This window comes from Variovorax sp. LjRoot290 (assembly GCF_964253985.1).
GTDB lineage: Bacteria > Pseudomonadota > Gammaproteobacteria > Burkholderiales > Burkholderiaceae_C > Variovorax.
The window spans coordinates 1907644-1962858 of record NZ_CAXURW020000001.1 but is presented as its reverse complement, the minus strand read 5'-3'; the positions used below and the strand labels follow the sequence as shown (position 1 = coordinate 1962858).

The window sequence follows — 55215 nt, the reverse complement described above, 5'->3', positions numbered from 1 at the left end:
GCGCGATGCGCACCGGCACCCGCTGCACCACCTTGATCCAGTTGCCGGTGGCGTTCTGCGCCGGCAGCAGCGCGAAGGCGGCACCGGTGCCGACGCCGAGGCCGGCGACGCGGCCGGTGTATTCGACCTTCTTGCCGTACACGTCGGCCGTGAGCTTCACCGGCTGGTCGAGGCGGATGCTGCGCAGCTGCACTTCCTTGAAGTTGGCGTCGACCCACACCTGGTTCAGCGGCACGATCGACATCATCGGCGTGCCGGCCGCGACGCGCTGGCCGAGCTGCACGGTGCGCTTGGCCACGTAGCCTTCGACCGGCGCCGGCATCGCGACGCGCTGCGTCGCGAGATAGGCCTCGCGCACCTTGGCGGCGGCGGCCAGCACGCTCGGGTGCTGCTCGACGCTGGTGCCTTCGGTCAGCGACTGGTTGCTCGCGAGCTGTTCGCGCGCCGAGACCACGCCGGCCTGCGCCGCCGCGAGCGCGCTCTTCGCGTTGGCGAGCGTCGTCTCGGCGTGGTTGAGTTCTTCCTTCGACACCGCGCCGTTGCCCGTGAGCGCCTGACGGCGCTTCAGGTCGTCCTGGGCGCGCGCGATGTCGCTCTGCGCCTTGACGATGTCGGACTGGCGCAGCGTGACCTGCGCGGCCAGCGAGCCGTTGTTGGCGTACAGCGTGCGCACCTGGCGCACCGTCTGCGCGAGCGCGGCCTCGGCCTGGTCGAGCGCGACCTTCGCATCGGCCGGATCGAGCTGCACCAGCGGCTGGCCGGCTTTCACGAGGTCGGTGTCGTCGGCCATGATGGCCATCACGGTGCCGCCGATCTGCGGCGTGATCTGGATCACGTTGCCCTGCACGTAGGCGTTGTCGGTCGACTCGTAGTGGCTCGCGACCAGCCATTCGTAGAGGCCCCAGCCGGCGCCGGCCAGCACCACCACCGAGGCGAGTGCGGTCAGCGCGCGGCGGCGCTTGTTGCTGGAAGGCGCCGCCTCGGCGACGGATTGGGCCGGGACGGTCGTGTCGGTGTTGTCCTTGCTGTCCATGGAGATGTCTTTCGGTTTCGCGCGGTGTTCAGGGATGCGGGGTCGGTGTCGTGCCGGCCGCAGCGGTGGTCGAAGTGGCGGGCTGCCAGCCGCCGCCCAGCGCGCGGGCCAGGCCGACCTGCGTGTCGAGGGCGCGCGCGGCGAGGTCGACCGCTTCGCGGCGCTGCGCGAGCACGGAGGTCTCTGCCGTCAGCACGTTGAGGTAGTTGCCGAGGCCGGCGCCGTAGCGCTGCACGGCGATGTCGTAGGCGGCTTCGGCCGCGCTCTGCGCGTCGCGTTGCTCGGCCTGTTGGCGCGTCACCGATTGCGCGCTGGCGACCTGGTCGGCGACGTCGCGCACCGCATCGAGCACGGAGGCGTTGTAGCTCTCGATCGCGGCGTCGAGATCGGCGGCCTTGCCGCGCAGGTTGGCGCGCAGCCGGCCGCCTTCGAAGATCGGCAGCCGGATGGCCGGGCCCACGCCCCACTGCTGGCTGCCGGACTTGACCAAGCTGTCGAAGCCGATGCTCGAGAAGCCGGCGAAGGCCACGAGGTTGATGTTCGGATAGAACTGCGTCTTCGCGTTCGCGACATCGCTGGTGGCGGCTTCGACGCGCCAGCGCGCGGCCGCGATGTCGGCGCGCCGTCCCAGCAGGTCGGCCGGGATCGTGGGCTGCAGCGCGATCGGCCGGATGCCGCCGAGCGCTGGCGGGGCCAAGCCCTGCGTCGCATTCGGCTTGGCGACGAGCGCGTCCAGCGCGTGCTGCGCAAGCGCGATCTGTTCGCTCAAGAACTCGATCTGCTGGCGCGCCTGCGGCAGGCCGCCTTCGCTCTGGCGCAGTTCGAGGCGCGTGTCGAGCCCGGCGGAGACGCGGTCGCGCACCAGCTTCAGCGTTTCTTCGCGCTGCGCCAGCGTGCGCCTGGCCACGGCCAGCTGGTCGTTCAGCCGGGCCCACTGGAAATAGCCGCGTGCGATGTTGCTGGCCAAAAGAACGCGGGCGGCGTCGGCATCGGCGGCCGCGGCATTCGCGCTGCCGATGGCCGCCTCGATCGCGGTGCGGTTCTTGCCGAAGAAGTCGAGCTCCCAGCTGGCATTGAGCTGCAGCGTGCCGGTCTCCTGGATCGAGCCGCCGAGCGGCGACGGGTAGATGTAATTGCCGCTGAACTTCTGCCGCGTGAGATCGAGCTCGCCGTCGATCTGCGGTTTGCCGGCCGCCTCGGCGATGGCGGTCGAGGCCTGTGCGCGGGCAAGGCGCGCACGCGCGACCTGCAGATTGGGATTGCCTTCCAGCGCCTGGCCGACCAGGGCGTTGAGCTGGGCATCGCCGAAGCCGAGCCACCATTGGCTGTCGACGGCAGGTGCGGCCTGCGCGCTCCCCAGCCCCAGTGAATCGGCATCGCGCAGCTTCGCGTGCGAATCGATGTGCGCCATGTCGGCGCAACCGGCCAGAACAAGGACCGCCAAGGCAGCGGCCATGGCGATCGCGCGGCGGCGCGCGAACTCAGGAAGAAGCGGATTCATCTTTTTCTCCACGGGCCGCGACGGCCTGTGCGTTGTCGAGGATGCGGCGCAGATAGCCCTTGAGCTGCACCCACTCCTCACGGGTGAAGCCGGCAAGCGCCTCGTTCTGCACGCGGCATAGGACATGGGGTACCTGTCGGGCGGCGGCGCGGCCCTCGTCGGTCAGTTCGATGTTGACCACGCGCCGGTCGGAAACGGAGCGCACGCGCCGGCACAGGCCCTTGGCCTCGAGACGGTCGAGCAGGCGCGTCATGGCACCGGTGTCGAGCTGGCACTCGCGCGCGAGTTCCGCGACGGTGGTGGCGTGGCCCAGGTGGAGCTTGTAGAGCGGCGCCCATTGCGGAAAGGTGGGCGCGCCCGGTTCCCACATGTCGCTGGCGACCGCCTGGCTCACGAGGGTCGTGATGCGGCGCATCATGTGGCCGACGCTTTCCTCGGCTTGGTAATTCTCCGGCTTGTAGAAGCCGGCGGCCGGCGGTACGGCTCCTGGGCTTGGGGAATCGGACATGGCGCGATATTAGTTGTCGCGACAACTATTGTCAAGGCTGCCTTTGAGGCGGCAAGCGTTGGCTAGAATCGAAGTCATGGTTTCCCCCGCTTCGCCCTCGCTCGCCAAGGGCTCTCCCAAATCACTGACCGGGCTGACCCCTTTTCTGCGCCCCTACCGCACCCAGATCCTGCTGGCTGCCGTGTTTCTGGTCTTGGCGGCGGCGACCACGCTGGTGTTCCCGCTGGCCCTGCGCGGCCTGATCGATGGCGGCCTGATCGCCGCCGACCGCGGTGCCCAGGCCATGGCGCTGCGCGAGCATTTCCTGGCCCTGTTCGCCGTGGCCGTGGCGCTCGGCATCTTCTCGGCGGCGCGCTTCTACACCGTGAGCTGGCTCGGCGAGCGGGTCACGGCTGACCTGCGCAACGCGGTCTACGCCCATGTGCTGCGCCAGAGCCCGGCTTTTTTCGAGACCACGCAGACCGGCGAAGTGCTGTCGCGCCTGACGGCCGACACGACGCTGGTGCAGACCGTCGTGGGCTCCTCGCTCAGCATGGGATTGCGCAACGCGGTGATGGGCAGCGGCGCGCTGGCCATGCTGATCTGGACCAACCCCTATGTGATGGTGCAGGTGCTCGGCATCCTGGTGCTGGTGGTGCTGCCGAGCATGTGGTTCGGCCGCCGCGTGCGCCGGCTTTCGCGGGCCAGCCAGGACCGCGTCGCCGATTCGAGCGCCATCGCGGCCGAGGTGCTGAATGCGATTCCCGTGGTGCAGAGCTACACGGCCGAAGCGCGCGAAGCGGCCCGCTTCGACGCCTCCACCGACAACGCCTTCCGCACCGCGGTGCGCCGCACGAAGGCGCGCTCGGTGCTGGTGGCCTTCATCATCATCGCGACCTCGGCGGCGCTGCTGTGGGGCTTGTACCAGGGCACGCAGGCGGTGCTGCGCGGCGACATCACGGCCGGCCACCTCGGACAGACGGTGGTCTACGTGATCATCCTGGCCAGTGCCGCCGCGGTGCTCGGCGAGGTCTACGGCGACCTGCTGCGCGCGGCCGGCGCCACCGAGCGCCTGATGGAGCTGCTGCACGCCAGGCCGGTCATCGTCTCGCCGGCCCAGCCGGCCAAGGCGGTGGTTCCCGCCGCCGGCAGCGCGGTCAGCTTCGAGGGCGTCACCTTCCACTACCCCTCGCGGCCCGGCACCCCGGCGCTGCGCGACTTCAGCCTCGCGGTGGCGCCGGGCGAAACCGTGGCGCTGGTGGGCTCGAGCGGCGCGGGCAAGAGCACGGTGTTCCAGCTGCTCTTGCGCTACTACGACCCGCAATCGGGCCGCATCGCGCTCGACGGCACTTCGCTCGCAGAGCTGTCACTCGACGAACTGCGCACGCGCATCGGGCTGGTGCCGCAGGACGCAGTGATCTTCTCGGCCAGCGCGCTGGAAAACATTCGCTACGGCCGGCCCGATGCGAGCGTCGAAGAAGTCCACGCCGCCGCGCGCGCCGCCTTTGCCGACGGATTTCTGAAGGCGCTGCCCGAGGGCTACGACACCTTCCTCGGCGAGCGCGGCGTGCGCCTGTCGGGCGGGCAGCGCCAGCGCATCGCGATCGCGCGCGCGATGCTCAAGAACCCACCGTTGCTCCTGCTCGACGAAGCCACCAGCGCGCTCGATGCCGAGAGCGAGCGCATGGTGCAGGCCGCGCTCGAATCCGCGATGGTGGGCCGCACCACGCTGGTCATCGCCCACCGGCTCGCGACGGTGCAGAAGGCCGACCGCATCGTGGTGCTCGACCACGGCGGCATCGTGGAACAGGGAACGCATGCGACGCTGGTCGCGCAGAACGGCGTCTACGCGCGCCTCGCGGCGCTGCAGTTCACCTCGTAGGCACACCGGCAGGCAGCCAACTCGCATTCGCTATACCAGGAACACCGCGGAACCGGCTTTGCCGGGCCGCTGGTGTTGCCCCCGGTGAGGGGGTTGGCGGCGACACGAAGTGGGCAAGCCTGGGGGAGAGCTTTACTGCAGAGTTTCTTTGAGGGCGGGCGGGATGGGCAGCGAAAACACCGCGATCCCTTCGTCGAGCAGGGTCTGCGCTTCCTCGCGCGTGGCCTGACCGCGGATGCCGCGCTCCTCGGCTTCGCCGTAGTGCATCTTGCGGGCCTCGTCGGCGAAGCGTTCGCCGACGTCTTCGGTCTTGGCCATCACCTCGCGCACCGCACGCATCCAGCGTGCTTCAGGCGAGCTCTCGGCGGCAGGGGCGCTCGGCGCTTCGGCAGGCGGCTTGGGGCTGCCGAGGTTCAGGCGCGGCGCGGCCAGCAGCTTGGTGATGGCCGTGTCGGCACAGATCGGGCAGGACACGAGGCCGCCGGCGAGCTGCGTCTCGAACGCCTCGTTGGACGCGAACCAGCCCTCGAAGCCGTGGCCGTGGGCGCATTGGAGGTTGAGGACCTTCATGCGCGGATTATCAGGCGCCGGCGGGTGCGGCGGGCGTTTGCCAGTCGAGCGCCCATGCGCCCGACAGGACGTTTTGCAGCCAGAGCGTGCAGGTCAGCGTCTTGGCGTCGGACACGGTGCCGTCGCGGCACCAGCCGAACAGCTCGTCCGGCGTGGCGGTAATGACGTCGAGGAACTCGCCGTGGTCGAGCTGCCGGTCGCCCAGCGACAGGCCGCGCGCGAAGTAGATGTGGATGATCTCGGTCGAGTACGCCACCGCCAGGTGCATGGCGCCGGCGTGGGCCCATTCGCGCGCGCTGTAGCCGGTTTCCTCGATCAGCTCGCGCTGGCCGCAGAAAAGCGGATCTTCGCCGGCATCGAGCTTGCCGGCCGGGAATTCGGTCATCACGCGGCCGATCGGGTAGCGGTATTGCCGCTCGAGCACGACGCGGCCGTCATCGAGCAGCGGCACCACCACCACCGCGCCCGGGTGGATCACGTATTCGCGCGTCGCGCTCTTGCCGTCGGGCAGGCGCACGGTGTCGCGCTTGGCGTGCAGGAAATTGCCCTTGAACAGCAGCTCGCTGTTCGTGCCCTCTTCCCTCAGATGTGCGTCGTCCATGTCATTTCCGATGCTTGAGCAGGTAGCGCCAGGTGAAGCCGGGAAAGGCCAGCACGACGAAAAGCGCGCCGGTGACGGCGTAGAACTCCCAACCCTGCGGCGCGATCTGGCCCGCGCGGCGTTCGAACAGGAGGCCGACGCCGCCGGCCACGAAGTAGAGAAGCAAGAGTTCGGCCAGTCGCAGGCCCAGCGACTTGGTGCGCGCCGACAGCGGCACCAGCCCGAACAACCGCTCGTTGACGAAGGGCAGATTGGCCGCCGCCAGCGCCACCAGCAGCACGACCCAGACCGATGCGCCCTGCGACACCTAGGGCAGGCCCTGCTAGTTGGCCAGCGTGGCCACGATCGCCTGCGCGCAGAGCGTCATGAGCCCCCCCGGCACGATGCCGAGGATCAGGATCAGCGCGCCGTTGATCGTCAGCACCGTGCGCACGTCGCGCGGCGCAGACACCGTGCTCGCGGTGACCGGCGCATCGAAGTACATGACCTTGACCACGCGGATGTAATAGAAGGCGCCGATCAGCGACATCACGACCGCGAACACCGCCAGCGCGATGTACAGGCCCTGCCCCGACGCGATCAGCGCCTGCAGCACGGCCAGCTTGGCGTAGAACCCGACCAGCGGGGGAATGCCGGCCAGCGAGAACATGGCCAGCGCCATCACGCCGGCATAGAGCGGGCTGCGCTGGTTGAGGCCGGCGAGATCGGTGATCTCCTCGCTCTCGAAGCCTTCGCGCGCCAAGAGCAGGATGATGCCGAAGCTCGCCAGCGTGGTCAGCACGTAGGTCACGATGTAGAACATCGAGGCGCTGTAGGCGAACTGCGCGTTGTAGGTGTTGTTGTTGACCACGCCCGCCACCAGGCCCAGCAGCATGAAGCCCATCTGCGCGATGGTCGAATAGGCCAGCATGCGCTTGAGGTTGGTCTGCGCGATGGCCGCCAGGTTGCCGACCAGAAGCGATGCGATGGCGAGCAAGGCGAGCATCTGCTGCCAGTCGATCGCAAGCGGCAGCAGGCCTTCCACCAGCAGGCGGATGATGATCGCGAAGGCCGCCAGCTCGGGCGCCGAGCCGATCATCAGCGTGACCGCGGTCGGCGCGCCCTGGTAGACGTCGGGCACCCACATGTGGAAAGGCGCTGCGCCGACCTTGAAGGCCAGGCCGGCGACGATGAACACCAGCCCGAAAACCAGCACCTGGTGGTTGACCTTGCGGCTCGCGATGGCCTTGAACACCTCGTTGGTGTCGAGCGAACCGGTCGCGCCATACATCATCGACATGCCGTAGAGCAGGAAGCCGCTGGCCATGGCGCCGAGCACGAAGTACTTCATCGCGGCTTCGCTGGCCACCGCGTTGTCGCGACGCAGCGCGACCAGCGCGTAGCTCGACAGCGTGAGCAGTTCGAGCCCGAGGTAGATCAGAAGGAAGTTGCTGCCCGAGATCATCACGAAGATGCCGAGCAAGGCGAACATGCTCAGCGTGAACATCTCGCCGCCCTTCAGCATGCCGCGGTCGGCCGCATAGGGCCGGCCGTAGACCAGCGTGACCATCAGCGCCAGCGTCGCGAAGCACTTGAGCCAGTTGCCCATCGGGTCGCTCACGACCATGCCGGCGAAGCCGTAGTGGGTCTTGCCCTCGGTGGCCTGGAGCGCAGTGAGAAAGGCCACCACGGCAAGCGTGAGCAGCGTCAGCACGTAGGTGCGCGTGCGGTGCGTGCTGGTCGTGGACAGATCGACCAGCGCGATGATGCAGGCCATGACCAGCAGCACCGCCTCGGGGTAGATCGTCATCCAGCTGAGTTTGTCAATCATCTCGTTCTCTTGTTCAGCTTGGACTCATTGGGGCAGCTTGGGCGTCGCCACGTGGCGCAGCAGCTCGGCCACCGAGGCATTCGTCACGTCGGTGAAGGGCTTGGGATAGATGCCCATCCACAGCACCGCGGCCGCGAGCAAGCCCAGCATGAGGAACTCACGCGCATTGATGTCGCTCAGTTCCTTCACATGGTCGTTGCCCACCGGCCCGAGGTAGACGCGCTTGTACATCCACAGCGTGTAGGCGGCGCCGAAGATCAGCGCCGTGGAGGCGCCCAGGCCGAGCCAGAAATTGGCCTTGACCGCGCCGAGGATCACCATCCATTCGCCGACGAAGCCGGCGGTGGCGGGCAGGCCGCAGTTGGCCATGGCGAACAGCAGCGCGAAGGCCGCGAACTTGGGCATGGTGTTGACCACGCCGCCGTAGTCGGCGATCTGGCGCGAGTGCACGCGGTCGTAGAGCACGCCGATGCAGAGGAACATCGCGCCAGAGACGAAGCCGTGCGCGATCATCTGCACGATGCCGCCCGACACGCCGAGCTCGTTGAAGATGAAGAAACCAAGCGTCACGAAGCCCATGTGCGCCACGGACGAATAGGCCACCAGCTTCTTCATGTCCTGCTGCACCAGCGCCACCAGGCCGACGTAGATCACCGCGATCAGGGACAGCCCGATCATGAGCCAGGCCCATTCGTGCGCAGCATCGGGCGCGATCGGCATCGAGAAACGCAGGAAGCCGTAGGCGCCGAGCTTCAGCATGATCGCGGCCAGCACGGCCGAACCGCCCGTGGGCGCCTCGACGTGCACGTCGGGCAGCCAGGTATGGACCGGCCACATCGGCACCTTGACCGCGAAGGCCGCGAAGAAGGCGAAGAACAGGAAGGTCTGCGCGCTCGCGCTGAGCGGCAGCTTGTGCCAGCTCAGGATGTCGAAGCTGCCGCCCGACTTGTTGTACATGTAGATCAGCGCGACCAGCATCAGGAGCGAGCCGAGCAGCGTGTAGATGAAGAACTTGAAGGCCGCGTAGATCTTGTTGGGGCCGCCCCAGATGCCGATGATCAGGTACATCGGGATCAGCGTGGCTTCGAAGAAAACGTAGAACAGGATGCCGTCGAGCGCCGAGAAGGAGCCGATCATGAGGCCCGAAAGGATCAGGAAGGCGCCCATGTACTGGTTGACGCGCTCGGTGATCACCTCCCACGCGGAGATCACCACGATCACCGTGATGAACGCGGTCAAGAGCACCAGCCACAGCGACAGGCCGTCGAGGCCGACGTGGTAGTGGATGCTGAAGCGCTCGATCCAGCTTCCCTTCTCGACGAACTGCATTGCGGCGGTTCCGGTCTGGAAGCGCGTGTACAGCGGAATGGTGACCAGGAAGCTCGCGATCGAACCGACCAGCGCGATCCAGCGCACGCCGTTCGCATGCTCGTCTTTACCGAAGGCCAGCAGCGCGGCGCCGAACGCGATCGGCACCCAGATGGCAAGGCTCAACAAACCCATTTTTGTTTTATCTCCGGCGCTTTGCGCTTACCTGTTGAACCAGACGAAGTACGTCATGAGGAGGAAGATGCCCATCAGCATCGCGAACGCGTAGTGGTAGATGTAGCCGGACTGCATCCAGCGCACGACGCCGGCGACGCGGCCGATCGCCTTCCACGAGCCGTCGACGATGGCGCCGTCGATGACCCCCTGGTCCCCGCCTTTCCAGAGACCGGTGCCCACCGCGCGCGTTCCGCGCGCGATGAGGTTCTCGTTGATCCAGTCCATGTAGTACTTGTTCTCGAGCAGCCGATGGACGGGACCGAAGGCGCGCTTGATCGCCGCCGGCAGCGCCGGATTGACGAGGTACATGTACCAGGCCATCACCACGCCGGCCAGCGCGAGCCAGAACGGCGCGGCAGTGAGGCCGTGCAGGGCCATCGCCATCGGGCCGTGGAAGGCCTCGGCCAGTTCCTTCATCGCGTGGTGCTTGCTCTCGTCGATGATGATCGCGTCCTTGAAGAAGCCGCCGAAGAGCATCGGATCGATGGTCATGTAGCCGATCACGACCGAGGGAATGGCCAGCAGCACCAGCGGCAGCCAGACCACCCAGGGCGACTCGTGCGGCACGCTGTGATCGGTGTGATGACCGTGCGGATCCGGTTCCGCATCGTCGCCGTGGTGATTGTTCTCGGGATTCTGGTCGTAGCGCTCCTTGCCATGGAACACCAGGAAGTACATGCGGAACGAATAGAAGGCCGTGACGAACACGCCAGCCAGCACCGCCCAGTACGCGAAGCCCGCGCCCCAGAGATGGCTTTCGTGCACGGCTTCGATGATGCTGTCCTTCGAGTAGAAGCCCGCGAACAAAGGCGTGCCAATCAGCGCCAGCGAGCCCACCAGCGAGGTGATCCAGGTGATCGGCATGTACTTGCGCACGCCGCCCATCCAGCGGATGTCCTGGTTGTGGTGCATGCCGATGATCACCGAGCCGGCGCCGAGGAACAGCAGCGCCTTGAAGAAGGCGTGCGTCATCAGGTGGAACACGGCGACGGAGTACGCCGAGGCGCCGAGCGCCACCGTCATGTAGCCGAGCTGCGAGAGCGTCGAGTAGGCGACCACGCGCTTGATGTCGTTCTGGATGATGCCCAGGAAGCCCATGAAGAGCGCGGTGATCGCGCCGATCACGAGCACGAAGGAAAGCGCCGCGTCGCTGAGCTCGAACAGCGGCGACATGCGCGCCACCATGAAGATGCCGGCCGTCACCATGGTCGCGGCGTGGATCAGCGCCGAGATCGGGGTCGGGCCTTCCATCGAATCGGGCAGCCACACGTGCAGCGGGAACTGCGCGCTCTTGCCCATCGCGCCGATGAACAGGCAGATGCAGATCACGGTGATCAGCATCCACTCGGTGCCGGGGAAGCTCAGCTTGGCGAGCGCGTCGGACTTGGCGAAGGCCTCGGCGTAGTTCAGCGTGCCGGCGTAGGCGGCGATCAGCCCGATGCCGAGGATGAAGCCGAAGTCGCCCACGCGGTTGACCAGGAAGGCCTTGAGGTTGGCGAAGATCGCGCTCGGCCTGTTGTACCAGAAGCCGATCAGCAGATAGGACACCAGGCCCACCGCCTCCCAGCCGAAGAACAGCTGCAGCATGTTGTTGCTCATCACGAGCATCAGCATCGAGAAGGTGAAGAGCGAGATGTAGGCGAAGAAGCGGTTGTAGCCCTCGTCTTCTTCCATGTAGCCGATGGTGTAGATGTGCACCATCAGCGACACGAAGGTCACGACGCACATCATCATCGCGGTGAGGCCGTCGACCAAGAAGCCGACTTCCATCTTGAGGCCGCCGACCACCATCCATTCGTAGATGGTGGCGTTGAAGCGGGCGCCGTCGGCGACCACGCTCTTGAGCGTCATGGCCGAGATCACGAAAGCGATGAAGACGCCGAGGATGGTCAGCGAATGCGTGATGCGGCGGCCGATGTGGTTGCCGCCGAACTTGGTGCCGAACAGGCCGGCCAGCACGGAGCCGACCAGGGGCGCCAGCGGCACGGCCAGCAGTGCGGATGCGGAGAGAGTTGCGCTCATATGTCAGTCCTAGCCCTTGAGCGCGTTGAGTTCGTCGACGTTGATGTTCGACTTGTTGCGGAACAAGAGGACCAGCAGCGCCAGCCCGATCGCGGACTCCGCCGCGGCCACGGTCAGGATGAAGAACACGAAGATCTGGCCGTGCATGTCGCCGAGGAAGTACGAGAAGGCGACGAAGTTCACGTTGACTGCAAGAAGCATCAGCTCGATGCACATCAAGAGCACGATCAGGTTCTTGCGGTTCAGGAAGATGCCGATCACCGACAGCGCGAAAAGCATCGCACCCAGCGAGAGAAAGTGTCCGAGCGTGAGCGTCATGCCTTGGTCTCCCCGGCTGCCGGTGTTTCTGCAGCAGCAGGCTGCGCCGCGCGCGTGACGGGCATCTTCACGATGCGCACGCGGTCGCGCGCCTTCACGCGCACCTGGTCGGACGGGTTCACGTACTTGCTGTCCTTGCGGGTGCGCAGCGTGAGCGCGATGGCCGCGACGATGGCGACCAGCAGGATGACGGCAGCGATCTCCAGCGGGTAGAGGTACTCCGTGTAAAGCAGCTTGCCGAGTTCGAGCGTGTTGGAAGTGCCCGGCCCAGAGGCCATGGCGGTCTTCGGCTCGGCGAGGCGGAAGCCGCCCATCAGCACCGCGGCCATTTCGAGCGCGATCAGCGCGCCGACGCCAGCCGCGAGCGGGAAGTGCTTCCAGAAGCCCTCGCGCAGCGCGTCGACGTTGATGTCGAGCATCATCACGACGAACAGGAACAGCACCATCACCGCGCCGACGTAGACGAGCACCAGCGAGATGGCCAGGAACTCGGCGCGCAGCAGCAGCCAGATGGCCGATGCCTGGAAGAACGCAAGCACCAGATAGAGCGCGGCATACACGGGGTTGCGCGCGGTGATGACGCGGAAGGCCGCGAAAAGCAGCACCGCGGCAAACAGGTAGAACAGGCCGGTCTTGACGTCCATGGATCGGGTTGGTTTTTTGAAGTTCGGGCCAGTCCCGCTTCAGCGGTACTTGGCGTCCGCCGCCTTGTTGGCGGCGATTTCTTTTTCGTAGCGGTCGCCCACGGCCAGCAGCATGTCCTTGGTGAAGTACAGGTCGCCGCGCTTTTCGCCGTGGTATTCGAAGATGTGGGTTTCGACGATGGAGTCGACCGGGCAGCTCTCTTCGCAGAAGCCGCAGAAGATGCACTTGGTCAGGTCGATGTCGTAGCGCGTGGTGCGGCGCGAGCCGTCGTCGCGCACATCCGATTCGATGGTGATCGCGAGCGCCGGGCAGACGGCCTCGCAGAGCTTGCAGGCGATGCAGCGCTCTTCGCCGTTCTCGTAGCGGCGCAGTGCATGCAGGCCGCGGAAGCGCGGCGACAGCGGCGTCTTCTCTTCGGGAAACTGCACGGTGATCTTGCGGCTGAAGGCGTACTTGCCGGTCAGCGCGAGCCCCTTGAACAGCTCGACCAGCATGAAGCTGGACAGGAAGTCCTTGAGCGAAAACGGCGCCGGCGAGGTTGCGGTGTGCGCAGACATGGCGATTCCAGTTATTTCCAGATGTTGTACGGGGTCTGCATCCAGGCGCCGACCACCACCAGCCACACCAGCGTGACCGGAATGAAGATCTTCCAGCCGAGCCGCATGATCTGGTCGTAGCGGAAGCGCGGGAAGGTCGAGCGGACCCACAGGAACATGGTGACCACGACGAAGGTCTTGATGCCCAGCCAGATCCAGCCCGGGATGAAGCCGAGGAAGTCGAAGGGAGGCAGCCAGCCGCCGAGGAACAGGACCGCGCACAGGATCGAGACCAGCCACATGTTGGCGTACTCGGCCAGGAAGAACATCGCGAAGCTCATGCCCGAGTACTCGATCATGTGGCCGGCGACGATTTCCGATTCGCCTTCCACCACGTCGAAGGGATGGCGGTTGGTTTCGGCCAGGCCCGAGATGAAGTAGACGAGGAAGATCGGCAGCAGCGACAGCCAGTTCCACGACAGGAAGCCGATGCCCATCGAGGCGAAATTCCCCTTGCCCTGCCCCATCACGATGTCGGTCATGTTGAGGCTGGCCGAGACCATGAGCACGACGACGAAGCAGAAACCCATCGCGATTTCGTAGCTGACCATCTGCGCTGAGGCGCGCAGCGCACCGAGAAACGCGTACTTCGAATTCGAGGCCCAGCCCGCGATGATCACGCCATAGACCTCGAGCGAGGTGATGGCCATGACGAACAGCAGGCCGGCATTGATGTTGGCCAGCGCGACGTCGGGACCGAACGGAATCACGACCCAGGCGGCCAGCGCCGGCATGATGGTCATGATCGGGCCGAGCAGGAACAGGCCCTTGTTCGCGACCGTGGGAAGGATGATTTCCTTGGTCAGGAGCTTGAGCGCGTCGGCAATGGGCTGCAGCAGGCCCAGCGGACCGATGCGGTTGGGGCCCAGGCGAATTTGCGTGAAGCCGATGGCCTTGCGTTCCCACAGCGTGAGGTAGGCGACCGCGCCCATCAGCGGCAGCACCACGACGACGATCTTGATCAAGGTCCAGATCACCGGCCAGGCGACGCCGGTCCACCAGTGGGCCGCGACCAGGCCCTGGCCGAAGCCGTGCAGGGTGTCGATCATGCGAACACCTCCTGCGCGGCCGCGATGTGCGTCGCGCGCGCGTCGGCCGTCAGTTGCAGCGACGGCGCGCGGCGGACGATCGAGTCGAGCTGGTAGATGCTTGCCGCCACCGGCGGCGCAGCATGGGCGGCGCGTTCACCGTCGAGACGGGCTGCGGTGGCATTGCTCAGCTTGTCGGGCGGCACGCTGGCGCCTGCGTCGATGTCGGCCAGCACATCGGCCGTCGACTCGAAGGAGAAGCCCGAAAGGCCCAGCAGGTTGGCCAGCACGCGCAGCACCTTCCAGGCCGGACGCGCTTCGCCGAGCGGTTTTACGACCGCATGGAAACTCTGCACGCGGCCTTCGGCGTTGACGAAGGTGCCCGGCGTTTCGGTGAAGGGTGCGATCGGCAGCAGCACGTCGCTGAATTCGAGATTGGCCTTAAAGGGGCTCAGCGTCACGACCATCTGGGCGTGCGTGAGTGCCTCGATCACGGATTCGGCGGCCGCCGAATCGAACACCGGCTCGGTGTTGAGCAGCAGCACCGCCTTGAGTCCACCTGCGAGCATGTCGCCCGCGTGCAGGCCGCCGTCCCTGGGCAGGGCACCGACCAGCTGCGCGCCGACCGTATTGGCGGCCTCGGTGAGATAGCCGACGGTTGCGCCGGTCTGGGCCCCGATCCAGTTCGCCAGCGCCAGCAGCGCGCCGGCGTCGGCATGGTGAGCGGCCGCATTGCCGAGCAGGATAGCCTTGCGCTCGCCGCCGAGCAGCGACGCTGCGATGGCCTTGGCTGCATCGCCAGGCGCATCGCTGCTGGCCACGGGCGCCGCGACGCCGGTGCTGGCGGCAACCGCGCCGGCAATCTCGGCCAGCGCATCCACCCAGTCCTGTGCCGCCACGCGCACGGCGTTCGCCACGGGCATGGCCCAGGCTTCGTCGTCGGCCAGCAGTTCGGGCGAGGTCAGCGCGCTCAGCACGCCACCCTTGCGCACCGACTGGCGAATGCGCTGCGCGAACAGCGGATGGTCCTTGCGCAGGTTGCTGCCGATCACGAGCGCGCGCTGCAGTTGCGACAGCGATGCAATCGAGGTGCCGAGCCAGCGCACGCCTTCGAAGGCGTTGAACTCGGCGTTGCGCAGCCGGTAGTCGATGTTGCCGCTGCCGAGACCGTGCGTCAGCAGCTTGGCCAGGTGCAGCTCTTCGAGCGTGCTGTGCGGGCTGGCGAGTGTGCCGATGCTCTGCGCGCCATGGTCGGTCTTGATCTGCTTCAGGCCATTGGCCACGTACTCGAGCGCGGTCTGCCAGTCGACCTGCTGCCACTGGCCGCCCTGCTTGAGCATCGGCTGCGTGAGGCGCTCGGGGCCGTTCAATGCTTCGTACGAAAAGCGATCGCGGTCGGCGATCCAGCATTCGTTGACTTCTTCGTTCTCGAGCGGCACCACGCGCATCACGCGGTTGTTCTTGACCTGGACGATCAGGTTGGCGCCGGTCGAATCGTGCGGGCTCACCGACTTGCGGCGCGAGAGTTCCCAGGTGCGGGCGCTGTAGCGGAAGGGCTTGCTGGTGAGCGCGCCCACGGGGCAGAGGTCGATCATGTTGCCAGAGAGCTCGGAGTCGACCGAATCGCCGAGGAAGGTTTCGATTTCGGCATGCTCGCCGCGATGCGACATGCCGAGCTCCATCACGCCGGCCACTTCCTGGCCGAAGCGCACGCAGCGCGTGCAGTGGATGCAGCGGCTCATCTCTTCCATGCTGATGAGCGGGCCCACGTCCTTGTGGAAGACCACGCGCTTTTCTTCTTCGTAGCGCGAGGACGAAGCGCCGTAGCCGACGGCCAGGTCCTGCAGCTGGCATTCGCCGCCCTGGTCGCAGATCGGGCAGTCGAGCGGATGGTTGATCAGCAGGAACTCCATCACCGACTGCTGGGCCTTGATCGCCTTGTCGCTCTTCGTGCGCACGATCATGCCCTGCGTCACCGGCGTGGCGCAGGCCGGCATCGGCTTGGGCGCCTTTTCGACGTCGACCAGGCACATGCGGCAGTTGGCCGCGATGCTGAGCTTCTTGTGATAGCAGAAGTGCGGGATGTAGGTACCCGCCTTGTCGGCCGCATGCATGATCATGCTGCCTTCGACGATTTCGACCTTCTTGCCGTCGAGTTCGATTTCAACCATATATGTATGTGTTTTCGCGCTCAGGCTTTGACGGGTGCCTTCGGGACGTAGCCCGGGATCAAGGCCTCGAACTCGTGACGGAAGTGCTTGATCATGGCGCGCACCGGCATCGCGGCGGCGTCGCCGAGCGCGCAGATGGTGCGGCCCTGGATGTTGTCGGCCACCGAATTGAGCAGCTCCATGTCGCTCGGCTTGCCGTGGCCGTTGTGGATGCGGTCCACCACGCGCCAGAGCCAGCCCGTGCCTTCGCGGCACGGCGTGCACTGGCCGCAAGACTCGTGCATGTAGAAGTACGAGAGGCGCTTGAGCGACTCGACCATCGAGCGGCTGTCGTCCATCACGATCACCGCACCCGAGCCCAGCATCGAGCCGGCCTTGGCGATGGAGTCGTAATCCATCGTGCACTCCATCATGATCGAGGCCGGCAGCACCGGCGCCGACGAGCCGCCAGGAATCACGGCCTTGAGCTGGCGGCCCTTGCGCACGCCACCGGCGAGTTCGAGCAGCTTCGAGAACGGCGTGCCCATCGGCACTTCGTAGTTGCCGGGCAGTTCGACGTCGCCGCTGACCGAGTAGATCTTGGTGCCGCCGTTGTTCGGCTTGCCGCATTCGAGGTAGGCCGGACCGCCGTTGACGATGATCCACGGCACCGCAGCGAAAGTCTCGGTGTTGTTGATGGTGGTCGGCTTGCCGTAGAGCCCGAAGCTCGCTGGGAACGGCGGCTTGAAGCGCGGCTGGCCCTTCTTGCCCTCGAGCGATTCGAGCAGCGCGGTTTCTTCGCCGCAGATGTAGGCGCCGAAGCCATGGGACGCATGCAGCTGGAAATTGAAGCTGCTGCCCAGGATGGCATCGCCCAGGAAGCCGGCGGCGCGCGCCTCTTCCAGCGCTTCTTCGAAGCGATCGTAGGTCTGGAAGATCTCGCCGTGGATGTAGTTGTAGCCCACGCTGATGCCCATCGCATAGGCGGCGATGGCCATGCCCTCGATCACGATGTGCGGGTTGAACTGCAGGATGTCGCGGTCCTTGCAGGTGCCGGGCTCGCCCTCGTCCGAGTTGCAGACCAGGTACTTCTGGCCCGGGAACTGGCGCGGCATGAAGCTCCACTTGAGGCCGGTCGGGAAGCCCGCGCCGCCGCGGCCGCGCAGGCCCGAGGCCTTGACCTCGGCAATCACCTGCTCGGGCGTGATGCCTTCGCCGAGGATCTTGCGCAGCGCCTTGTAGCCACCGCGCGCTTCGTAGTCGGCCAGGCGCCAGTTGGTGCCGTCGAGACCGGCATAGATCTGCGGCTCGATATGGCGGTCGTGAAAGCAGGTCTGGACGCCGGTGGCCTGGAACTGCGAGAGCACTTGTTCGGGCGTCATCATTGCGCACCCTCCGCCGTCGAGGTACGCAGGCCGTCGATCAGCTGATCGAGTTTTTCGTTGCTCATGAAGCTGCACATGGTGCGGTCGTTGACCAGCATCACAGGCGAATCGGCGCAGGCGCCGAGGCACTCGCTCTGCTGCAGCGTGAACATGCCGTCCGCCGTGGTCTCGCCCATCTGGATGCCCAGCTTCTTCTCGAGATGAGCCAGCGCCACCGCGCCGTCGCGCAGCTGGCACGGCAGGTTGGTGCAGACGTTGAGCTTGAACCTGCCCACCGGCTGCTGGTTGTACATGTTGTAGAAGGTCGTGACCTCGTGCACCGCGATCGGCGCCATGCCCAGGTAGGCGGCGATCTCGCGCTCGCGCTGCACGCTGACGAAGCCTTCGTCCTTCTGCACGATCGCGAGGCAGGCCATCACGGCCGACTGCTTGCCTGCCGGCGGGTACTTGGCGACCTCGCGCGCAAAAAGCTCCAGCGTGGCGGCCGAAAGCGGCGCCTGGTTGCTGCTGTGGGTGGTCATTCGTTCGCTCACCTGTCGATCTCGCCGAACACGATGTCCATGGTGCCAATCACCGCGACTGCGTCGGCAATCATGTGGCCGCGCGACATCTCGTCGAGCGCCGCCAGATGCGGGAAGCCCGGAGCGCGGATCTTCAGACGGTAGGGCTTGTTGGCGCCATCGCTCACGAGATAGATGCCGAACTCGCCCTTGGGATGCTCGACGGCGGCATAGGCCTCGCCTTCGGGCACGTGAAAGCCTTCGGTGAAGAGCTTGAAATGGTGGATCAGTTCCTCCATGTTCGCCTTCATCGACTCGCGCGCCGGCGCCGCGACCTTGTGGTTGTCGGTGATCACCGGGCCCGGGTTGACGCGCAGCCAGGCCGAGCACTGCTGGATGATGCGGTTGGCCTGACGCATTTCCTCGACGCGCACGAGATAGCGGTCGTAACAGTCGCCGGTCTTGCCCACCGGCACGTCGAAATCCATGCGGTCGTAGACCTCGTAGGGCTGCTTCTTGCGCAGATCCCATTCGACGCCCGAGCCGCGCAGCATCGGGCCGGTGAAGCCGAGATTCAGCGCGCGCTCAGGCGTTACCACGCCGATGCCAACAGTGCGCTGCTTCCAGATGCGGTTGTCGGTGAGCAGCGTCTCGTACTCGTCGACCATCTTCGGGAAGCGCTTGCAGAAGTCGTCGATGAAGTCCAGCAGCGAACCCTGGCGGTTCTGGTTGAGGCGCTCGATCGCCTTCGCATTCTTGATCTTGCTGACCTTGTACTGCGGCATCGCGTCCGGCAGGTCGCGGTAGACGCCGCCCGGCCGATAGTAGGCCGCGTGCATGCGCGCACCCGACACCGCCTCGTACATGTCGAACAGGTCTTCGCGCTCGCGGAAGCAGTAGATGAGCATGTTCATCGCACCGCAGTCCAGGCCGTGCGCACCCAGCCACAGAAGGTGGTTCAAGAGGCGCGTGATCTCGTCGAACATCACGCGGATGTACTGCGCGCGGATGGGTACGTCGAGGCCCATGAGCCGCTCGATCGCGAGGCAGTACGCGTGCTCGTTGCTCATCATCGAGACGTAGTCGAGCCGGTCCATGTAGGGCAGCGACTGGATGTAGGTGCGTGTCTCGGCGAGCTTCTCGGTCGCGCGGTGCAGGAGCCCGATGTGCGGATCGGCGCGCTGGATGACTTCACCGTCGAGCTCGAGCACCAGGCGCAGCACGCCGTGCGCCGCGGGGTGCTGGGGTCCGAAGTTCAGCGTGTAGTTCTTGATTTCGGCCATGTCGGTCTCAGTGCAATCCGCCGTAGTTGTCTTCGCGAATCACGCGCGGCGTGATCTCGCGCGGCTCTATCGAGACCGGCTGGTAGATGACGCGCTTCTGCTCCGCGTCGTAGCGCATCTCGACATGACCCGAGACCGGGAAGTCCTTGCGGAACGGGTGGCCGATGAAGCCGTAGTCGGTCAGGATGCGGCGCAGGTCGTCATGGCCTTCGAACACGATGCCGTAGAGGTCGAAGGCTTCGCGCTCGAACCAGCCGGCGGCGTTCCAGATGCCGGTCAGCGAATCGATCACCGGCAGATCTTCGTTGGGCACGAACACCTTGAGGCGCACGCGCTGGTTGAGGCTCACGGAAAGCAGGTGCGTCACCACGCAGAAGCGCTCGCCCTCCCACTCGCCTTCGCGGTAGTCGGAGTAGTCCAGGCCGCAGAGATCGATCAGCTGCTCGAAGCGGCAGCCGGGCGCGTCGCGCAGCAGGGTCGCGGCTTCCAGATAGTCGGCCGCGCCGACCACCACCGTCACTTCGCCGAGCGCGAGGGTGACGCTCTTGGCCTTGGCGCCAAGCGTTTCGGCGATCTGGGTCTGCAGTGCCTCGGGAGAAATAGCAAAGTCGGTCATCGTCTCTCGCTTCTCAGGCACGCGCGATCGTGTTGGTGCGGCGAATCTTCTGCTGGAGCTGGATGATTCCGTAGAGCAGCGCCTCGGCGGTCGGCGGGCAGCCCGGCACATAGACGTCGACCGGCACGATGCGGTCGCAGCCGCGCACGACCGAGTAGCTGTAATGGTAGTAGCCGCCGCCGTTGGCGCACGAGCCCATCGACAGCACCCAGCGGGGCTCGGGCATCTGGTCGTAGACCTTGCGCAGCGCCGGCGCCATCTTGTTGCACAGCGTGCCGGCCACGATCATCAGATCGGACTGGCGCGGGCTCGGGCGGAACAGCATGCCGAAGCGGTCGATGTCGTAGCGCGCGGCACCCGCGTGCATCATTTCCACCGCACAGCATGCGAGGCCGAAGGTCATCGGCCACAGTGATCCGGTCTTGGCCCAGTTCACCACCGAGTCGTAGGTGGTGGTGACGAAGCCTTCCTTCATGACGCCTTCAATGGCCATTGTTCATTCCCAGTCGAGCGCGCCCTTTTTCCACTCGTAGACGAAGCCCACGACGAGGATGGCGAGAAAAATCATCATGGCCCAGAAACCGACCGGACCGATTTCCTTGAGCGCGATCGCCCACGGGAAGAGAAAGGCGATTTCGAGGTCGAAAAGAATGAAGAGAATCGCCACGAGGTAGTAGCGCACGTCGAACTTCATGCGCGCGTCTTCGAAGGCCTCGAAGCCGCATTCGTAGGGCGCGTTCTTTTGAGCGTCGGGCCGATTGGGGCCGAGGATGTAACCGAGAACCTGCGGTGCGACGCCGACACCGACTCCGACCAGGATGAACAACAGGACGGGAAGGTAGGAATCGAGGTTCATCGGGGTCTTTTACCGCTTGACGCCGACAGGAAGATGAAGCTTCCTGTCGGCGAGATTTGGTGCGGTCGGCGAGACTCGAACTCGCACAGCTTTCGCCACTACCCCCTCAAGATAGCGTGTCTACCAATTTCACCACGACCGCGGTTTTGTGTGTCCGGATGGCATGAGGAACCCGATAGGGTTTTGGCTTTCCGGACAGCTTTAGAGTTTACCCTGAAATGAAGTCGTTTTCGCTCGGTGACCGCATCGAAAACGACAGGATCACTTGGTCGGGATCTGCGCAGCGCCCGAAGCCGGTGCAGCAGGCGCCGAAGCCGGTGCATTCGTGCCCGGTGCCGCAGCAGGTGCGTTGCCGGAAGGAATCTGCGATGCCGGGCCCGAAGGTGCGGGGGCAGGCGCCGGCGCCGGCGCGCCGATCGTGGCGCGCTCGAGCAGGCTGCCGCCGCCCGTCGGCCGTGCATGGCTGAAATAGGCGAGCAGCAAGGTGCATGCGAAGAACACGGCGGCGAGAACGCCGGTGGTGCGCGAAAGAAAGTTCGCGCTGCCGCTGGCGCCGAACAGGCTGCCCGCACTGCCGCTGCCGAAGGCCGCACCCATGTCGGCACCCTTGCCGTGCTGGATCAGGATCAGGCCGATCATCGCGAGTGCGGTGAGCATCTGTACACCCACCAGGATATTGAGGACCACGTTCATTCGTTCTAACTCCTAAATTCGTTCGCGGCTGCGCTGGTCTCAGCGTGCCGCAGCAATGATCTGCAAAAAGTCGGGCGCCTTCAGGGAAGCGCCGCCGATCAGGCCGCCGTCGATGTCGGCCTGGGCCAGCAGTTCGGCTGCATTGGCGGCGTTCATGCTGCCGCCGTAAAGGATGCGGATGCCTGCCGCGTGTTCGCTCGCCGCGTGATGCAGTTGCGCGCGCAGCAGCGCGTGCACGGCCTGCGCCTGCTCGGGCGTCGCGGTCTTGCCGGTGCCGATGGCCCAGACAGGCTCGTAGGCCACGACGATCTCGCTGATGCAGTGGCCATTGACATGGATCACCGCCGCGAGCTGACGCTTCACGACCTCTTCGGTGTGCCCTGCCTCGCGCTCTGCCAGCGTTTCGCCGACACAGACGATGGGCGCGATGCCGTTCGCGAGCGCAGCGGCGGTCTTGGCCGCCACCAGTTCGTCCGTCTCGCCGTGGTACTGGCGGCGCTCCGAGTGGCCCACGATCGCATAGCGCACGCCGAAGTCCTTCAGCATGGCCGCCGATTGCTCGCCGGTGAATGCGCCTTGCGGCTGCGCCGACACGTCCTGCGCGCCCAGCGCGATCGGCGATCCGGCGACGAGCGCCTGCACCTGCGCCAGGTACGGCGTCGGAACGCACACCGCGATGTCGCACGAAGGCGTGCCGACGCCCTGCAGCAGAGACTTCACCAGCGCCTCGTTGGCCGCGAGGCTGCCGTTCATCTTCCAGTTGCCGGCGATGAGCTTTTTCTTTGTCGTCATGTCTGTCTTGTTCACCAGGTCAGCACGATCTTGCCGATGTGCTGGTTCGATTCCATCAGGACGTGGGCTTGCGCCGCGCCGCTGGGCTCGCCCCGTGCGGCGAAGGTGCTGTGGATCACGGGCTTGACGGCGCCGCTTTCGAGCAGCGGCCAGACTTTTTCGCGCAAGGCCTTCGCGATCGCACCCTTGAATGCCACCGGCCGCGGGCGCAGAGTCGAACCGGTGATCGTGAGCCGCCTGCGCAACACCAGGCCCGCATTGAATTCGCTCTTTGTGCCACCCTGCACTGCGATGATCACGAGCCGGCCGTCCTCGGCCATGCATTCGATCTCGCGCGGCACGTAGGCGCCGGCCACCATGTCGAGCACCACGTCAACGCCCTTGCCGCCGGTGAGGAGCTTGACCTCTTCGACAAAATCGGACGTCTTGTAGTTGATCGCATGGTCGGCGCCGAGCTTCCTGCAGGCTTCGCACTTGTCGTCGCTGCCGGCCGTCACGATCACCGTCGCGCCGAAGGCCTTGCCGAGCTGGACGGCCGTGACGCCGATGCCGCTCGAGCCGCCCTGGATCAGCAGAGTCTCGCCCTTTTGCAATCGGGCCCGATCGAACACATTGCTCCACACGGTGAAGAGGGTCTCTGGCAGCGAAGCCGCCTCGGCATCGCTCCAGCCCTTGGGCACCGGCAGGCACTGGGCCACGGGCGCCACGCAGAGTTCTGCATAGCCGCCGCCCGCGATCAACGCGCAGACGCGATCGCCGACGGCGAAGCCAGCCTCGCGCATCGCGGCGGCATCGCCCGAAACGATCTCGCCCGCGACCTCGAGCCCCGGCAAATCCGAAGCGCCCGGCGGCACCGGGTAGTTGCCGGTGCGCTGGAGCACGTCGGGGCGGTTCACGCCGCTCGCGGCCACGCGAATCAGCAACTCGCCCGCGCCCGCGACCGGCGCGGGACGCTCGGCCACGCGCAGCACCTCGGGGGCGCCGTACGAAGTGATTTCAATGGCTTTCATGCTTTTCTCCGCTGCAGCGCCCGCCCTGGCGGGCAGACGCACGGTGAAATGACGGCAAAGGCGTCACCGCCCTCGCCTCTCAGGGCTGGCGGTCGCCGCCGTTGGGCTCTTGCGGCCGCGGGTCCTGTTCGACCGCCACCGCCTGCTCGCCAGCTTGCTCGCCGCGTTCGGCGTTGTCGAAGCGCGGTGCACGCTCGGCACGCGGCGGGCGATCGCCACGCTCGCGACGCTCGCCGCGGTCTTCGCGCGGCGGACGCTCGCTGAACTCCATGCCGGCCGGACGCTCGGTGAGCGCCTTCATGGACAGCTTGACGCGGCCCTTCTCGTCGGTCTCGAGCACCTTGACCTTCACGATCTGGCCTTCGCTCAGGTAGTCGGTCACCTTCTCGACGCGTTCGTGCGCGATCTGGCTGATGTGCAGCAGGCCGTCCTTGCCGGGCAGCAGGTTGATGAGTGCGCCGAAGTCGAGGATCTTGGTGACCGGGCCTTCGTAGGTCTTGCCGATCTCGACTTCCGCCGTGATCTGCTCGATGCGCTTCTTGGCCGCTTCGGCCTTGGCCGGGTCGGTCGAAGCGATGGTGATGGTGCCGTCTTCGTCGATGTTGATCTGCGTGCCGGTCTCTTCGGTCAGCGCGCGGATCACCGAGCCGCCCTTGCCGATCACGTCGCGGATCTTCTCGGGGTTGATTTTCATCGTGAACAGGCGCGGCGCGAAGCTCGAGACTTCGGCCTTGGCCTCGCCCATCGCTTCCTGCATCTTGCCCAGGATGTGCATGCGCGCTTCCTTGGCCTGCGCCAAGGCGACCTGCATGATTTCCTTGGTGATGCCCTGGATCTTGATGTCCATCTGCAGCGCGGTAATGCCGTTGGTCGTGCCGGCCACCTTGAAGTCCATGTCGCCCAGGTGGTCCTCGTCGCCCAGGATGTCGGTCAGCACGGCGAAGCGGTTGTCTTCCTTGATCAGGCCCATCGCGATGCCGGCCACGTGCGCCTTCATCGGTACGCCGGCGTCCATCATCGAGAGGCAGCCGCCGCAGACCGAAGCCATCGACGAGGAGCCGTTCGACTCGGTGATTTCCGACACGACGCGGATCGTGTAGGGGAACTCTTCCTTGGTCGGCAGGCAGGCCACGAGGGCGCGCTTGGCCAGACGGCCGTGGCCGACTTCGCGGCGCTTGGTCGAGCCCATGCGGCCCACTTCACCGGTGGCGAAGGGAGGCATGTTGTAGTGGAACAGGAAGCGGTCTTCGTACTCGCCGGCCAGCGCGTCGATGCGCTGCGCGTCGCGCTCGGTGCCGAGCGTGGTCACGACCAGCGCCTGGGTTTCGCCTCGCGTGAACAGGGCCGAGCCGTGGGTGCGCGGCAGCACGCCGTTGCGGATCTCGATGGGACGCACGGTGCGCGTGTCGCGGCCGTCGATGCGCGGCTCGCCCGAGAGAATCTGGCTGCGCACGATCTTCGATTCGATCGCGAACAGGAGGTCGTTGACCTTGCCGGCGTCGAAGGGCTCGCCGCTTTCCTTCAGCGCATCCATCACGCTGGCATTGGCCTCGCGCAGGGCTTGCGTACGAGCCTGCTTGCTGCGGATCTGGTAGACGGCGCGCAGCTTCTCTTCGGCCAGACCCTTGACCTTGGCGACGAAGGCTTCGTCCTCGGCCGGCGGCTGCCAGTCCCACACCGGCTTGCCGGCGTCGCGCACGAGTTCGTGGATCGCATTGATCGCGATGTTGGCCTGCTCATGGCCGAACACCACGCCGCCGAGCATGATTTCCTCGCTCAGCTGCAGGGCTTCGGACTCGACCATCAGCACGGCCGCTTCGGTGCCGGCGACGACCAGGTCCATCTGCGAATCCTTGCGCTCGGTCTGCCCCGGATTCAGCACGTACTGACCGTTGATATAGCCCACGCGCGCGGCGCCGATCGGGCCGCTGAAGGGAATGCCGGAGATCGACAGCGCGGCGCTCGTGCCGATCATGGCGGCGATGTCGGCGTCGACTTCGGGATTGAGCGACAGCGTGTGGATCACCACGTGCACTTCGTTCAAAAAGCCCTCGGGGAACAGCGGGCGGATCGGCCGGTCGATCAGGCGCGAGGTCAGCGTCTCGAGTTCGCTGGGCTTGGCTTCGCGCTTGAAGAAGCTACCGGGGATCTTGCCGGCGGCATAGGTCTTCTCGATGTAGTCGACGGTCAGCGGGAAGAAATCCTGGCCCGGCTTGGCTGCCTTGGAAGCGACGACGGTGGCCAGCACGACGGTGCCTTCGATGTCCACGATCACGGCGCCGCTGGCCTGGCGGGCGATTTCGCCGGTTTCCAGAACGACGGTCTTGCCGCCCCACTGGAAGGTCTTGGTGACTTTGTTGAAGAGACTCATGTTTAGCTCCTGTTTTGATTAGCGGGTTTGCCTGTGGTGATCACAGACCCCGCGGGGCCGGAGCGCTTTCCAGAACACGATGCCATTCCAGAGAAATTCGGCGAGAACTTCGTTGGAATGACACAGCTTCGCTCTGTTTTGGCGGCTCCGAAGTAAAAAACGCCTGAGCTAGCGGACTAACCCAGGCGTTCTTGCATGCGATTCGGCCCTACTTGCGCAGACCCAGCTTGGCGATCAGCGCGGTGTAGCGGTCGGCGTCCTTGGACTTGAGGTAGTCCAACAGCTTGCGGCGGCGGCTCACCATGCGCAGCAGGCCGCGGCGGCCATGGTGGTCCTTGGCGTGCGTCTTGAAGTGCGGGGTGAGTTCGTTGATGCGGGCGGTCAGCAGTGCGACTTGCACTTCGGGGCTGCCGGTGTCGTTGGCGGCGCGGGCGTTGTCCTTGACAACTTCCGCCTTGATGGAGGCTGCGATCATTTGATGATTTTCCTGTTCCGGAATGTTTGACTTGCGGCGGGCGCTGGAACTGCACCCGCCGTGCGCCTTGCGGCATGCAAAGCCTTGGGATTATAACCCGCCCCCGGGCTTCGCGCACTTCGTGTCGCGCGCGCCTTCCCCCTACCGGGGGCGATGCCGACCGACCGGCAAAGCCGGATCGGTGGCATCCCTGGCATGAAAACCCGAACGACTATCGGGCTGCCAGCCAGGTCTTGAGCCGCTCGACGCCCTGCACCAGGCGTTGCGGATCCTTCGAGGCAAAGCACCAGCGCAGCCAGCCCTGCGCCTCGGGTGCGAAAGCGCTCCCCGGCGCAAGCCCGAGCCCGGCCTCGGCCACCAGGCGCTTGGCCAGCGCCAGCGAATCGTCGAAGCCTTCGAGCTTGAAAAATGCGTACATGCCGCCGCGCGCGGGCGCCACCTGGACGCCCGGGATGTCGGCGAGCAAGGGCACCAGCGTGTCGCGGCAGGCCTTGAGGTGCGCGACCACGCGCGGCGTGATCTCCTGGCTGTGCGCCAGCGCAGCGATGCCGGCGCGCTGGGTGAACACGCTCGCGCAGGAAGTGTTGAATTCGATCAGCTTGCCCATGCCGTCCATCAGCACCGGCGGCAGCACCAGCCAGCCGAGGCGCCAACCGGTCATGAGGAAACTCTTGGAAAAGCTGTGCGCGACGACGAGCCGGTCGTCCGGCGTCGAGATGTCCAGAAAGCTGGGCGCGCATCCCTTCGGCGTGGCGTCGAAATAGAGCCGCTCGTAGACCTCGTCGGCCAGGATCCATGTGCCGGTCTGACGGCAGTGGTCGAGGATCGCCTGCTGCTCCGCGCTCGCAAGGGTCCAGCCGGTCGGGTTGTTCGGCGCGTTGACGATGAGCAGCTTCGTCGCCGGCGTGACCGTGGTGCGCAGCGCGTCGAGGTCGAGCGTCCATTGCCCTGCCTTCGGCACCAGCGGCACGGAACGCACGCGCGCACCGAGGATCGCGGGCTGCGCCGTCAGGTTGGGCCACACGGGCGTGACCGCGACCACTTCGTCGCCCGCATCGACCAGCGCCTGCACCGCCAGCATCAGCGCATTGACGCCGCCCGAGGTGATGGCGATGCGCGAGGCCTCGATCGCCGGATGCAGCCCGCTCATGTACTGCGCAACGGCCTCGCGCAGTTCCGGCAGGCCCAGGTTGTGGGTATAGAAGGTTTCTCCTTGTTGCAGCGAATCGATCGCCGCCTGGCGGATCACCTCGGGCGTCACTTCGTCGCTCTCGCCGAACCAGAAGGCCAGCACGTCGCTGCGGCCCAGGCCGGCGTTGGCGACCTCACGGATCTTGGAGGCTTCGAGGTTGTGGATGGCTTGGCGCATCGTGTCTGTTCCTTGGAAATTCAGGAGCGCTGCATCTTGCAGCTGGTGGGCATCTCGGCCCGTTCTGCAGGGATTGTCCTCACGACGCGGAAGCCGTAGCCGGAGCCTTCGACGTCGAACTTCACGCCGGGCGTGCCCTGCTTGTCCATCACGCCGACCACCAGGGCCTGCTGGAACTGGTGATCGGCGGCGCGCATGCGGCCGCTCTGGCCCGCCAGCGTGACCTCGGCCTTTTCGAGCGCGCGCGCCACGGCCACGGTGTCGACGCTGCCGGCGCGTTCGACCGCCTGGGCCAGCGACTCGACCAGCAACTGCATGCGCATGTGCACGTAATCCTCGGCCGGTTTGGGGAAGCGCTCGCGAAAGGCGCGGTAGAAGGCTTCGGACTCTCGCGTCTGCACGTTCGGCAACCAATCCGCCACAGCGACCACGCGGCCGATGCCGGCATCGCCGATGGCCGCCGGCGCACCGAGCGCGTTGCCGTAGAAGGTGTAGAAGCTGCCGTTGAAACCCGCCTCGCGCGCCGCCTTCACCAGCAGCGTGAGGTCGTTGCCCCAGTTGCCGGTGATCACGGCCTGCGCGCCGCTCGCGAGGATCTTGCTGGCGTAGGGCGCGAAGTCCTTCACGCGGCCCATCGGATGCAACTCGTCGCCGACGATCTGCACATCCGGCCGGAGCGCGCCGAGCTGCCGCTTCGATTCGCGCAGCACGGCCTGGCCGAAGCTGTAGTCCTGCCCGATCAGGTAGACGCGCTTGAGCGCTGCGTCGTTCTTCAGCACGTCCATCAGCGCCGTCACGCGCATGTCGGCATGCGCGTCGAAGCGAAAGTGCCAGAAGCTGCAGCGCTCGTTGGTGAGCACCGGATCGACCGCCGAGTAGTTGAGGAACAGCACGCGGCGCGACGGGTCGCGCTCGTTGTTCTTCTCGATGGCGTCCACCAGTGCGGCCGCCGTAGCCGACGAATTCCCTTGCAGCACGATGCGCGCGCCGTCGTCCATGGCCGCGCGCAGCGCCGACAGCGCCTCCTCGTTCTGGCCCTTGCTGTCATAGCGGTCCAGCTGCAGAAAGCGGGCGCCGCCGGGCAGCTTGACGCCGCCGCGCGCATTCACGCGCTCCACGGCCCACAGCAGGTTGCGGAACACCGCTTCGCCGGTGTTGGCGAAGGGCCCGCTCATGCTCTCGATCAGCGCGAGCCGGATCGGCGGCGGCGCGGGCTGCGCATACACCGGCGCTAGCGCCGCCGCGCATAGCGCCATAGCGGCGAATTTCAAGGCCTTGCGGCGCCAAATAAAGCTGGAAAAACTCATCTTGAAACGCCTCCCGCCGCGCCTAGATGAGGTGGCAAGCGGCACTTGTGTTGTTTGAAACGCCGCGCAGTGTAAGGGACACACATTCTTGTCCCCATTGTGTTCATTCAGGAGTTCCCATCATGTTTTTTGCACCCGCAATTCGCACCGCCCGCTTCGTGCCGCGCGCCTATGACCAGCGCCTCGAGCGCTTCGTGAACGATGCCTTTTCCGCCGCGCGCCGCTCGCTCAATGTCGAACAGGACGAAAAGACCTGGACGCTGACGATGGACGTTCCGGGCTTCTCGCGCGAAGACCTGACGATCGGCATCGAAGGTGCCGTGGTTCGCATCGAAAGCAAGGCAGATGCAAAACGCCAATTCAAGGCCGCTTATGAACTGCCGCAGGACATCGAGGTCGCCACCAGCGAAGCCAAGCTCGAGAATGGCGTACTGACTCTGAAATTGGGCAAGCTGGTCCCCGTCAGCAACGCCGCCCAGCTCGCCATCAACTGATACGAAATTGTTTCAGAAGCTTGGAAGACGCAAGAAGGTAATCGGGCCGGTAACTTTTTGTTGCCGACCTGATTCATTTCTGAACTCAAAATAAGTACAGAGAACGTCACATTTGTGGCGTTTTTTTCAAATGCTTTCCTCCTAATTGGCGTTCGATACCTTGACTGCGGGCAGCAGAAAGAAGTCTCGGGCGCTCGACGAAGCGCCATGAAAACGCACTTGAAACTTGCTCACGACGATTCACGGTCGGACACCTTGCTGGTGTTCCTGCCGGGCGCGTTCCTGAAGCCTGAAGAGTTCGAGCGCGAAGGCTTCATCAGCGCGGTCAGGGAGCGGGATCTGGCGGCCGACGCCCTGCTCGTCGACGCCGACGTGTCGTACTACTACGACCAGACCTTCATCGAGCGGCTGCATCACGACATCCTCCGGCCGCAGCGTGCGACGGGTTACAAGTCGATCTGGCTGGTGGGCATCTCGATCGGCGGTTTCGGCGCCCTGATCCACGAACTGGCCAAGCCCGGCGCCGTCGACGGCATCGTGGCGCTGGCGCCCTACCTCGGACGGCGGCCGGTCGGCGCCGAGATCCACAAGGCCGGCGGCCTGCGCGCCTGGAAGGCGCCCGAAGGCCCGCCGCCGGACCAGGAGGTCGATCGCAAGCTCTGGCCCTGGCTTCAGCAGTACGCGGCCTCCAAGCCCGCCAAGGGCCTGCCGCCGCTGTACCTGGGTTTCGGCCTCGCCGACCGCTTCGCCGCCAATCACCGCCTGCTGGCGGAGGCCTTGCCTGCCGGGCGCGTGTTCACGACCGAAGGCGGCCACGACTGGCCGCAGTGGTCGCAACTCTGGCGCAAGGTGCTCGAGGTGCTGCCGCTGCCCTCGCACGGCAAGAAAGGCGCGACTACCCGAACTCCGGCTCCGGCGCGCAGAGCGAAGCCAGTGGCCATCGCGGCTTGACGTCGAAGGCATAGCGCTCGCTCGCCTGCCCCAGGCCGGCCTGCAGGCGCATCGCGGCGGCCATCGCGATCATGGCGCCGTTGTCGGTGCACAGGTGCAGCTCGGGGTAGTGCACGCGCACGCCGCGCTTCGCGCATGCCGCATTGAGCTGTTCGCGCAAAGCCCGGTTGGCACCCACGCCCCCGGCCACCACCAGCCGGTCCAGCCCGGTCTGCTCGATGGCGGCCAGTGATTTCTTCAGCAGCACGTCGACGATCGCGGCCTGGGTCGAGGCGGCCAGATCGGCCTTGCGCGCTTCGAGCTCGCCGCCGAGTTTCCTGGCCTGCGTCAGCACCGCCGTCTTCAAGCCGGCAAAGGAGAAGTCGAGGTCGCCGCTGTGCAGCAGGGGCCGCGGCAGCTTGAAGGCCGCGGCGTCGCCCTCCTCCGCCAGCTTGGCGAGCCAGGGGCCGCCAGGATAGGGCAGGCCCATCAGCTTGGCGCTCTTGTCGAAGGCTTCGCCTGCTGCGTCGTCGATGGTCTCGCCGAGCAGCTCGTAGCGCCCCACGCCGTCGACCCGCATCAGTTGCGTGTGACCGCCCGAGACCAGCAGCGCGACGAAGGGGAACTCGGGCGGATCGGCACTGAGAAAGGGCGACAGCAGGTGGCCTTCCAGGTGATGCACGCCCAGCACCGGCTTGCCAAGCGCCGCGCCCAGTGCACAGGCCACGCCGGCGCCCACCAGCAGCGCGCCGGCCAGCCCCGGCCCGCGCGTGTAGGCGACGACGTCGATCTCGGGCAGGGAGCGGGCGGCCTCGGACAACACCGTCTGCGCCAGGGGCAGCACGCGCCGGATGTGGTCGCGGCTGGCCAGCTCGGGCACCACGCCGCCATAGGCCTGATGCATCGCGATCTGGCTGTGGAGCGCGTGCGCGGCCAGGCGCGGCAAGCCGCTCGCGCCGGATTCGACCAGGGCCACGCCGGTCTCGTCGCAGGACGATTCGATTCCCAATACAAACATGCGACGAGTGTAGGGTGCGCACGATGTCGGGGCACGGATGTTGCTGCATGTCCTTAGGATGGCTCTTCAGCCATGCCGCCCCACGATGAAATCCGGACTGAGCTTTCTGATGGCCGCCCTGCGCTGCGAAATCGACGCGCTGGAGCAGCTCGCCCGCACCAGCGCGCTGGTCGGCACGATCGGCCGCCTGGTCCATGCGCTGCAGCGCGAACGCGGCATCTCGAACGTGCTGCTGGCGTCGCGTGGCCACCGTTTCGTCTCGCAGCGCAGCGAGCAGATCGCCGAATGCCTGCGCGTGGAAGAGGCGGTGCGCGCTTCGTTCGATCAGCTCGAGGCCGACGCGGGCCGCATCGGCAACGGTGCGCGCCTGTTCAGCCGCATCGCCTGGGTGCTGCCGGGCCTCGAGGGCCTGCCCGAGCTGCGCCGTCGCGTCGGCGCCTTGGAGCTCAGCCCGGCTGAGGCGACGGCCGCCTTCGTCAAGCTGATCGCAGGGCTGCTCGCAGTCGTGTTCGAGGCCGCGGACGGCGCCACCGACCCGGAAATCTCTCGCCAGCTGGTGGCCATGTTCAATTTCATGCAGGGCAAGGAGTTCGCCGGCCAGGAGCGCGCCTGCGGCGCCGCGGCCTTCGCCTCGGGCCACAACGACAGCGCGCGCCAGCAGCAATGGCTGCATCTGATCGAATCGCAGGAGCGCTGCTTCCAGGTCTTCGCCGAGTTCTCGGGCGCGCGCATCGCCGAGCTCTGGCGCAGCAGTCAATCCTCCGCCCAATTGGCGGAGCAGGAACGGCTGCGCCGCATCGCCTGCGCGGCACCCGCCGGCGTGGCACTCGATACCGAACTGAGCCAGACCTGGTTCGACTGCTGCAGCCGGCGCATCGACGCCATGCAATCGATCGAAGAGCGCCTGGCCGCCGACCTGCGCCGGATCTGCGAACAGAAAACGAGCCAGGCCCGGGCCGAGCTGCAGGCCCATGACGCGCTGCTGGCCAAGCTGGCGCGCGAGGCGGGTACACCGGCGGCAGTCTTCTTCGACGAGCAGCCCGCTGCAGACGCGCCGGGCCACCCGCAAACCATGGGTTCAGCCACGCCCTATGGCCGGCAGCTCGAGCGATCGATTCTGGAGATGGTGCAGGAGCAGTCGCACCGGCTGCAGGCGATGAGCGACGAACTCGACACCGTGCGCGCGGCCCTGAACGAGCGCAAGCTGGTCGAACGCGCCAAGGGCCTGCTGATGGCACACCGCCGCCTCAGCGAGGAGGAGGCGCACAAGATGCTGCGCCAGACAGCCATGAGCCAGAACCGCAGGCTGGTCGACGTCGCCGAATCGGTGCTCTCGATGGCCGAATACCTGCCCGGCGAGCCGGCGTCCCGGGCGCCTCGCACCTGAATTGGTGCGCTGCACAACAACTGTGCTTCGATCGCAGTTCAAGGGATTCGGCGCCTCTTGCCTCACGACGCGGACTTCGGAGGCTATCGATTTGATAGCAAACCACCCCTCTGAACTGCTGGCACGCAGTTTGCTTAACAAACCTGCATAGACCTGCAAGGGTCTTCAGGCAGGTGGCATCCAACGGCGGGTGCGACCCACCGAACCGGACAAAGGCGTCCCCATCCCGCAAGGGCTCGTTATCGAGCGGCCCGTGCGTGGTCGGGACGCCTTTTTTGTTTTGTGCTTTTTGTCTTTTCTTCATTCCGGAGCTCGCCCCATGACCGATTTGCTGAAACCGAAGTTGAATCGCCGCCGCGTGCTGCAAGCCGCCGCCATCGGCGCGGTCGGGCTCGACCCCGCCCTGCGCGCAGCCGTCTGGGCCCAAGGCTCGGACAAGCCAGAAAAGGAGGAAGTCAAGATCGGCTTCATCCCGCTGACCGACTGCGCCAGCGTCGTCATGGCCTCGGTGCTCGGCATCGACAAGAAGTACGGCGTGAAGATCGTGCCGAGCAAGGAAGCCAGCTGGGCCGGTGTGCGCGACAAGCTGGTCAATGGCGAGCTCGACTTCGCCCACGTGCTCTACGGCCTGATCTACGGCGTGCACCTCGGCACCGCCGGGCCGAAGAAGGACATGGCCATCCTGATGACCCTCAACAACAACGGCCAGGCGATCACGCTGTCGAAGAAACTGGCCGACAAGGGCGCGGTCGACGGCGCCTCGCTGGCCAAGGTGATGGCGAAGGAGAAAGGCGAATACACCTTCGCCCACACCTTCCCGACCGGCACCCACGCGATGTGGCTCTATTACTGGCTGGCCGCCAACGGCGTCAACCCGTTGAAGGATGCCAAGGTCATCACCGTGCCGCCGCCGCAGATGGTTGCCAACATGCGCGTGGGCAACATGGACGGCTACTGCGTCGGCGAGCCCTGGGGCCAGCGCGCGATCATGGACGGCATCGGCATCACGGCCGTCACCACGCAGGACATCTGGAAGGACCATCCCGAGAAGGTGCTCGGCACCACCGGCGACTTCGTCAAGAAATACCCCAACACGGCGCGCGCCGTGACGGCCGCGATTCTCGAAGCCGGGAAGTGGATCGACGCCGGTCTGCAGAACAAGAACAAGATGGCCGAAACCATCGCCGACAAGAGCTACGTCAACACCAGCGTGGACGCCATCAACCAGCGCATCCTGGGCCGCTACACCAACGGCCTGGGCAAGAACTGGGACGACCCGAACCACATGAAGTTCTACAACGACGGCGCGGCGACCTTCCCCTACCTCTCCGACGGCATGTGGTTCCTCACGCAGCACAAGCGCTGGGGCCTGCTGAAGGAGCATCCGGACTACCTCAAGGTGGCCACGGAGATCAACCGCATCGACATCTACAAGCAAGCTGCAGCCGCGACCAAGACCTCCGTTCCCAAGGACACGATGCGCAGCAGCAAGCTGATCGACGGCGTGGTGTGGGACGGCAAGGATCCGAAGAAGTACGCCGAGTCGTTCAAGGTCAATGCCTGAGGAGCCCGCCATGGTCAGTGCCGTCTTTCACTCCCCGCTCGAGGCTGCCCAGGGGCAGCTCGCCACGCCGGCAGCCGCCAGGAAGTCCGCGGCCGCCTCCGTCCCGCCTGCAGAGCCCGCGCAGGAAGAGACCACGCCCCGCGCCCCGCGCGACTTCAGCTGGATCTGGCTGCGCGTGCTGCCGCCGATCCTTGGCTTTGCGTTGCTGGTCCTGATCTGGGAACTCGTGGCGCTGAAAAGCACCACCGGCTTCCCGTCGCCGGCCGCCGTCTGGCAACAGGCGCTGACCGTGTTCAGCGATCCCTTCTACAGCAAGGGCCCCAACGACCAGGGCGTGGGCTGGAACGTGCTCTCGTCGCTCCAGCGCGTGGCGCTCGGCTTCGGGCTGGCCGCCGCGGTCGGCATCCCGGCCGGCTTCGCGATCGGTCGCTTCGAGTTCCTCTCGCGCATGTTCAATCCGCTGATCAGCCTGCTGCGACCGGTGTCGCCGCTGGCCTGGCTGCCGATCGGCCTCCTGGTCTTCAAGGGCGCCAACCCGGCCGCGATCTGGACCATCTTCATCTGCTCGATCTGGCCCATGATCATCAACACCGCGGTGGGCGTGCAGCGCGTGCCCAGCGACTACATGAATGTGGCGCGCGTGCTCAATCTTTCCGAGTGGAAGATCCTCACCAAGATCCTGTTCCCCGCCGTGCTGCCCTACATGCTGACCGGCGTGCGCCTCGCGGTCGGCACCGCCTGGCTGGTGATCGTGGCGGCCGAGATGCTGACCGGCGGCGTCGGCATCGGCTTCTGGGTCTGGGACGAGTGGAACAACCTCAACGTCGCCAACATCATCATCGCGATCTTCGTCATCGGCATGGTCGGGCTCGTGCTCGAGTTCGCGCTGATCCGGATCGCCACCGCATTCACGTTCGAAGAGGTGAAGGCATGACCCTTCGACAAGCTCAGGACGATCGGTCCATCATGAAGTACATCGAAATCCACGACGTCGAACAGCGCTTCAAGACGCCCAAGGGCAGCTTCCTCGCGTTGCGCGACATCAACCTGCAGGTGGCCAAGGGCGAGTTCATCACGCTGATCGGGCATTCGGGCTGCGGCAAGTCCACGCTGCTGAACCTGATCGCCGGCCTCACCACGCCCACGCAGGGCGTGCTGCTGTGCGCCAACCGCGAGATCAAGGGCCCGGGGCCCGAGCGCGCGGTGGTGTTCCAGAACCATTCGCTGCTGCCCTGGCTCACCTGCTACGAGAACGTCTACCTCGCCGTCGAGCGCGTGTTCGCTTCGACCGAGAACAAGGCGCAGCTCAGGGCGCGCACCGAAGCGGCGCTCGCGCTGGTCGGCCTCACGCCGGCCGCGCAGAAGCGCCCCGGCGAAATCTCCGGCGGCATGAAACAGCGCGTGGGCATTGCGCGCGCCCTCTCGATGGAACCCAAGGTGCTGCTGATGGACGAGCCCTTCGGCGCCCTCGACGCGCTGACGCGCGCCAAGTTGCAGGACGAGCTGCTGGCCATCGTGCAGAAGACGCACAGCACGGTGGTGATGGTCACGCACGACGTCGACGAGGCGGTGCTCCTGTCGGACCGCATCGTCATGCTCACCAACGGCCCGGCCGCCACCATCGGCGAGGTGCTGGCAGTCGACATCCCGCGCCCGCGCAACCGCGTCGAGCTCGCGGAAGACCCCGTCTACGTGCACGCCCGCAAGGCCGTAATCGACTTTCTCTACACGCGCCAGGCGCACGTGGAGAAGGTCGCGGCCTGAGCGAGCAGGCCGAACACAGGCTCAGGACATGATGACCTGCAGGCTGTGTTCGTACGAGGCGGTGAGCCGGTCGAAGGTATCGGCCAGCACCTCGCTGGCGCGCACCAGATCGGCGCGCCCCTCGGCCCGGTCGGCATGGCGCACGCCGCGCACCAGCCGCAGCCATTCGTCGCGGGCGCCATGGAGCGCGTCGCGGATCTCGGGCGAGCTCAGCGGCGCGCGCTCCAGCTCCAGCAGCGAGGCCTCGAAAGTGTCCATGGTGGGCGCGAGGCGCGCGCTCCACGCGCCCTCGGGCAGCATCGCGGCGAGCAGCGCGTCCTTGGCCAGGCGCTGGGCGCGCATGCGCTGCCGCCCGCAGAGATTGACGATGCGCAAGGCCCTGCGGCCCGCGGAGGATTCGAGCACGTCGGTGAGCGCCTCGGCCGCGACCAGCAGGTCTTCGCCGCTGGCGTCGATGGCGGTCAGCGAGGCCGCGGACAGCCGCGAGGACAGCGCCGCATCCATGGCATCCCATGCCGAGCGCACGGCCGCCAGCGCCTGCATCGAGGTCGAATCCAGCGGGAGGGAAGCCAGGTGATCGAGGTTGTCCTTGACCCGCTCGACCGACTGCGCGCGCAGGCTGCGGCTGCGCCGCGCATCCACATCCGCGAGCGCCTGCGCCGCCAGGCGCACCAGCCGCTGCGAGAGCATGCGCAACTGCCCGGCACGGTTGATCGCCTCGGCCCACTGGGCCGCCTCGACCACCGAACGCGAGAGTTCACCGACCCGCAGGTTGGCGTGCATCGCTGCACCGCGCAGCATGCCGAACGCGGCGTCCTCGCCGATGCCGCGCGCCGACATCAGGAGCCCCTTGGCGCGGTCCACCCACTTGCGCTCGTCGAGATGGGCGAGCGAGCGCGCCAGCGTGTCGCGCAGCGCAGCCTCGCGTTGCCAGCGCGCCTGCGCGCGCGCCAGCACGGCGCGCAGGCTCTGTGCATCCAGGGTTTCGGCGCACGACCAGGCGTGCACGCCCAGCTCGACGAGCGCCTCATGCACTTCTGGCGACAGCGGCTCGCTGATCACCACGACCGGATGCGGCGGAGCGCCAGCCCAGGTATGCAGGGCGGCCTGCAGGTCAGGGATCGATGCGGGCCTGTGGATCAGCACCTGTTGCGGTGCGAGCATGGCGGCCTCCTGCACCATCGTGTCGCAGGTGCTGAAGCCGATGGCGGCGGCATCCGCGCCCGCCAGCACTTGGCTCAGCACCTCGGCATCGGAGTCAGGCAAGACGAGCAAGAGTCGAATCATGGAAGTTGGATCGCGAACGAGGGGGGCGAGCGCAGCATAGGCGAAGCGAGCCTCTCGCGGCAGGCACGCATCTTGCGTAAGGGAAGGCACGGTGTAACGAAGCACCGCTTTGGTGAAGTCCTCGGCCTCCGCGCCGACCCGGGTCCCGGCAGGGACTCGCTCACCGCCCATCCATTCCGCCGGCTCCCGGCGGGAAACTCCTATTCATCGCCCATCCACGCAGCCGCGCCACGGCTGTGCGGATGCTTTACGCATTGCCACCGCCATGTCCAGCTTCAAATCATTCCTGCGCTCCGGGCACGCACCCACCCTCTTCGCGGCCTTCTTCTACTTCATGTTCTCGTGCTGCATCTGGGTGCTGAACGGTGCGATGGCGCCCTTTATCGGCGAGGCCTTCCAGTTGAATCCCGCGCAGATGGGGTTGATGCTGTCGATCCCGATCATCGCCGGCGCGCTGATGCGCTTTCCGCTCGGCATCCTGTCGCAGTACATCGGGCGCAAGAACGCCACGCTGGTGGAGATGGGGCTGATCGCGGTGGCGATGCTGTTCGGCTTCTTCATGGTGCACAGCTTCAACGACCTGCTGGCCATGGGCGTGCTGCTGGGCATCGCGGGCGCCAGCTTCGGCGTGGCCCTGTCGCTGGGCTCGGGCTCCTTCCCGCCGCAGAACAAGGGCCTGGCGATGGGGCTGGTGGGCGCCGGCAACGTGGGCACGGCGCTGTCGGTGCTGGTCGCGCCGCCGCTGGCGCAATGGCTCGGCTGGCAGGCCGTCTACGGCGTCGCGGCGGTGGCCATCCTGCTGCCGATGGCGGTGATGGTGCTGTTCGCGCAGGAGCCGCCCGACGTCGACAGCCACGCCGGCCTGCGCGAGCACGTGGCCTGCCTGTTCGAAAAGGACGGCTGGGCCTTCAGCCTGATCTACGGCGTCACCTTCGGCGGCTTCATCGGCCTCACCACCTTCCTGCCCTCCTACTACTACGACCAGTTCGGCGTGAGCAAGGTGCAGGCGGGCCAGCTGACGATGCTGGCCGCGTTCATGGGCGCGGCGGTGCGCGTGATGGGCGGCTGGATCTCCGACCGCTGGGGCGGCGTCAACACGCTGACGCTGGTGCTGGTGGTGTCGGCGGTCTCGCTGGCGCTGATCGGGCTCTCCTCCGGCTCGCTCGCGATCACCACGCTGCTGCTGATGGTGTGCTTTGCCGCCCTGGGCGCGGGCAACGGCGCGCTGTTCCAGCTGGTGCCGCTGCGCTGGCCGACGACCACGGCCGTGGCCGGCTCGATGATCGGCGAGATCGGCGCCCTGGGCGGCGGCCTGGTGCCCAATGCGATGGGCCTGTCGAAGCAGTACCTGGGCACCTACATGTGGGGCTTCATGCTGTTTGCAGTGCTGGCCCTGGTGATGCTGGGCGTCATGCGGGTCATGCAGATCCGCTGGACGCGGACCTGGGCCGAGAAGGGCGGCCGCGCACGCAGCACGCCGGTCGATCCAGCCGGCGAGGGCGACCGGCCGGTCCGGCCGCTGCGCCGCAGCGCCGGACGGTGATGCCCATGCGCCACCCCTCCTCCCTCCTGCGCTCAGCGCGGCAGGAACAGCAGCCAGTAGACGAGCAGCGCGTTGAAGAGCAGCGACGCGGCCAGCGCGATCTTCCACAGCAGGGCCGGATCGCGCCGCACCAGCGGCGTGGCGGCCGGCGCGCCGACCGGGCGGGCCGCGCCGCGTTCGAGCGCCAGCAGCATCTCCTCGGCGGTCTCGAAGCGCTGCCGCGGATCGCGCGCCACCGCCTTGCGCACCAGATGGTCGAGCCAGATCGGCACGTCCGGCCGGATGCGCGAGAGCGCTACGGGATCGCGCCGGTAGCGGGCGATCTGGTAGGGCTCGATCTCGCCGTAAGGCAGGCGCCCGCCCAGCCATTGGTACAGCACCACGCCGAGGGCGAACAGGTCGCTGCTGGCATCGGGCGCGACGCCCTCCCATTGCTCGGGGTTCATGAAGCTGGGCGTGCCGGCATGCAGCTCGCGCTGCGCCGCGCCCTCGCGGCCCGAGAGCGCCACGCCCAGGTCGAGGATGCGCCAGCAGCCGTCGTCGCCCAGGTGCAGATTGCCGGGCTTGATGTCCCGATGCACCACGCCGTGGCGGTGCAGCCGGCCCAGGCTCTTGCAGATCTGGACCGCGGCGGCCACCACCTCCGCCACGGCCGGGCGCATGCCCGAGCGCAACATCTGTTCGACGGTGCGACCGCCATGCCAGTCGAACACGGTGTAGAGCGCGCTGGCGTCGTCGGCGCGTTCGTGCACGCGCACGAAGCCGGGCTCGCCGCGCCCGCCCACGCGCAGGCCCAGCCAGGCCTCGTGCGCCAGCATGGCGCGCTCCTCGGGGTCGCTGGCGCGCGAAGGGTGCAGGGTCTTGAGCGCGACCAGCGCGCGGGTGGGCACATGGCGCGCCTGGTAGAGCCGGTGCACGCCGGTGTCGGCGACCAGCGCGGTGATCGCGTAGCCGTCCAGCACCTCGCCCACCTTCAGCGCCGCGGGCGGATCCAGGCGGCGCGCATCGCCCAGCTCGTCGTGCAGCTGGCGCGCATCCAGCCCGAGCACGCGGATGACGAGCGCGGTGGCGTTGTCGCGGGTGCCGGCGGCGATCGCCGCGTCGACCAGCGCGTCGCTGGCCTGCTGCGCATTGGTGGCCAGCGCGAGCTCGGCCACGCGCGCAGGCTTCAGCACGCCGTGCACGCCGTCGGTGCTGAGCACGAAGCAGTCGCCGATGCGCAGCTCGCCTTGCATGTAGTCGACGCGCACGTGGTCGTCGAGGCCCACCGCGCGCGTCAGGCGGCTGCGCAGGTCGGGATGGTCCAGCGCATGGTCGACGCTCAACTGCATGGCCGCGCCCTCGCCCTTGCGCACGCGCCAGGCGCGCGTGTCGCCCACATGGGCCAACGTGTAGCTCTGCCCGTGCAGGGCCAGGGCGGTCAGCGTGGTCATGGCGCTGTCCTGGCGGCGGCGCCGGTTGTGATCGGCCAGCCAGGCGTTCTGGGCGGCGATCAGTCGGTCCATCGCGACCGTCGGCTCCCAGGTGTCGGGTGTGGCGAAGTAGTCGCCCAGAAGGCCGATGACGGTGGTCTGCGCCGCCTCCAGCCCGTGGCCGCCCGAAGAAACGCCGTCGGCGATCGCCGCGATCAGCCCGCGCGACTCCTCGCCGCGCGGCGCATGCACCGCGCCGGCGAAGTCCTCGTTCTGCGGGCGCGGCCCGCGGTGGCTGCTGTAGCCGATCTCTACTTCGAAGCTCATGGCGCGCGATTGTCCGCGCAAGCCGCGAGCCCCCTCTTTGCTTGAAAGGTCCCACCCCATGAAGAAGATGAAACTCGTGATGGTCGGCAACGGCATGGCCGGCGTGCGCACGCTCGAAGAGCTGCTGAAGATCGAGCCCGATCTCTACGACATCACCGTCTTCGGCGCCGAGCCGCATCCCAACTACAACCGCATCCTGCTGTCGCCGGTGCTCGCCGGCGAGCAGACGGTCGACGAGATCGTGCTCAACAGCTGGGAGTGGTACGCCGAGAACAACATCACGCTGCACGCCGGCAAGAAGGTGGTCGAGGTCGATCGCGTCAAGCGCATCGTGCGGGCCGAGGACGGCACCGAGGCCGCCTACGACCGCCTGCTGATGTGCACCGGCTCCAACCCCTTCATGCTGCCCGTCCCGGGCAAGGACCTGAAGGGCGTGATCGCCTACCGCGACATCGCCGACACCGACTACATGATCGAGACCGCGAAGACGCACAAGAACGCGGTGGTCATCGGCGGCGGCCTGCTGGGCCTGGAAGCGGCCAACGGCCTGATGCTGCGCGGCATGAACGTGACCGTGGTGCATGTCATGCCCTGGCTCATGGAGCGCCAGCTCGACGACGTGGCGGGAAAGCTGCTGCAGAAGTCGCTGGAAGACCGCGGGCTCAAGTTCCTGATCGGCGCGCAGACGCAGGAGCTGGTCGGCAACGATGAAGGACGCGTTGCGGCCATCCGCTTCAAGGACGGCACCGAGGTCGCGGCCGACCTGGTCGTGATGGCCGTGGGCATCCGGCCCAACGTCGAGCTGGCCGAGAAGATGCGCCTGCATTGCAACCGCGGCATCGTGGTCACCGACACCATGCAGACCGTGACCGACGCGCGCATCTACTCGGTGGGCGAATGCGCGGCTCACCGCGGCATCGCCTACGGGCTGGTCGCACCCTTGTTCGAGCAGGCCAAGGTGGCGGCCAACCATCTCGCGCAGTTCGGCATCGGCCGCTACCTCGGATCGCTGACCTCGACCAAGCTCAAGGTGACGGGCATCGACCTCTTCAGCGCCGGCGAGTTCATGGGCGGCGAAGGCACCGAGGAGATCGTGATGAGCGACCCCTTCGGCGGCGTCTACAAGAAGCTGGTGATCAAGGACGACAAGCTGGTCGGCGCCTGCCTCTACGGCGACACGGTCGACGGCAGCTGGTACTTCAAGCTGCTGCGCGACGGCCGCAGCGTGAGCGACATCCGCGACAAGCTGATGTTCGGCGAATCGAACATCGGCGACACCGGCCACGAAGGCCACAGCAAGGCCGCCAGCATGCCCGACGACGCCGAGGTCTGCGGCTGCAACGGCGTCAGCAAGGGCACCATCTGCAAGGCCATCAAGGACAAGGGCCTGTTCACGCTCGAAGAGGTCAAGAAGCACACCAAGGCCAGCGCCTCCTGCGGCTCGTGCACCGGGCTGGTGGAACAGATCCTGATGTTCACCGCCGGTGGCGACTACTCGGCCACGCCGAAGAAGAAGGCGGTCTGCGGCTGCACCGACGCCAGCCACCAGGACGTGCGCGACGCGATCCGCAAGGAACACTGGCTCACGCACGATGAGGTCTATCGCGGCCTCGGCTGGCGCACGCCCAACGGCTGCGCGACCTGCCGCCCGGCCGTCAACTACTACCTGATCTCGACCTGGCCCAAGGAGGCCAAGGACGACCCGCAGAGCCGCTTCATCAACGAGCGCAGCCACGCCAACATCCAGAAGGACGGCACCTATTCGGTGATCCCCCGCATGTGGGGCGGCCACACCACGCCCGACGAACTGCGCCGCATTGCGGACGCGGCCGACAAGTACAAGATCCCGACCGTCAAGGTCACCGGTGGACAGCGCATCGACCTCCTAGGGGTGAAGAAGGAAGACCTGGAGAACGTCTGGAAGGACATCGGCATGCCCTCGGGCTTTGCCTACGCAAAGTCGCTGCGCACGGTGAAGACCTGCGTCGGCAGCGAGTGGTGCCGCTTCGGCACGCAGGACTCGACGCAGATGGGCAAGGACCTCGAGCGCGCGCTGTGGGCCATGTACTCGCCGCACAAGGTCAAGCTCGCGGTCTCGGGCTGCCCGCGCAACTGCGCGGAGGCCGGCATCAAGGACGTGGGCGTGATCGGCGTCGACTCGGGCTGGGAACTCTACGTGGGCGGCAACGGCGGCATCAAGACCGAGGTGGCGCAGTTCCTCGTGAAGGTCAAGACCTCCGAGGAGGTGATGGAGTACGCGGGGGCGTTCCTGCAGCTCTACCGCGAAGAGGGCTGGTACCTCGAGCGCACGGTGCACTACATCGGCCGTGTGGGCCTGGACTATGTGAAGAAGAAGATTCTCGAGGACGCCGAAGGCCGCAAGGCGCTGTGGGAGCGGCTGCAGTTCGCACTCGACGGCGAACCCGATCCGTGGTTCGAGTCGAGCCAGGCCTCGGTCGACGTGCGGCAGTTCACGCCGCTGGCGGCATGAAAACCGCAAGCCGGAGAAGTGGTTTGAAAAGACGGCTCTTCATCGCCTCGACCGCCCTGATCGGCCTGGGCGCACGCGCCCAGGTGGCCGACCTCAACGACGCCATCAACAAGGCGGGGCGCCAGCGCATGCTCTCGCAGCGCGCGAGCAAGGCCTACCTGGCGCTGGTGCAAAAAGTGGAGACGCGCAACGCCCAGCAGGTGCTGGACCGGTCCATCGCCCTGTTCGACCGCCAACTGGTGGAGCTCAAGACCTTCGCGCCTACCCCCACCATCCGCGGCACCTACGACACGCTCGACGGTGCCTGGAACGATTTCAAGAGAGAACTGACGGGCCCCGCTCCCGGCAAGAACGAAGCGGCAAAGGTCGTCAAGCTGGATGCCGCCGTGCTCGCCCTGGCGCACCAGGGCACGGTGCAGTACGAAGCGGCCTCGGGCAAGTCGGTGGGCAAGCTGGTCAACATCGCGGGCCGTCAGCGCATGCTGTCGCAACGCATGGCCAAGTTCTACCTGGCCAGTGCCCTGCAGATCGACCCGACGGGCAGCGCGGCCGAGATCGCCAAGGCGCGCTCGGAGTTCGTTGCAGCACTCGAAACCCTGCGCAGTGCGCCCGAGGTCACGACGCAGATCAAGGAGGAGCTGGTGCTGGCCGACGCGCAGTGGGTGTTCTTCAACCACGGCCTTCAGCGTCTGGAAGGCGCGAGCGCGTCGCCCAAGCTCATGTCCGACGTGTTCGTCACCAGCGAGAACCTGCTGGCGATCATGGATCGCATCACCGGCCTGTATTCCAACCTCAAAACCTAGAGAGACCCCCATGAGTGAATGGAAAGTCATCTGCCGCATCGACGACATCCCCGTGCTCGGCGCGCGACGCGTTGCACGACCTGCGGGCGTGGACGTGGCGGTATTCCGCAATGCCGAGAACCAGGTCTTCGCCTTGCTCGACCGCTGCCCGCACAAGGGCGGCCCGCTGAGCCAGGGCATCGTGTTCGGCACCAGCGTGGCCTGCCCGCTGCACAACTGGGCGATCGGGCTCGACGACGGCTGCGCGAAATCGCCGGATGAAGGATGCACGCCGCGCTTCGCGGTGAAGGTCGCGGACGGTGTGGTCCATCTGGATGCAGGCGAACTCGCGACGCATGCCACCGATCTCGAACGCCCCGTCGCGGGACCGAAGCGCTCCGTCGCAGCCTGAAGGCATGCCATGAACGAAACACGCTCCACCTGCCCGTACTGCGGTGTCGGCTGCGGCGTGATCATCGAATCCGATGGCGCGCAGATCACCGGCGTGCGCGGCGACCCGGAGCACCCGGCCAACTTCGGCCGCCTGTGCACCAAGGGCTCGACGCTGCACCTGACCGCCAGCGCGGCGGTCACGCGGCAGACGCGGCTGTTGCAGCCGATGCGGCGTGCCGAGCGCGGTGTGGCGCCCGAGGCCGTCGGCTGGGACACTGCGCTCGACACGGCCGCCGACAAGTTCGCCCAGGTCGTGCGCGAGCAAGGCCCGAACGCCGTCGGTTTCTACGTCTCGGGCCAGTTGCTCACCGAGGACTACTACGTCTTCAACAAGCTGGCCAAGGGCCTGATCGGCACCAACAACATCGACACCAATTCGCGCCTGTGCATGAGCAGCGCGGTGGCCGGCTACAAGAAAACGCTGGGCGCCGACGCGCCGCCGGCCTGCTACGACGACCTGAAGCACGCCGAGTGCCTGTTCATCGCCGGCAGCAACACCGCCTGGGCCCATCCGATCCTGTTCCGCCGCATCGAGGATGCGAAGGCGGCCAACCCGGCGATGAAGATCGTCGTGGCCGATCCGCGCCGCACCGACACCTGCGAGATCGCCGACCTGCACCTGGCCATCCAGCCGGGCACCGACGTGATGCTCTTCAACGGCATGCTGCACCTGATGCTGTGGGAAGGCTGGACCGATGCGCGCTACATCGCCGCCCACACCAGCGGCTTCGAGGCGCTCAAGGCCACCGTGCGCGACTGCACGCCCGATCGCGTGGCGCAGGTCTGCGGCATCTCCAAGGACGACCTGCTGCAGGCCGCGCGCCTGTTCGCCACCTCGGCCGCGACGCTGAGCCTCTACTGCCAGGGCCTCAACCAATCGTCGTCGGGCACCGCCAAGAATGCGGCACTGATCAATCTGCACCTCGCGACGGCGCAGATCGGCAGGCCCGGCGCCGGCCCCTTCTCGCTGACCGGGCAGCCCAACGCGATGGGCGGCCGCGAAGTGGGCGGCCTGGCCAACCTGCTGTCGGCGCACCGCGACCTCGCCAACCCGCAGCATCGTGCCGAGGTCGCCGCTCTCTGGGGCGTGCCTTCGGTGCCGGAGAAGCCCGGCAAGACCGCAGTCGAGATGTTCCAGGCCGCCGCCGACGGCGAGATCCGCGCGCTCTGGATCGCCTGCACCAACCCCGCGCAGTCGATGCCCGACCAGGCCACCGTGCGCCGCGCGCTCGAACGCTGCGAATTCGTGGTCGTGCAGGAAGCCTTCTCGACCACCGCCACCTGCGACTTCGCCGACTTGCTGCTGCCGGCCACCACCTGGGGCGAGAAGAACGGCACCGTCACCAACAGCGAGCGCTGCGTCTCGCGGGTGCGGCCGGCCGTCGCGGCACCGGGCGAGACGCGCGACGACTGGGCCATCGCGATGGATTTCGCGCGCCGGCTCGAAACACGGCTGGCGCGTGCGAACACGCTGTTCCCCTATGCGAGTGCGGAAGCCGTGTGGAACGAGCACCGCGAATCCACGCGCGGCCGCGATCTCGACATCACCGGCATGAGCTACGCGATGCTCGAGGCCGCGCCGCAGCAGTGGCCGCTGCGCGAAGGCGAGACCACCGGCCGTGCGCGCCTCTACGAAGACGGCGTGTTCGCCACGCCCGACGGCCGCGCGCGCTTTGCCGACGTCGCCTACAAGCCGGTGGCCGAAGCCCGCGAGGCGCGCTTTCCGTTCTCGCTCAACACCGGCCGCCTGCGCGACCAGTGGCACGGCATGAGCCGCACCGGCACGCTGGGCCGCCTGTTCGGCCACGCAGCGGAGCCGACGGTGCAGATGCATGCGCAGGACATGGCGCGCCGCCAGTTGAAGGAGGGCGACCTGGTGCACGTCACCTCGCGGCGCGGCTCGATCGTGCTGCCCGTCGCGGCCAGCGCCGAGGTGGGGATGAGCCAGGCGTTCATCGCCATGCACTGGGGCGGCGAATATCTCAGCGGCCGCTCCAGCACCGGCGAGCCATTGGCCGGCGTCAATGCGCTCACGACGCCGGCCTTCTGCCCCGATTCGAAGCAGCCCGAACTCAAGCACGCGGCCGTCAAGATCCTCAAGGCCGAACTGCCCTGGTCCTTGCTGGCGGTGGCATGGCTGCCGCGGGACGCGTCCCTGGACATCCGCGAGGCTCTGCGCGCACTGATGCCGTCCTTCCCCTTTGCCAGCTGCGTACCGTTCGGCACCGGCGGCGCCCTGGAGGGCAGCGGGCCGGAGCGCACCGGCATCCTCTTTCGCGCGGCCGCCTACGACGCGCCTTCCAACGATGTGCTCGCCCGCATCGAGGGACTGTTGGGGCTCGGCGGCACCGACACCTTGCGCTATGCCGATGCCAAGCACGGGCAGCGGCGCGCTGCGCGGCTGGTGCGCGACGGCCAGGACGCACACCTCGAAGGCTTCCTGCTGGCCGGCGACACGCGTGCGGAGGCCTGGATCAAGACCTTGCTGCAGGACCAGTTGCCCGCACAGGCCTATGGCCGCCAGCTGCTCAAGCCCGGCGCCGCCGCCCCGGCCGGCGTGGCGGCGCGCGGCAAGGTCATCTGCAGCTGCTTCGGCGTGACGCAGACCGCCATCGGCGAGCACCTGGCGGCCGCTTCGGGTCCCGAAGGCGATCGCCTCGCCACATTGCAGGGCGCGCTGAAATGCGGCACCAATTGCGGCTCCTGCCTGCCCGAGCTCAAGCGCATGGTGCGCGCGAGCGCGGCACCGGCCCTGGCCGAGCAATCATGAGCGCATGGACGGCTTCCCTTCCTGCCTTCCAGGGCATAAGCGCAGCCGTATTGCGGCATAAGCCTTGCGGGACAATGGGCCTACCCATGGGAATCAGCCACTACATCAAGGAAATCGGCCGCGGCGCGCGCGGCGCGCGGCCGCTCAACCGCGAGCAGGCCGCGGACCTCTTCGGCCAGGTGCTCGACGGCACCGTGACCGACCTGGAAACCGGCGCCTTCTGCCTGGCCATGCGCATCAAGGGCGAGACGCCGGATGAGATGGCCGGCTTTCTCGATGCCACCCATGCGCGCCTGGCGCGCTTTCCCGCCACCGGCCGGCCGCTGGTGGTGCTGCCCAGCTACAACGGCGCGCGCCGGCTGCCGGTGCTCACGCCCTTGCTCGCGCTGCTGCTGGCCCGCGAAGGTCTGCCGGTGCTGGTGCATGGCGCGGCCACCGAATCGACCCGGGTGCTGGCCTCCAACGTGCTCGCGGCCCTCGACGTGCAGCCGCTCGCGGCCATCCGGCCCATCGCGAACGGAGAGGCGGTCTTCGCACCGACCGAGCTGCTCAGCCCCGGCCTCAAGCGCCTGCTCGACGTGCGCCGCGTGGTCGGCCTGCGCAACCCCGGCCACAGCGTGGTCAAGCTGATGCAACCGACGCAAGGCGCCTGCGTGGTGGTCGGCAGCTACACGCATCCCGCCTACGCCGAGTCCATGGCAGCGACCTTCGAGCTGCTGGGCATGACCGCCCTGCTCTCGCGCGGACTCGAGGGCGAGAGCGTGGCCGACCCGCGCCGCACCGCGCAGGTCGACGGCTTCGTGCGCGGCCGGCGCGTCGCACTGCAGACCCAGGAGCCCGGCACGCAAGCCGAGGTGCCCGGGCTGCCCAAAGAAATCGACATCGAGACCACGGCCGACTACACGCGGCGCGTGCTGGCCGGCCAGGCGCCGGTGCCGGACGCGATCGCGCAGCAGGTCGAGCATGTCCTGCAGTTGGCCCAACAGGTGGAGCACCCATGAGCACCCTTTCCCATCACGGCAGCTGCACCCTGGTCGGCGCCGGCCCCGGCGATCCCGAACTGCTCACGATCAAGGCCGTCAAGGCGATCCAGGCGGCCACCGTGCTCCTGGTCGACGACCTGGTCAGCGAGGAGATCCTGGCCTACGCGCGGCCCGGCGCGCGCATCGTCCATGTCGGCAAGCGCGGCGGCTGCAGGAGCACGCCGCAGGCCTTCATCGAGCGGCTCATGATCACCGCGGTGCGCGAGGGCGAGACCGTGGTGCGCCTCAAGGGCGGCGACCCCTTCATCTTCGGCCGCGGCGGCGAGGAGGTGGAGCACCTGCGCGAAGAAGGCATCGAGGTGCGGGTGATCAACGGCATCACGGCTGGCCTCGCCGCCGTCACCGCGCTGGGCGTGCCGCTCACGCACCGCGACCACGCGCAGGGCGTGGTGTTCGTCACCGGCCACGCCAAGACGGGCCATGCGGCCGACCAGCATCCGACCGACTGGCGGCAGTTGGCCGCCACTGCGCGCGACGCGCGGCTCACGCTGGTGATCTACATGGGCGTCACGGGCGTGGCCCATATCCAGAACGAGCTGCTGCACGGCCTGGCGGGCGACACGCCGGTGGCCGTGATCCAGCATGCGAGCCTGCCGCAGCAGCGCCACATCGCGACCACGCTCGCGCGCCTGCCTTTCGACCTGGCGGCAGCCGGGCTCGGCAGCCCATCCGTGATCGTGGTCGGCGACGTGCTGCGCGGCCTTGCCGCGGCGGGCCTGCCGGCGACGCGCTTCGGCACCTGAATCGGCCGTTCGGCCTGTCGGCACGTTCCGGCGCCACCCCTAGAATCCTCCAGCCCTCGAACACGGGCGGGAGATCAGGATGCTGGAGCTCGAAAAACTCAATGAATTCACCGAAAGCCATGGCGAGCTGCAACGCGGCAAGGGCCTGGTCACCGGCACCATCGCGCTCTCGCTGGGCATCCTGTGCTTCCTGGGCGTGCTCGTGTTCCACTTCCCGCAGTACCTCAGCACGCCCGAGCTGCGCCGCAGCTACAACGTCGACGTGATGCGCATCGTGCTGCTCGTTGCGATGGTGATTTCCGGCGGCCTCTCGCTGGTGAACATCATCTTCAACCGCTCGCGCTGGCTCTCCTCCTTCGCCTTCCTGCTGGTGGCCGCGGCGGCGCTGCTCGGCGGCCACAAGGTGCCGGTCAACGACTTCGCCGACAACACGCCCTACATCGGGCTCGACTGGTTCATCCTCGACCTGCTGGGCTCTTCGCTGATCTTCATCTTCATCGAGAAACTGTTCGCGCACCGCAAGGACCAGCCGGTGTTCCGCGCCGAGTGGCAGACGGACTTTCACCATTTCGTCGTCAACCACATGATCGTGGGCTTCGTGCTGCTGGCGACCAACCTGCTGGTGCACAAGCTCTTCGGCTGGGCCGCCAACGACGGCGTGCGCGGCTGGATCGCGGGGCTGCCCTTCTGGGCCGGCGTGCTGCTGATCATCCTGGTGGCCGACCTGGTGCAGTACTGGACGCACCGCGCCTACCACGAGGTGCCGCTCCTGTGGCGCCTGCATGCGGTGCACCACAGCGTCAAGAGCATGGACTGGATGGCCGGCTCGCGCCAGCACATCCTCGAGCTGCTGATCACGCGCACGCTGGTGCTAGCGCCGATCTACGTGCTGGGCTTCAGCAAGGAAGTGATCGACGCCTACATCGTGGTGGTCGGCTTCCAGGCGGTCTTCAACCACTGCAACGTGAGCGTGCGCCTCGGGCCGCTGCGCTACCTCATCGTCACGCCCAACTTCCATCACTGGCACCACAGCCAGGACGACGAGGCGATCGACAAGAACTACGCCGCGCACTACGCCTTTCTCGACTATCTCTTCGGCACGGCCGTCAAGAGCACCAGGCTCTGGCCAGAGCGCTACGGCGTGGTCGGCGACTACGTGCCCAACGGCTTCTTCAAGCAGCTGAAGTTCCCGTTCGTGTGGAAGGGATGAGTCCCGCCCTGCCGCCCGAAGGGGCTCGCACCGCAGCGCGCAGCGCGGAGGTTTGCTGAATGACCGCGTTCGACGCGGTGGTCGTCGGCGCGGGTGCCGCCGGTCTCTTCTGCGCCGGACTGGCGGGCCAGCGCGGCCTGAAGGTGCTGCTCATCGACCACGGCGAGCGCATCGCCGAAAAGATCCGCATCTCGGGCGGCGGGCGCGCCAACTTCACCAACCGCGACCTGGACGTGCGCGCGCCGCAGCGCCATTTCATCGGCGACAACCCGCATTTCTGCCGCTCGGCGCTGTCGCGCTACACGCCGCAGCAGTTCATCGAACTGGTGCAGCGCCACGGCATCGCTTTCCACGAAAAACACAAGGGCCAGCTCTTCTGCGACGGCAGCTCGCAACAGATCATCGACATGCTGCTGGCCGAGTGCGCGGCCGGCGGCGTCGCGCATTGGCAGCCCTGCAGCGTCGGCGAGATCGCGTTCTCGGATGGAGGGGGCTATCGGATCGAAACCAGCCGGGGCAGCGTCCAGACGTCCAAGCTGGTGATTGCGACGGGCGGCCTTTCCATTCCCCAGCTCGGCGCCAGCGATTTCGGCTACCGGCTCGCGGCGCAGTTCGGTCTGCGCGTGGTCGCGCCGCGTCCCGCTCTGGTGCCCCTGACTTTCGGCGGCGAAGCCTGGTCGCCCTACGCCGAGCTGGCCGGCTTGGCGCTGCCGGTGCAGATCGAAACCGGCGCCAAGAAAGATCGCACAGTTTTCCTCGAAGACCTGCTCTTCACCCATCGCGGCCTCTCGGGCCCGGCGGTGCTGCAGATTTCGAGCTACTGGCAACCGGGCGCCCCGCTCACCATCGATTTCGCGCCGGGGGTGGACGTGCGCGCCTCGCTCGGCGAGGCCAAGCAACGCTCGCGCAAGCGCATCGGCAACGAACTGGCCGGCTTGGTGCCCGCGCGGCTGGCGGACGCCTGGGTCGGGCAGGACGCAGCGCTGCAGCGTCCGATCAACGAAGCGGCCGACCGGGCGCTCGCCGCGCTGGCCGAGCGCATCGCACGCTGGCAGATCACCCCCAGCGGCACCGAGGGCTACAAGAAGGCCGAGGTCACGGCCGGCGGCATCGACACCCGCGAGCTGTCTTCGCAAACCATGGAATCCAAGCAGCGCGGCCTGTATTTCATCGGCGAAGTGGTCGACGTGACCGGCTGGCTCGGCGGTTACAACTTCCAGTGGGCCTGGGCCAGCGCCCATGCCTGCGCTCACGCGCTATAATGTCGGGCTAACTTTGGCCTCCCCTCAACGGCCTACCCCATGATCAGTTGAGGAACCCCGGCCCGGGGCCCGATCTTCCCCAGGCCAAATTCAACAAAGACCGATTTTTAAATGACCACCATCCGCGTTAAAGAAAACGAGCCCTTCGACGTCGCGCTGCGCCGCTTCAAGCGCACCATCGAAAAGCTCGGCTTGCTGACCGACCTGCGCGCCCGCGAGTTCTACGAGAAGCCGACCGCCGAGCGCAAGCGCAAGAAGGCCGCAGCGGTCAAGCGCCACTACAAGCGCGTGCGCAGCATGCAGCTTCCCAAGAAGCTGTACTGAGCATCCGCCGCGCTGGCGCCGAAGCCAGCGTCCGGTTCAGAGCCGCGCCAGGGATACCTGCCGCGGCTTTTGTTTTTAGCCTGTCAAGAAAGCCTGCCATGAGTCTCAAGGACCAGATCACCGAAGACATGAAGACCGCGATGCGCGCCAAGGACTCGGAGCGCCTGGGCACCATCCGCCTGCTGCTCGCCGCCCTCAAGCAGAAGGAAGTCGACGAGCGCATCGAGCTCGACGATGCGATGGTCGTGGCCATCGTCGACAAGCTGGTCAAGCAGCGCAAGGACTCGGTCGCCGCCTTCACCCAGGGCGGCCGCACCGACCTGGCCGACAAGGAAGCCGCCGAGATCAAGGTGCTGGAGGTGTACCTGCCCCAGCGCATGGGCGCGGACGAGATCGCGGCCGAGGTCGGGGCCATCGTGGCCGAACTCGGCGAAAAACTTGGTCGCAAAGCGGGCCCCGGCGACATGGGCAAGGTGATGGGCGCGGTCAAGACCCGCCTGGCCGGCAAAGCCGACATGGGCCAGGTCAGTGCTGCCGTGAAGGCCGCGCTCTCGGGCGGCTGAGGATGACGGCACGCACCGCGATCCACAAGGCCTGCGCCTGCGTGGTGGACGACCGCGGCCGCCTGCTGGTCTTCCACCATCCCGGCGACAGGAGCATGCAGTTGCCCAAGGGCACGGTGGAGCCCGGGGAAGCGCCAGAAGACGCCGTGCGGCGAGAGCTGCTGGAAGAGTCGGGCATCGACTATCGCGGCGAACTGCAGCCGCTGGGCACGCTGGACCGCGAATGCGAGGCCGGCATCGAAGGCAACGTGCGCCGGCATGCCCAGCTCTGGCACCTGTTCCTGATGCGCGCACCATCGCCGCTGCCCGAGACCTTCGACCACGTGGCCATGGGCAGCCCGGAAGAAGACGGGCTCGTTTTCAGCTTCAGCTGGTTGGCGCCCGATGCGCCTCTGGACGGCTTCACCACGCCCTACCTCAACGCCATCGCCAGGGTGCGCGAGGCGCTGCTCGCAGACGCGGTTTAGCTTCCGGCGACCTTCATCCGGTTCACCAGGATCGAACCGGTGGTCTTCGCACCGTAGTTGTAGGCATCGGCACCGATCGCCTCGATGCCGAGCAGCATGCTCTTCAAGTTGCCGGCAATCGTGATCTCCTGCACCGGAAAGGCGATCTTGCCCTTCTCGACCCAGAAGCCGCTGGCGCCGCGCGAGTAGTCGCCCGTCACGTAGTTGACGCCCTGCCCCATGAGCTCGATCACGAACAGACCGGTGCCGAGCTTGGCGAGCATGGCATCGAGATCGTCGCCCTTCTTCGTCAGCCGCGAGCTCAGAGTGAGGTTGTGCGAACCACCGGCATTGCCGGTGGTCTTCATGCCCAGCTTGCGCGCCGAGTAGGTGCTCAGGAAATAGCCCTCGAGTCGGCCGCCGTCGACCACCTTGCGCTTGCGGGTGGTCACGCCCTCGTCGTCGAAGGGCGAGCTGCCCTTGCCGCGCAGGATGTGCGGATCTTCGAGCACGTCGATGTGCTTGGCCAGCACCTGCGTGCCGAGCGAGTCGAGCAGGAAGCTGCTCTTGCGGTAGAGCGCACCGCCGCTGGTGGCCTGCACCAGGCCGCCCAGCAACCCGGCCGCCATCGGCGACTCGAAAAGCACCGGGCATTCAGTGGTCTTGATCTTGCGCGACTTGAGGCGGCTCAGCGCGCGTTCAGCCGCATAGCGCCCGACGGCCGCCGGGCTCGCGAGCTCCTCGGCCGAGCGCATCGAGCTGTACCAGGCGTCGCGCTGCATATCGTCGCCTTTGCCGGCGATCGGCGCTACCGAGATCGAGTGCCGCGAGCTCGCATAGCCGCCGCGAAAGCCGCGCGTATGGGCGCTGAAGAAATGGCTTTGCTGCGCCGAGACGCCTGCGCCTTCGCTGTTGGTGATGCGCTTGTCCGTCGACAGTGCTGCGGCCTCGCATTCGAGCGCCAGCGCAGCGGCATGCTCGCTGCTGATGTTCCAGGGATGGAACAGGTCGAGATCGGGCTGGTCGGTGACGATGTCCGCTTCGTCGGGCAGGCCGCTGACCGGATCCTCGGCCGTGAAGCGCGCGATGTCGTAGGCCGCCCGCACCGTCTGCGCGACGGCGGCCTCGGAGAAGTCGGAAGTGCTGGCATTGCCGCGCCGATGGCCCACATAGACCGTGACGCCGAGCGACTTGTCGCGGTTGCGCTCGACGTTCTCGAGTTCGCCCTTGCGCACCGAGACGCTGAGGCCACAGCCCTCGGACGCCTCCGCGCCGGCGTCGGTGGCGCCGAGCTTCTTGGCATGCGCCAGGGCCGAATCGACCAGGTTTTCGAAAAAGGGGCGGGTGTAGGCGAAGCCGGAATCGGCGCGCGATGAAGATGTGCTCATGTGTTGGCTATGATACTTGCGCCCCCTGTTCCCGATGGTGCGGCCAACGATTGCCTCTATGTCCCGCAAACCCAAAAAAGGCTACTTCGTCCGCGGCCAGTTCGTGGCCGAAGGCAGCGAACTCGATCTGGAGCTCAAGCGCGAGCTCAAGGGCACCGACGCAGCAAGCAGAACCGATCTCAAGCGCGAAAGCACCGAACTGCAGGCGCTGGGCGAAGCCCTGCTCACGTTGCGCGCCGGCCTGCTCGACAAACTCGATCTCGGCGAGAAGCTGAAGGACGCGATCGAAGAAGCCAAGCGCATCACCAATTTCGAAGGCAAGCGGCGCCAGATGCAGTTCATCGGCAAGCTGATGCGCGGCCTCGATGCGGCGACACTCGACGCCGTGCGCAGCGCACTCGACGAGCAGAACCGCGGCCCGGCCCAGGAGACCGCGATCCTGCACGACGCCGAACGCTGGCGCGACCGCCTGATTGCCGACGACGACGCGCTCGGCGGCTGGATCGAAACCCATCCCGGCACCGACGCCCAGCAGCTGCGCGCGCTGGTGCGTCAGGCGCGCAAGGACATCAAGGCCGGACCGCCCGGCGAGGCGCCGCGCCAGGGCAAGGCCTACCGCGAGGTGTTCCAGATCGTGCGCGCGCAGCTGGGCGTGCATGGCACCGACGACCATGCGGCCGAGGCCTCGGAACAGTCGCGCGAGGAGGACGCATGAGCGAAGTCGGCACATTCGACCCGGTGCGCATCGGCATCGTCTCGATCAGCGACCGCGCCTCCAGCGGCGTCTACGAGGACAAGGGCCTGCCCGCGCTGCAGGAATGGCTGCAGCGCGCGCTGCGCAACCCGATCCGCTTCGAGCCGCGACTGATTCCCGACGAACAGGCGGGCATCAGCGCGGCGCTGATCGAGCTGGTGGACGCCGGCTGTTCGCTGGTGCTGACGACCGGCGGCACCGGGCCGGCCCTGCGCGACGTGACGCCGGAAGCGACGCTCGCCGTGGCGCACAAGGAAATGCCCGGCTTCGGCGAGCAGATGCGGCAGATCAGCCTGCGCTTCGTGCCAACGGCGATTCTTTCCCGCCAGGTGGCGGTCGTCCGCGATCGCAGCCTGATCATCAATCTGCCGGGGCAGCCGAAGGCGATCGCGGAGACGCTCGAAGGATTGAAGGA

The 55215-nt window shown here is 66.9% G+C and carries 52 protein-coding genes and 1 tRNA gene (2 of these 53 cut by a window edge); 21 read left to right on the top strand and 32 right to left on the bottom strand.

Annotated features, from left to right (window positions below):
- The 3 genes in view from ACSQ9A_RS09975 to ACSQ9A_RS09965 are tightly spaced (at most 28 nt apart) and all read right to left on the bottom strand, a layout consistent with a single transcriptional unit that may run on beyond the window.
- Nucleotides 1-1033 carry the 5' portion of an HlyD family secretion protein gene (locus ACSQ9A_RS09975; protein WP_436303531.1) on the bottom strand. Its footprint begins 287 nt before the window's first position, so only the first 1033 of its 1320 coding nucleotides appear in the window; it begins with the start codon at nucleotides 1031-1033; its stop codon lies off the left edge, out of view.
- 28 nt (nucleotides 1034-1061) lie between these two features.
- Nucleotides 1062-2534, bottom strand: coding sequence for an efflux transporter outer membrane subunit (locus ACSQ9A_RS09970; protein ID WP_436303530.1), 1473 nt, complete (start codon nucleotides 2532-2534; stop codon nucleotides 1062-1064).
- Nucleotides 2515-3042 (bottom strand): MarR family winged helix-turn-helix transcriptional regulator, encoded by a 528-nt coding sequence (locus ACSQ9A_RS09965; RefSeq protein ID WP_436303529.1) that lies wholly within the window; start codon nucleotides 3040-3042, stop codon nucleotides 2515-2517. The genes ACSQ9A_RS09970 and ACSQ9A_RS09965 overlap by 20 nt, the downstream gene beginning before the upstream one ends.
- Nucleotides 3043-3118: 76 nt before the next feature.
- Between ACSQ9A_RS09965 and ACSQ9A_RS09960 the strand changes: the two genes are divergently transcribed.
- Nucleotides 3119-4903, top strand: coding sequence for an ABC transporter transmembrane domain-containing protein (locus ACSQ9A_RS09960; RefSeq protein ID WP_093102446.1), 1785 nt, complete (start codon nucleotides 3119-3121; stop codon nucleotides 4901-4903).
- Nucleotides 4904-5035: 132 nt separating this feature from the next.
- Here the strand turns inward: ACSQ9A_RS09960 and ACSQ9A_RS09955 are convergent, their stop codons facing one another.
- The 25 genes from ACSQ9A_RS09955 to ACSQ9A_RS09835 form a co-directional block, all read right to left on the bottom strand.
- Nucleotides 5036-5473, bottom strand: a complete 438-nt coding sequence (locus ACSQ9A_RS09955) for a DUF1178 family protein (protein ID WP_093102444.1) — start codon at nucleotides 5471-5473, stop codon at nucleotides 5036-5038.
- 10 nt (nucleotides 5474-5483) lie between these two features.
- Nucleotides 5484-6074 (bottom strand): NUDIX domain-containing protein, encoded by a 591-nt coding sequence (locus ACSQ9A_RS09950; RefSeq protein ID WP_093102443.1) that lies wholly within the window; start codon nucleotides 6072-6074, stop codon nucleotides 5484-5486.
- Between the two features lies 1 nt (nucleotide 6075).
- Entirely contained in the window at nucleotides 6076-6381 is a 306-nt protein-coding gene (locus ACSQ9A_RS09945; protein WP_093102441.1) for a DUF2818 family protein, read from the bottom strand.
- A gap of 15 nt (nucleotides 6382-6396) precedes the next feature.
- Nucleotides 6397-7884: an NADH-quinone oxidoreductase subunit NuoN gene (gene nuoN, locus ACSQ9A_RS09940; protein WP_436303528.1), complete on the bottom strand. Its 1488-nt coding sequence runs from the start codon at nucleotides 7882-7884 to the stop codon at nucleotides 6397-6399.
- A 24-nt stretch (nucleotides 7885-7908) separates the two neighbouring features.
- Complete coding sequence (locus tag ACSQ9A_RS09935) at nucleotides 7909-9387, bottom strand: NADH-quinone oxidoreductase subunit M (RefSeq protein WP_436303527.1); 1479 nt, start codon at nucleotides 9385-9387, stop codon at nucleotides 7909-7911.
- Nucleotides 9388-9414: 27 nt separating this feature from the next.
- The gene (nuoL, locus tag ACSQ9A_RS09930; RefSeq protein WP_436303526.1) at nucleotides 9415-11451 is read right to left on the bottom strand and encodes an NADH-quinone oxidoreductase subunit L; all 2037 of its coding nucleotides are present in this window, start codon (nucleotides 11449-11451) and stop codon (nucleotides 9415-9417) included.
- 9 nt (nucleotides 11452-11460) lie between these two features.
- Complete coding sequence (gene nuoK, locus ACSQ9A_RS09925; RefSeq protein WP_086922746.1) at nucleotides 11461-11769, bottom strand: NADH-quinone oxidoreductase subunit NuoK; 309 nt, start codon at nucleotides 11767-11769, stop codon at nucleotides 11461-11463.
- The gene (locus ACSQ9A_RS09920) at nucleotides 11766-12413 is read right to left on the bottom strand and encodes an NADH-quinone oxidoreductase subunit J (RefSeq protein WP_436303525.1); all 648 of its coding nucleotides are present in this window, start codon (nucleotides 12411-12413) and stop codon (nucleotides 11766-11768) included. Before ACSQ9A_RS09920 ends, nuoK begins: the two co-directional genes overlap by 4 nt.
- A gap of 39 nt (nucleotides 12414-12452) precedes the next feature.
- On the bottom strand, nucleotides 12453-12971 hold the full coding sequence (gene nuoI, locus ACSQ9A_RS09915; RefSeq protein ID WP_093102433.1) for an NADH-quinone oxidoreductase subunit NuoI: 519 nt from the start codon (nucleotides 12969-12971) through the stop codon (nucleotides 12453-12455).
- An 11-nt stretch (nucleotides 12972-12982) separates the two neighbouring features.
- The gene (nuoH, locus tag ACSQ9A_RS09910) at nucleotides 12983-14059 is read right to left on the bottom strand and encodes an NADH-quinone oxidoreductase subunit NuoH (protein ID WP_436303524.1); all 1077 of its coding nucleotides are present in this window, start codon (nucleotides 14057-14059) and stop codon (nucleotides 12983-12985) included.
- Nucleotides 14056-16209 (bottom strand): NADH-quinone oxidoreductase subunit NuoG, encoded by a 2154-nt coding sequence (nuoG, locus tag ACSQ9A_RS09905; RefSeq protein ID WP_436303523.1) that lies wholly within the window; start codon nucleotides 16207-16209, stop codon nucleotides 14056-14058. The genes nuoH and nuoG overlap by 4 nt, the downstream gene beginning before the upstream one ends.
- A 20-nt stretch (nucleotides 16210-16229) precedes the next feature.
- Entirely contained in the window at nucleotides 16230-17573 is a 1344-nt protein-coding gene (gene nuoF, locus ACSQ9A_RS09900; RefSeq protein WP_170855467.1) for an NADH-quinone oxidoreductase subunit NuoF, read from the bottom strand.
- Nucleotides 17570-18094: an NADH-quinone oxidoreductase subunit NuoE gene (gene nuoE / locus ACSQ9A_RS09895; protein ID WP_093102429.1), complete on the bottom strand. Its 525-nt coding sequence runs from the start codon at nucleotides 18092-18094 to the stop codon at nucleotides 17570-17572. The genes nuoF and nuoE overlap by 4 nt, the downstream gene beginning before the upstream one ends.
- 8 nt (nucleotides 18095-18102) lie before the next feature.
- Nucleotides 18103-19356, bottom strand: a complete 1254-nt coding sequence (locus ACSQ9A_RS09890; protein ID WP_093102427.1) for an NADH-quinone oxidoreductase subunit D — start codon at nucleotides 19354-19356, stop codon at nucleotides 18103-18105.
- Between the two features lie 7 nt (nucleotides 19357-19363).
- On the bottom strand, nucleotides 19364-19972 hold the full coding sequence (locus ACSQ9A_RS09885; protein ID WP_093102425.1) for an NADH-quinone oxidoreductase subunit C: 609 nt from the start codon (nucleotides 19970-19972) through the stop codon (nucleotides 19364-19366).
- A gap of 13 nt (nucleotides 19973-19985) precedes the next feature.
- Complete coding sequence (locus ACSQ9A_RS09880; protein WP_021008163.1) at nucleotides 19986-20465, bottom strand: NuoB/complex I 20 kDa subunit family protein; 480 nt, start codon at nucleotides 20463-20465, stop codon at nucleotides 19986-19988.
- A gap of 3 nt (nucleotides 20466-20468) precedes the next feature.
- Nucleotides 20469-20828 carry an NADH-quinone oxidoreductase subunit A gene (locus ACSQ9A_RS09875; RefSeq protein ID WP_093102424.1) on the bottom strand — a complete coding sequence of 120 codons (360 nt, stop codon included), beginning with the start codon at nucleotides 20826-20828 and terminating at the stop codon, nucleotides 20469-20471.
- Between the two features lie 57 nt (nucleotides 20829-20885).
- Nucleotides 20886-20970 (bottom strand) — tRNA-Leu (locus ACSQ9A_RS09870).
- Between the two features lie 119 nt (nucleotides 20971-21089).
- A complete protein-coding gene (secG, locus tag ACSQ9A_RS09865; protein ID WP_093102422.1) occupies nucleotides 21090-21521 on the bottom strand; it encodes a preprotein translocase subunit SecG in 432 nt (143 codons plus the stop codon).
- A 39-nt stretch (nucleotides 21522-21560) separates the two neighbouring features.
- Nucleotides 21561-22313, bottom strand: a complete 753-nt coding sequence (tpiA, locus tag ACSQ9A_RS09860; protein ID WP_436303522.1) for a triose-phosphate isomerase — start codon at nucleotides 22311-22313, stop codon at nucleotides 21561-21563.
- Between the two features lie 11 nt (nucleotides 22314-22324).
- Nucleotides 22325-23323, bottom strand: a complete 999-nt coding sequence (locus ACSQ9A_RS09855) for an NAD(P)H-quinone oxidoreductase (protein WP_436303521.1) — start codon at nucleotides 23321-23323, stop codon at nucleotides 22325-22327.
- Between the two features lie 79 nt (nucleotides 23324-23402).
- Nucleotides 23403-25694 carry a polyribonucleotide nucleotidyltransferase gene (pnp, locus tag ACSQ9A_RS09850; protein WP_436303520.1) on the bottom strand — a complete coding sequence of 764 codons (2292 nt, stop codon included), beginning with the start codon at nucleotides 25692-25694 and terminating at the stop codon, nucleotides 23403-23405.
- 208 nt (nucleotides 25695-25902) lie between these two features.
- Nucleotides 25903-26169, bottom strand: coding sequence for a 30S ribosomal protein S15 (gene rpsO, locus ACSQ9A_RS09845; RefSeq protein ID WP_007837783.1), 267 nt, complete (start codon nucleotides 26167-26169; stop codon nucleotides 25903-25905).
- 211 nt (nucleotides 26170-26380) lie between these two features.
- Entirely contained in the window at nucleotides 26381-27538 is a 1158-nt protein-coding gene (locus tag ACSQ9A_RS09840; protein ID WP_436303519.1) for a pyridoxal phosphate-dependent aminotransferase, read from the bottom strand.
- A gap of 20 nt (nucleotides 27539-27558) precedes the next feature.
- Nucleotides 27559-28845 carry a branched-chain amino acid ABC transporter substrate-binding protein gene (locus tag ACSQ9A_RS09835; protein ID WP_436303518.1) on the bottom strand — a complete coding sequence of 429 codons (1287 nt, stop codon included), beginning with the start codon at nucleotides 28843-28845 and terminating at the stop codon, nucleotides 27559-27561.
- 122 nt (nucleotides 28846-28967) lie between these two features.
- Between ACSQ9A_RS09835 and ACSQ9A_RS09830 the strand changes: the two genes are divergently transcribed.
- Entirely contained in the window at nucleotides 28968-29339 is a 372-nt protein-coding gene (locus ACSQ9A_RS09830; RefSeq protein ID WP_436303517.1) for an Hsp20/alpha crystallin family protein, read from the top strand.
- 219 nt (nucleotides 29340-29558) lie between these two features.
- Nucleotides 29559-30290 (top strand): alpha/beta hydrolase, encoded by a 732-nt coding sequence (locus ACSQ9A_RS09825; RefSeq protein WP_436290629.1) that lies wholly within the window; start codon nucleotides 29559-29561, stop codon nucleotides 30288-30290.
- On the opposite strand, the gene tsaD is transcribed toward ACSQ9A_RS09825, so the two are convergent.
- A complete protein-coding gene (gene tsaD, locus ACSQ9A_RS09820; RefSeq protein ID WP_436303516.1) occupies nucleotides 30235-31287 on the bottom strand; it encodes a tRNA (adenosine(37)-N6)-threonylcarbamoyltransferase complex transferase subunit TsaD in 1053 nt (350 codons plus the stop codon). The genes ACSQ9A_RS09825 and tsaD overlap by 56 nt on opposite strands.
- An 85-nt stretch (nucleotides 31288-31372) precedes the next feature.
- Between tsaD and ACSQ9A_RS09815 the strand changes: the two genes are divergently transcribed.
- The 4 genes from ACSQ9A_RS09815 (at nucleotide 31373) to ACSQ9A_RS09800 (ending at nucleotide 36002) form a co-directional block, all read left to right on the top strand.
- On the top strand, nucleotides 31373-32674 hold the full coding sequence (locus ACSQ9A_RS09815; protein WP_436303515.1) for a nitrate- and nitrite sensing domain-containing protein: 1302 nt from the start codon (nucleotides 31373-31375) through the stop codon (nucleotides 32672-32674).
- A gap of 319 nt (nucleotides 32675-32993) precedes the next feature.
- Nucleotides 32994-34238: a CmpA/NrtA family ABC transporter substrate-binding protein gene (locus tag ACSQ9A_RS09810; RefSeq protein WP_093102409.1), complete on the top strand. Its 1245-nt coding sequence runs from the start codon at nucleotides 32994-32996 to the stop codon at nucleotides 34236-34238.
- 10 nt (nucleotides 34239-34248) lie between these two features.
- The gene (ntrB, locus tag ACSQ9A_RS09805; RefSeq protein WP_436303514.1) at nucleotides 34249-35172 is read left to right on the top strand and encodes a nitrate ABC transporter permease; all 924 of its coding nucleotides are present in this window, start codon (nucleotides 34249-34251) and stop codon (nucleotides 35170-35172) included.
- Entirely contained in the window at nucleotides 35169-36002 is an 834-nt protein-coding gene (locus ACSQ9A_RS09800) for an ABC transporter ATP-binding protein (protein WP_244503705.1), read from the top strand. Before ntrB ends, ACSQ9A_RS09800 begins: the two co-directional genes overlap by 4 nt.
- Nucleotides 36003-36023: 21 nt before the next feature.
- On the opposite strand, the gene ACSQ9A_RS09795 is transcribed toward ACSQ9A_RS09800, so the two are convergent.
- Nucleotides 36024-37289 carry a type IV pili methyl-accepting chemotaxis transducer N-terminal domain-containing protein gene (locus tag ACSQ9A_RS09795; RefSeq protein WP_436303513.1) on the bottom strand — a complete coding sequence of 422 codons (1266 nt, stop codon included), beginning with the start codon at nucleotides 37287-37289 and terminating at the stop codon, nucleotides 36024-36026.
- Between the two features lie 265 nt (nucleotides 37290-37554).
- Here ACSQ9A_RS09795 and ACSQ9A_RS09790 point away from each other — a divergent pair, with 265 nt between their 5' ends.
- Nucleotides 37555-38832, top strand: coding sequence for an MFS transporter (locus tag ACSQ9A_RS09790; protein WP_093102404.1), 1278 nt, complete (start codon nucleotides 37555-37557; stop codon nucleotides 38830-38832).
- Between the two features lie 32 nt (nucleotides 38833-38864).
- Here the strand turns inward: ACSQ9A_RS09790 and ACSQ9A_RS09785 are convergent, their stop codons facing one another.
- Nucleotides 38865-40571: a protein kinase domain-containing protein gene (locus tag ACSQ9A_RS09785; protein WP_436303512.1), complete on the bottom strand. Its 1707-nt coding sequence runs from the start codon at nucleotides 40569-40571 to the stop codon at nucleotides 38865-38867.
- A gap of 58 nt (nucleotides 40572-40629) precedes the next feature.
- Between ACSQ9A_RS09785 and nirB the strand changes: the two genes are divergently transcribed.
- The 11 genes from nirB to ACSQ9A_RS09730 all read left to right on the top strand — a co-directional run bounded on the left by nirB (nucleotide 40630) and on the right by ACSQ9A_RS09730 (nucleotide 52679).
- Nucleotides 40630-43062, top strand: a complete 2433-nt coding sequence (gene nirB, locus ACSQ9A_RS09780; RefSeq protein WP_436303511.1) for a nitrite reductase large subunit NirB — start codon at nucleotides 40630-40632, stop codon at nucleotides 43060-43062.
- Between the two features lie 23 nt (nucleotides 43063-43085).
- A complete protein-coding gene (locus tag ACSQ9A_RS09775; RefSeq protein ID WP_093102400.1) occupies nucleotides 43086-43865 on the top strand; it encodes a type IV pili methyl-accepting chemotaxis transducer N-terminal domain-containing protein in 780 nt (259 codons plus the stop codon).
- Between the two features lie 10 nt (nucleotides 43866-43875).
- Nucleotides 43876-44256, top strand: coding sequence for a nitrite reductase small subunit NirD (nirD, locus tag ACSQ9A_RS09770; RefSeq protein ID WP_093102398.1), 381 nt, complete (start codon nucleotides 43876-43878; stop codon nucleotides 44254-44256).
- 9 nt (nucleotides 44257-44265) lie between these two features.
- Complete coding sequence (locus ACSQ9A_RS09765) at nucleotides 44266-47067, top strand: nitrate reductase (RefSeq protein WP_436303510.1); 2802 nt, start codon at nucleotides 44266-44268, stop codon at nucleotides 47065-47067.
- An 86-nt stretch (nucleotides 47068-47153) separates the two neighbouring features.
- Nucleotides 47154-48068, top strand: a complete 915-nt coding sequence (gene ybiB, locus ACSQ9A_RS09760) for a DNA-binding protein YbiB (protein WP_436303509.1) — start codon at nucleotides 47154-47156, stop codon at nucleotides 48066-48068.
- Nucleotides 48065-48853, top strand: a complete 789-nt coding sequence (gene cobA, locus ACSQ9A_RS09755; protein WP_093102394.1) for a uroporphyrinogen-III C-methyltransferase — start codon at nucleotides 48065-48067, stop codon at nucleotides 48851-48853. Before ybiB ends, cobA begins: the two co-directional genes overlap by 4 nt.
- A 79-nt stretch (nucleotides 48854-48932) precedes the next feature.
- Complete coding sequence (locus tag ACSQ9A_RS09750) at nucleotides 48933-50063, top strand: sterol desaturase family protein (protein ID WP_093102392.1); 1131 nt, start codon at nucleotides 48933-48935, stop codon at nucleotides 50061-50063.
- Nucleotides 50064-50122: 59 nt separating this feature from the next.
- Nucleotides 50123-51325 carry an NAD(P)/FAD-dependent oxidoreductase gene (locus ACSQ9A_RS09745; protein WP_436303508.1) on the top strand — a complete coding sequence of 401 codons (1203 nt, stop codon included), beginning with the start codon at nucleotides 50123-50125 and terminating at the stop codon, nucleotides 51323-51325.
- Between the two features lie 111 nt (nucleotides 51326-51436).
- On the top strand, nucleotides 51437-51649 hold the full coding sequence (gene rpsU / locus ACSQ9A_RS09740; RefSeq protein WP_007833691.1) for a 30S ribosomal protein S21: 213 nt from the start codon (nucleotides 51437-51439) through the stop codon (nucleotides 51647-51649).
- Nucleotides 51650-51747: 98 nt separating this feature from the next.
- Complete coding sequence (locus ACSQ9A_RS09735) at nucleotides 51748-52212, top strand: GatB/YqeY domain-containing protein (protein ID WP_436303507.1); 465 nt, start codon at nucleotides 51748-51750, stop codon at nucleotides 52210-52212.
- 2 nt (nucleotides 52213-52214) lie between these two features.
- The gene (locus tag ACSQ9A_RS09730; protein WP_436303506.1) at nucleotides 52215-52679 is read left to right on the top strand and encodes an NUDIX domain-containing protein; all 465 of its coding nucleotides are present in this window, start codon (nucleotides 52215-52217) and stop codon (nucleotides 52677-52679) included.
- Here the strand turns inward: ACSQ9A_RS09730 and pmbA are convergent.
- Entirely contained in the window at nucleotides 52676-54046 is a 1371-nt protein-coding gene (gene pmbA / locus ACSQ9A_RS09725; protein ID WP_436303505.1) for a metalloprotease PmbA, read from the bottom strand. The genes ACSQ9A_RS09730 and pmbA overlap by 4 nt on opposite strands.
- Before the next feature lie 58 nt (nucleotides 54047-54104).
- Here pmbA and yjgA point away from each other — a divergent pair, with 58 nt between their 5' ends.
- Both yjgA and mog read left to right on the top strand, forming a co-directional pair.
- Nucleotides 54105-54761, top strand: coding sequence for a ribosome biogenesis factor YjgA (gene yjgA / locus ACSQ9A_RS09720; RefSeq protein WP_436303504.1), 657 nt, complete (start codon nucleotides 54105-54107; stop codon nucleotides 54759-54761).
- Nucleotides 54758-55215, top strand: partial view of a molybdopterin adenylyltransferase gene (mog, locus tag ACSQ9A_RS09715; protein WP_436290640.1) — the 5' portion only. Its footprint extends 139 nt past the window's final position; only the first 458 of its 597 coding nucleotides appear in the window; its start codon is at nucleotides 54758-54760; its stop codon lies off the right edge, out of view. The genes yjgA and mog overlap by 4 nt, the downstream gene beginning before the upstream one ends.

What these genes read in the sequence shown, in the direction of transcription:
- ACSQ9A_RS09970 (WP_436303530.1), bottom strand. Translation starts at nt 2,534, where the DNA reads ATGAATCCGCTTCTTCCTGAGTTCGCGCGCCGCCGCGCGATCGCCATG.
- ACSQ9A_RS09965 (WP_436303529.1), bottom strand. Translation starts at nt 3,042, where the DNA reads ATGTCCGATTCCCCAAGCCCAGGAGCCGTACCGCCGGCCGCCGGCTTC.
- ACSQ9A_RS09960 (WP_093102446.1), top strand. Translation starts at nt 3,119, where the DNA reads ATGGTTTCCCCCGCTTCGCCCTCGCTCGCCAAGGGCTCTCCCAAATCA.
- ACSQ9A_RS09955 (WP_093102444.1), bottom strand. Translation starts at nt 5,473, where the DNA reads ATGAAGGTCCTCAACCTCCAATGCGCCCACGGCCACGGCTTCGAGGGC.
- ACSQ9A_RS09950 (WP_093102443.1), bottom strand. Translation starts at nt 6,074, where the DNA reads ATGGACGACGCACATCTGAGGGAAGAGGGCACGAACAGCGAGCTGCTG.
- nuoN (WP_436303528.1), bottom strand. Translation starts at nt 7,884, where the DNA reads ATGATTGACAAACTCAGCTGGATGACGATCTACCCCGAGGCGGTGCTG.
- ACSQ9A_RS09935 (WP_436303527.1), bottom strand. Translation starts at nt 9,387, where the DNA reads ATGGGTTTGTTGAGCCTTGCCATCTGGGTGCCGATCGCGTTCGGCGCC.
- nuoL (WP_436303526.1), bottom strand. Translation starts at nt 11,451, where the DNA reads ATGAGCGCAACTCTCTCCGCATCCGCACTGCTGGCCGTGCCGCTGGCG.
- nuoK (WP_086922746.1), bottom strand. Translation starts at nt 11,769, where the DNA reads ATGACGCTCACGCTCGGACACTTTCTCTCGCTGGGTGCGATGCTTTTC.
- ACSQ9A_RS09920 (WP_436303525.1), bottom strand. Translation starts at nt 12,413, where the DNA reads ATGGACGTCAAGACCGGCCTGTTCTACCTGTTTGCCGCGGTGCTGCTT.
- nuoI (WP_093102433.1), bottom strand. Translation starts at nt 12,971, where the DNA reads ATGTCTGCGCACACCGCAACCTCGCCGGCGCCGTTTTCGCTCAAGGAC.
- nuoH (WP_436303524.1), bottom strand. Translation starts at nt 14,059, where the DNA reads ATGATCGACACCCTGCACGGCTTCGGCCAGGGCCTGGTCGCGGCCCAC.
- nuoG (WP_436303523.1), bottom strand. Translation starts at nt 16,209, where the DNA reads ATGGTTGAAATCGAACTCGACGGCAAGAAGGTCGAAATCGTCGAAGGC.
- nuoF (WP_170855467.1), bottom strand. Translation starts at nt 17,573, where the DNA reads ATGATGACGCCCGAACAAGTGCTCTCGCAGTTCCAGGCCACCGGCGTC.
- nuoE (WP_093102429.1), bottom strand. Translation starts at nt 18,094, where the DNA reads ATGACCACCCACAGCAGCAACCAGGCGCCGCTTTCGGCCGCCACGCTG.
- ACSQ9A_RS09890 (WP_093102427.1), bottom strand. Translation starts at nt 19,356, where the DNA reads ATGGCCGAAATCAAGAACTACACGCTGAACTTCGGACCCCAGCACCCC.
- ACSQ9A_RS09885 (WP_093102425.1), bottom strand. Translation starts at nt 19,972, where the DNA reads ATGACCGACTTTGCTATTTCTCCCGAGGCACTGCAGACCCAGATCGCC.
- ACSQ9A_RS09880 (WP_021008163.1), bottom strand. Translation starts at nt 20,465, where the DNA reads ATGGCCATTGAAGGCGTCATGAAGGAAGGCTTCGTCACCACCACCTAC.
- ACSQ9A_RS09875 (WP_093102424.1), bottom strand. Translation starts at nt 20,828, where the DNA reads ATGAACCTCGATTCCTACCTTCCCGTCCTGTTGTTCATCCTGGTCGGA.
- secG (WP_093102422.1), bottom strand. Translation starts at nt 21,521, where the DNA reads ATGAACGTGGTCCTCAATATCCTGGTGGGTGTACAGATGCTCACCGCA.
- tpiA (WP_436303522.1), bottom strand. Translation starts at nt 22,313, where the DNA reads ATGACGACAAAGAAAAAGCTCATCGCCGGCAACTGGAAGATGAACGGC.
- ACSQ9A_RS09855 (WP_436303521.1), bottom strand. Translation starts at nt 23,323, where the DNA reads ATGAAAGCCATTGAAATCACTTCGTACGGCGCCCCCGAGGTGCTGCGC.
- pnp (WP_436303520.1), bottom strand. Translation starts at nt 25,694, where the DNA reads ATGAGTCTCTTCAACAAAGTCACCAAGACCTTCCAGTGGGGCGGCAAG.
- rpsO (WP_007837783.1), bottom strand. Translation starts at nt 26,169, where the DNA reads ATGATCGCAGCCTCCATCAAGGCGGAAGTTGTCAAGGACAACGCCCGC.
- ACSQ9A_RS09840 (WP_436303519.1), bottom strand. Translation starts at nt 27,538, where the DNA reads ATGCGCCAAGCCATCCACAACCTCGAAGCCTCCAAGATCCGTGAGGTC.
- ACSQ9A_RS09835 (WP_436303518.1), bottom strand. Translation starts at nt 28,845, where the DNA reads ATGAGTTTTTCCAGCTTTATTTGGCGCCGCAAGGCCTTGAAATTCGCC.
- ACSQ9A_RS09830 (WP_436303517.1), top strand. Translation starts at nt 28,968, where the DNA reads ATGTTTTTTGCACCCGCAATTCGCACCGCCCGCTTCGTGCCGCGCGCC.
- tsaD (WP_436303516.1), bottom strand. Translation starts at nt 31,287, where the DNA reads ATGTTTGTATTGGGAATCGAATCGTCCTGCGACGAGACCGGCGTGGCC.
- ACSQ9A_RS09815 (WP_436303515.1), top strand. Translation starts at nt 31,373, where the DNA reads ATGAAATCCGGACTGAGCTTTCTGATGGCCGCCCTGCGCTGCGAAATC.
- ACSQ9A_RS09810 (WP_093102409.1), top strand. Translation starts at nt 32,994, where the DNA reads ATGACCGATTTGCTGAAACCGAAGTTGAATCGCCGCCGCGTGCTGCAA.
- ntrB (WP_436303514.1), top strand. Translation starts at nt 34,249, where the DNA reads ATGGTCAGTGCCGTCTTTCACTCCCCGCTCGAGGCTGCCCAGGGGCAG.
- ACSQ9A_RS09800 (WP_244503705.1), top strand. Translation starts at nt 35,169, where the DNA reads ATGACCCTTCGACAAGCTCAGGACGATCGGTCCATCATGAAGTACATC.
- ACSQ9A_RS09795 (WP_436303513.1), bottom strand. Translation starts at nt 37,289, where the DNA reads ATGATTCGACTCTTGCTCGTCTTGCCTGACTCCGATGCCGAGGTGCTG.
- ACSQ9A_RS09790 (WP_093102404.1), top strand. Translation starts at nt 37,555, where the DNA reads ATGTCCAGCTTCAAATCATTCCTGCGCTCCGGGCACGCACCCACCCTC.
- ACSQ9A_RS09785 (WP_436303512.1), bottom strand. Translation starts at nt 40,571, where the DNA reads ATGAGCTTCGAAGTAGAGATCGGCTACAGCAGCCACCGCGGGCCGCGC.
- nirB (WP_436303511.1), top strand. Translation starts at nt 40,630, where the DNA reads ATGAAGAAGATGAAACTCGTGATGGTCGGCAACGGCATGGCCGGCGTG.
- nirD (WP_093102398.1), top strand. Translation starts at nt 43,876, where the DNA reads ATGAGTGAATGGAAAGTCATCTGCCGCATCGACGACATCCCCGTGCTC.
- ACSQ9A_RS09765 (WP_436303510.1), top strand. Translation starts at nt 44,266, where the DNA reads ATGAACGAAACACGCTCCACCTGCCCGTACTGCGGTGTCGGCTGCGGC.
- ybiB (WP_436303509.1), top strand. Translation starts at nt 47,154, where the DNA reads ATGGGAATCAGCCACTACATCAAGGAAATCGGCCGCGGCGCGCGCGGC.
- cobA (WP_093102394.1), top strand. Translation starts at nt 48,065, where the DNA reads ATGAGCACCCTTTCCCATCACGGCAGCTGCACCCTGGTCGGCGCCGGC.
- ACSQ9A_RS09750 (WP_093102392.1), top strand. Translation starts at nt 48,933, where the DNA reads ATGCTGGAGCTCGAAAAACTCAATGAATTCACCGAAAGCCATGGCGAG.
- ACSQ9A_RS09745 (WP_436303508.1), top strand. Translation starts at nt 50,123, where the DNA reads ATGACCGCGTTCGACGCGGTGGTCGTCGGCGCGGGTGCCGCCGGTCTC.
- rpsU (WP_007833691.1), top strand. Translation starts at nt 51,437, where the DNA reads ATGACCACCATCCGCGTTAAAGAAAACGAGCCCTTCGACGTCGCGCTG.
- ACSQ9A_RS09735 (WP_436303507.1), top strand. Translation starts at nt 51,748, where the DNA reads ATGAGTCTCAAGGACCAGATCACCGAAGACATGAAGACCGCGATGCGC.
- ACSQ9A_RS09730 (WP_436303506.1), top strand. Translation starts at nt 52,215, where the DNA reads ATGACGGCACGCACCGCGATCCACAAGGCCTGCGCCTGCGTGGTGGAC.
- pmbA (WP_436303505.1), bottom strand. Translation starts at nt 54,046, where the DNA reads ATGAGCACATCTTCATCGCGCGCCGATTCCGGCTTCGCCTACACCCGC.
- yjgA (WP_436303504.1), top strand. Translation starts at nt 54,105, where the DNA reads ATGTCCCGCAAACCCAAAAAAGGCTACTTCGTCCGCGGCCAGTTCGTG.